A 53,408-nucleotide genomic window follows, 5' to 3' on the forward strand; every position below is an offset into this window, starting at 1 on the left:
ATGGAACATGCTATCCAGTTCGGACGATGAGTCGCGAATGGATTTCCGATGGCAGTCGATCAACTTACCCTCCCGCTGGCAGATGATGACCTGATCCGTCTGGCCCGTAAGCGTACGGCCTCCCGCGTGTTGCGGCATTCAGGCTTGGCGCTGACGGACCTCCGCTAAGGAGTCTCTTTCTGGACTCCAGAAGGAGGCCAAGTGAAGGATCGAGTGGAGATCATCGCGCGCACCGATCGGCGCAGGAAGTTTTCGGATGCCGAGAAGGCGGCGATCCTCGTCGAGGCAGATGCAGACGGAGTATCGGTCCGTCAGGTCGCAGAGCGCCACGAGATTGCCGAGAGCCTAATTTACAACTGGCGATCGGCGCGTCGTCAGGCAGCAGCCATCGCCAGTGAAGCGCTCGAGTTCATTCCTTATGGAGCGATCATAACAACGGGGCCGGTCACTGCGCCAGCGGTGTCAGAGCCTCAGAAGGCCCAGCGACCTGTTTCGTCGTCGATGCCGTCCGCGCCGGAGGAACTGATCCGCCCACATCCCGGCACCCGCCCCGGCGCCATAGATATAGACCTGCCCAGCGGCGTTCACCTGTCGGTGGACAGCTACGTCAACGAGAAGGCATTGGCCCGCGTGCTACGGGCATTCCGGGACGTGTCGTGATTTCGCTAGCGCCCGGGACTAAGGTCTACTTGGCAAGCAAGCCGGTCAGCATGCGGCTCGGCTTCGACGGGCTGGCGGCATTGGTCCGCCCCCTGTTCGCGGTCGAGCCCTACGGGGGCCATGTCTTCCTGTTCCGGAGCAAGAGCGGCAACTACCTGAATGCGCTGCATTGGGATGGGACCGGGCTTTGCCTGTTCGCCAAGCGTTTGGAACGCAGCCGTTTCGTCTGGCCGCCGCTCATCGAGGGCGGTGTCGTGCTGACCCCAGCCCAGTTTGCGCTGCTGATCGAATCAATGGATTGGCGGCGCACGGTGCCCCCCGATCCGCCTCGCCTGCCGGTGCAGATTTGACGCGATAATCGTCGCATTTCCGGGCTTTCTGCTTGGGCGGAAGGCCGGATTCTGCTAACAGGAAGCGTGTCTCCCGACGATCTCGAACTCCCTGTGGATCCCGCAGAACTGCGCGCTTTTGCCGAGGCGATGCGCGCACGTCTGGCGGCTTCGGAGCAGGCGCTGGAAGCCGAACGGGCGGCCCATGACGCGACCCGCGAGAAGCTCGAGACGGCCCAGAACTCGATCAAGCTGACGGCGCTCCAGATCGAGAAGTTCAAGGTCCAGCTGGCCCGCCTTCGGCGCATGAAGTTCGGCCAGTCTTCGGAGCGCCTTGCGCTACAGGCCGATCAGCTCGAACTGACGCTGGAGGACCTCGAGGCCGAACATGCCCATGCTGAGTGTGTGATCGAAGGCCATGTGCCCGACGATGCCCCGGCAAAGGTTACCCCTCGCAAGCCTCGCCGTGCTCCGCTGCCCGACCATCTTCCTCGCGACGAGGTTATGCACGCAGCGCCGGATGCCGACGGCTGCTCCGCCTGTGGGGGCACAATGGGCAAGCTCGGCGAGGACGTGACCGAAGTGCTGGAGTATGTCCCAGGTCGCTTCCGCGTCGTCCGTCATGTCCGCCCCAAGCTGTCCTGCAACCGCTGCGATGTAATCAGCCAAGCCCCGGCTCCGGCGCTTCCCGTACCGCGCGGCCGTGCCGGCCCCGGCCTACTGGCCCACGTCATCGTCTCCAAGTTCGCCGATCACCTGCCGTTATACCGCCAGTCGCATATCTACGCCCGCGAGGGCGTCGAGATCAGCCGTTCGACGATGGCGGACTGGCTGGGGCAGGCAAGCTGGTTGCTGCAACCGCTGGTCGATCGGATCGCCGATCACGTCATGGCCAGCGTGAAGCTCCACGCCGACGACACACCCGTCCCGGTGCTGGCGCCGGGGACCGGGAAGACGGCAACCGGGAGGCTATGGGTGTATCTCCGCGATAACCGACGATGGAGCCATCTGGACAAACCGGCAGCGCTGTTCCGCTACAGCCCGGATCGCAAGGGCGAGCGACCGCGCGAGCATCTCAAGACCTTTGCAGGCTTCCTGCAGGCGGATGCCTATGCCGGTTTCGAGCGTCTCTACGCGAGTGACCGCCAGCCCGCGCCGATCACGCCGGTTGCGTGTTGGGCCCATACCCGGCGCAAGCTGAACGATGTCTACAAAGTAGACCCGAACTCGGCTGCGCTCGATGGGCTGCAGATGATCGGTGAGCTTTACGACGTCGAGCGGCAGATCGTGCGCGAACCCGCGGATTTTCGTCGCAAGGCTCGGAAGCTTTCGAAGCTCAAGGCGCTGGATTTCTTCGCCTGGGCTGAAGAGGTGCTTTCCAGAGCCTCAGCCCGATCGCCGCTGGCCGAGGCCCTGCGCTACGCGGTTAAGCTGAAGCCGCAACTGCTCGCCTACACCGACGACGGCAGGCTGGAGATCGACAACAATCCGGCGGAGAATGCGCTGCGAGGTATATGTCTCGGCAGGAAGAATTGGCTTTTTGCAGGCGCCGATTGCGGCGGTGAGCGCGCCGCCGCGATGTATTCGCTTCTGGAGACGGCCAAACTCAACGGCGTCAATCCGCAGGAATGGCTGGCTGACGTCCTCGATCGCATCGGCAAGGGCCATCCCATCAACCGGATCGATGAACTGTTGCCTTGGGCGTGGAAGGCAACGGATCGAGTAACTTGAGATGAGGCCACCAATTATCGGGTGACGGACCTAATGGTGGTCATGGTCTGATCGTTGCCGCATGCAATTTCCAGATCGTTACGCCGTCTCCAGTTTGAGTAACTGGCGTCCAATCTTGACCTGATGGGACAAGTTTGGGGTCGTGCAAATCCGTCACGATATAGGTGTCGACGAGCATCATCCGCCTAGCGCAATCGAAGTGTTCGCGTCGCTTTATAACGGGTTCCATCCTCAACTCGGTGTCGACGGATGCAACGTCGCCATTCCGCTGTGCTGAGGAGAGATCGATAAAGCGCGGCCCCAGATCTGTTTCAGACAGACGACGCCAGCGCGCCACCGATCCTAACGACGTGGTCAGGCACTCATAGTCCTCCGCGAGCAAGCCAGATCGGCCAGGAATCAGCTTATACTCGTTATTGCATCCCGCACCGGCAACATTCTCGGCATCAGAACGCGCGTCCCACTCAACAAATCTTTTCGCGTAGCGATCGGCAGGATGGCTGCATCCGCTGATCGCCATAAGCACCAACAATGAAATCGCAGGCCGCATTTCCACTGCTTGCCTCCGATCCAATCAACAGCGCAACGAAAATCGTTGCTCTGGGGTGACCTCTTAGCAACTCCCCATACTGAACGCCCGTTGTTTCCCGGAACGAAACCCAAAAAGCAGGTTCCATTCGCGGAGACCGGACGCTTACTCTGGCCCAGCACAAGTATGAACGCGCCGACCGTAGCGGCGCGACGGAGGAAGACTTCAGGCACCTCTGCGATATATTCCCTGCCGTGCTCCAGCGGTTGCGGGAGAAGGCTGAGATCACTCGCAATCTGGTGGCGATCAAACGCCTCGATCTGAACAGCCCCGAACCCTGGCAGCATTTGCTGTCAGAAGCCGCCGAGTGAGACAGGTGCCTTCATGACGGATATCCAGAAAAGCACGCCCGAAGATCTTCGCCGAGAAATCACCCGCCTGCTGGACGGCAAGGGGCATTTTGCCGGCGCCGATTACCGCGCGTTCACCCCGGCCCCGCCCGACCCGCGCCTGCGTGAAAGCGGCAGGACGCTGCCACCGGCCGAGCGCGGCGCCTTCGGCCGATGGCTCGTCCGCCAGACCGAGGCTACGGGTTTGCTGGCGAACCTCGTGAAGGCCGCCCGGGCGGATCGCCAGTTCCCCCTCGATGGCGATCCCGAAGCGGTTCGAAAGCGGCTTAGCAACTGCGGCGCCGATGGCGATATATTCGAGGCCGTCGAGGAAACTGAACTCGACTGGCTGAGCTACTGACCAGCGAGCCAAGGCGTTACCGGCCATGCGCTACAACAAGGACGGATACCACGAGCCGTCATCGATCAAGGAAGCCGCCTTGTTCTGCTGTGCGGTGGTTCCCGTGTGCAAATGCGGGTACCGCTGTTCCTTCGATCCGTGGGACCTCTGGTATCATTTCGAGCGTTACCGATGGGACGGCGCGTTCTCGGCCGCCAAGGCTCGCTTCTGGTGCAGGGTATGTGCATCCAGGGAAAAGTCGAGCGCCGCAAAGAAGCGAGTTCGGCCGATCCGCTTCGATCTAGAACGGCCGCAGAAACCCGATGTCTGCCTGCCCACGCCACCCGATCATGAATGGCGGCGGGTAGTCAGTCGCACACGCTGCTAATGGAGCAGTAAGGCCGCCCTGCATGCTGCAGGACGGCCTTTGGTACCAAGGGACCTATCGGGGGAGGACAGGCCCTTGGGGGAATCGCCGCATCTGTGTGCGTTCAAAGTGATAATCTGCTGGCGATAACAGGTCCCGTTCATTTGGAATACATGGGTTAACGCGTTTTAATGGGGCTTCTCCTTATGAGAAACCCGGGGGGGCGTATTATGACGTTAGTGCCGCAGCCGCTTCGCTGCCTGTTCAACAGGCACGCCGTTGCCAAAGATCAAGTTCAATGGGATGGCACCCACTATCACAGCCATTGCTTGCAATGCAGGCGAGCGGTCCGACGTGAAAAGCGGGGCATTTGGAAAAGAGATTGGCTGAGGCCGAAAAGCTAGGCTGCCTGGTCCGCCCTCGCGAGCATCGCTCTCCCTCGAAATAGCCCGAGAGTGACAGGCGCTCCCAATTGAGATGCATTCCGCCACAGTTGGCTATCAGCTGTCCTTTTCGAAGTGGTTGGGGGCCGGCGGCTTCTCCCCCGCGCCGTCCGCTTTTTTTAGGTCGATGCCGACGATCGCCGCATGAAGGATGGTCCAGGCAATATGGAGACCTTCGATCAGCGGGCGCGCCGGGAAGGTGTATGCATCGACGAGATTGCGCGCTCCGTTGGGCCCGACTTCAATTTCAGCCCCGTCGACGAAGCCGGAGTTTCCGCCGATGAGCCCGATCCGAATCGTTTCGCGGATCTCGGTCACCATTGCGGTGCCGCCGCCCAAATATACGGGATCGTCGCCGGCCGTGTCGAGCCCGGCGCCCATCGCATCGTACATGGCGAACACCGACTTCCCGCCGCATTTCCGCTCCAGCTCGATCACATGAGGCAGGGAAAGCCAGAACGGGTAACGGCCATCAGCAAAATCGAGTTCGACCCGAGTGTCCGGCATTACGGCGCGACGGTCCAGGTCAGCAGGCCTTCGCCTTCAAGGGTAACCTCGGTCGTGCCGCTGTCGCCGTCTTGCGCATAAGCCTGGTTGCGGGTCGTCAGGATCGCGGTGCCGCCATAGGTGCCCATCAGCTCGCCACCGTCGGTGCCGTCGTCCTTGTACAGTTCGACCTCGTGGACCTTGCGCACGCCGAAAGCGTCGGTCCATTCGGTTTCGAGGTCGATGTTGTCATTGCCGGAACCGGTAACCTTCCACGAGGAGCCGGTGACACGCAGCTTTCGGGTGCCGGGGCGGTTAGGTTTGGCGCAGTCGCGGCGATAGCGCTCGCTGGTCTGGGCGGTGCGGTTGATATTCACACCCTCGATGCCGCACAGCAGCGTCATCACCACCGGCGGGCCGTCAGCAGTCTTGATCTTGATGAGGGCGAAGTCGGCGCTATTCGGCTCGGACACGGGCAATCTCCAGCATGGTTTGCCGGAGGGTAGAACGCTTCAGTCTTCGGCCTTACCGCCGTCAATGGCGTGGAACCGAGCGCGGGCGCGGTCGGCGTTCCAATCAGAAAGTTCCGGCGTCGAGGCTTGGACGATAAGGCAGCGCAGCGCATGCGCCGCTTCCTCATCACCCTCGCGGTCGAGGCGGTCGGCCGCTTCCGAAATGTCTTCGGGGTCCACCGCCTCTGTGCGGATCATCTGCGTGAGGAAGGCGCTCAGCATGCGCTCGGCGAGAGGGGCGTCCATCGCCAATCATCATACCAGCAGAAAGGGGTGCCGCAAGGCACCTGCCCATAAAGTCCTTAGTTGCCGCGGTATGTTGAGTACCCAAACGGGCTTACCACCACCGGCACGTGGTAGTGTCCTTGGGCATCGGTAACCCGGAAGACGAGGTCTATCTCAGGGAAGAACGGTTCTGCGCCGACGCTTGGGTATTTGGACATATCAAACTGGAGCTTGTAGACACCCGGGGCGTGATCGGCAGAGGCACCAAAGCTGCGCACTCGACCGTTTTCATCGGTCTGCGCGCGCCCGGCCTCTGACCATTTGCCACCGCCCTCCGACTTGTAGAGTACAACAGGCACCCCGGCGCCCCCGACGCCCCGCGCTAGATCGAGGACATGGGTCGAGATCTCCGAATGACCGGCCCCCACCGAGTGGTCCGGGTTGTTTGTTAGTGTAAGATTGCCTCCGGCGCCATGGCTGGCCGTAGGTGCAGCGTAGCGGAACCGGAGGGCAGCCATGGCGCCGTCGCCGTCTCCGGGGCCGGCGGTCGATACCCCAGCGAACTATGAGGCCTGACGGTGTTGTAGTGCCGCCGCCAGGCCTCGATCAGGATCTTCGCCTCGGCCAAGGTGTAGAAGATCTCCCCGTTCAAGAGCTCATCACGCATCGAGCCGTTGAAGGACTCACAGTAGCCATTTTCCCATGGGCTGCCGGGTGTAATGTAGAGCGTTTTCACGCCGATCTTCGCCAGCCATTGCTGCACGGCATTGGCGATAAATTCAGGGCCATTGTCTGACCGTATGTGCGCCGGCGGCCCCCGTGTGACGAACAACTCGGCGAGAGTCGCCAGCACGTCCTCGCTGCGCAGCCGTCGCGCGATGGGTAAGGCGAGGCACTCGCGGCTGGCCTCGTCGATGATCGACAGGATGCGGAACTTGCGGCCATCATGTGTGCGTCCCTCGACGAAGTCGTAAGACCACACATGGCCCGGATATTCCGGTCGCAGGCGGATACATGATCCGTCGTTGAGCCAGAGCCTTCCACGCTTCGGTTGCTTCTGCGGCACCTTGAGCCCTTCACGGCGCCAGATGCGCTCCACCCGTTTGCGGTTCACATGCCAACCGGCATCGCGCAGCAAGGCCGTCACCCGGCGATAGCCATAGCGGCCATACTGCCGGGCAAGCGCGATGATATCCTCGGTCAGGGCTGCTTCGTCATCCGCCCCACGCGGCGTTTTGCGCTGCGTCGATCGATGTTGCCCGAGCACGCGGCAGACCCGCCGCTCGGACACCGGCATCATGCCCCGGATATGATCGATACAGCGCCTGCGGCGCGCGGGGCTCAGAAGTTTCCCCGCGAGGCCTCCTGTAGGATCAACTTGTCCAGCGTCAGATCTGACACCGCCCGCCGCAACCGAGCGTTTTCCTTCTCAAGCTCTTTCATGCGCCGAGCCTGGTCCATCTTCAGGCCGCCATACTCCTTGCGCCAGCGGTAGTAGCTCTGCTCGGTGACGCCGATCCGGCGACACGCATCCGCCACCGTTCCGCCCTGCGCCAGCACGATCTCCGCTTCACGCAGCTTGCCGATGATCTCTTCCGGCTTGTGCTTCCTCGCCATTCAAGTCCTCCTTCGTGGCCAAATCTAAAACAGATTTTGGGCCACTCAGAAGGGGGCAGATCACGAAGCGTGCGCTATGTTTGGCGACAAAGCGGCGAACGTGAAGGCAGCTGCGTACTTTAGTTTCGTCATGAAGGGGCCTTGGTCATTTGGTTAAGGACAAGAACGAGCATCTAGACGATGTAATGGTTCCTCCTCTTGAGCGGGAGCCGTTAACCTAGGTATGCCTTCGCCACGATGAATGCGATCCTGTGCCAAGCGTCTGCTTCCGCCCCGTCGCGCATCAGGCGGGACGAGCGGACAGTGAAGCGATAGCGCCGAGAGCTGACGGTGACGGCGTGGTTGTGGATTGCCTCTACGACTGCGCTATTCAGCCGCGCGGCGTGGTCTTTTGCCGTCTCGATCATTGCGCCGGCCGGGTTGGCATCGACGAATCGGGGCTTGGCGAAGCTGTGAAGCATGAAGCTGACCTCGGCGCGGGCAGTGCAGCCGCGCCCAGCCGGGATCGACTGCGTTCCGTCTAGGCGGACAAACGGCCATTCCGGCGCTTCGGCGACGGGATCGATCGATGTCTTTGCCACTATGTCCAGCAGCGCGGCATTTGCCTTCAGGCTGATGACGGCGGCGCGCTCAGCCGGTCGCAGCAGGTCGCTTGGCACGCGGTTTTTCCTCCTTCTTCAATGCGCCGGCCTTCCTGGCGGCGGTGACAACGGCATCCGTCACCTCGATCTCGACGTTGGGCGGATAGCGCGCCTCGCGGTTGTTCCCCAGCGGGTGCCGGAACTCACGAGCGAAGGTCACCGTCTGCATTACGAATCTCCTGACTTGCTCTGGCGCACGACCTTATCGACGGCGCGGCGAACGAGCTGTTCGACCTCTTTCCTTTTAGCGTCACGGGCAGGGGCCATGTACGGCCGGGCGGCCATTTTCGATGTGCCGAACTCCAGATCACCCGCGTAGGGCGCGTTGCTGCTGACCTCGACGACAAGCGGGGCCGTCTGGTTTGTCTCGATGTTCCCGGCCAGCGTGCCGGTGTCGTTGTTCGGTGCCCGACCGGGCGCCGAAGGTACGTGCTTCTTGCCGCTGACCGCTCCGGCGGTGATGCTGATTTGCGCCTCGACCTGGATCATTTCACCGGCGGCAAACAGGGCCTTTCCGACCTCGCGGACCATCTTCTCCCCTGATAGCTTCTTGAGGCGGTTTGCGTGGGCCTTGGCGCCTATGAGCCGAGACTTAGGCACGGCGGCCGCGTCCGACCCATCCGGCAGCGGCAGTGTCCCGCTCGATCAGTTCGACCGACCAGATGCCAGCATGAGGGCCTTCAGTGATCTGGATCCGCGCCTCGGTGTTCAAGGTGCCCTCCAGCGTGTCGGTGAGGACGATGAAAGCGGCGTCTGTTTCCACGTAACCCTCGGCCTCGCGCATGCGCTGGGTGGCCGTGTCGATCTGCGCTTGGCAGGCTCGATAGGAGACACCGCCCGGCATGACGATCGAACCGCCGTCACCGTAGACCGGGGCAATCTGCTCGATCACGCGCGCAGGCCAGTATGGCCCACCGATCAGCGACGAGAAGCCAAGGCCGATCTCTGCGAAGGCTGCGGGCAGGTTCATCAGCAGGGCAACCCGGTGAAGCCGACCAAGCGCGGGCCACCGAACAGGCGACGCTGGATCTCGGCGAACTGCTGGCCGTATGGGGTCGCCTGATATCCACCCTTGGCGTGCTGAGCGACGACGCTGTCAGACAGGGTCGCGCTGAAAGTGCCGCTCTTGAAGCTGGTCGCGCCGGTCGCAGCGAGCGTCCCTGTTCCAGGGGCCAGGCCCACGCCGTTGAGCGCGAGCAGGTGGGCGGTCAGTAGCTCGGTCGCATCCTGCTGCTCGTCGCCGTAGTTCTCGCCGACGCGCGCCTCGGCCTTGGTTGCCCAGGCGGCGTAAGGCTCTGCGGTCCGCGTGGAGGACGCCGGGTAGGTTGCTTGGAATTGGGCGAGCGGGAGGCGAGCGTAAGCCATACTGCAAAGTGCCGGGAAGGATCGGGGAAATTACCGCCATCAGCATGGAGCAAGCGCCGGTGGTGCCCAGACACTCACCGGCGCCCCCTTGGTGCGACCCGACGGGGTATGCGTCCAATATAGAACCGATGATAACGATTTTATACGAAAACATTGTAACAGGCGTGTATTTGTGCACACTTCTGGTAGATTGCGATATACCAAAAAAATACCCGGCCTAACAAATAGGCCGGGTAGTTTTTTGAGATTCCGCTTTCGCTCATCCCTTCGGGTCGCCATGTATTGCTGCGCTAAACAGCAGTGGATGACAAGCGGTTTCATCGTCCCATCCTAGAACAATCATTTCCGGTCGATTCTCGGGAACTTTCTGGAGGGGCAATCGTTTAGGCGACCCTCAATCCTGCGTTTCAAGGAAAAGGGCCGCCGCGACAATGCGAGGCGGCCCCATCATTTGACGAAAGCAATAGGATCAGGGCTTAGGCTCGTTCGCCAATTCGATGGCGGCGAGGATGTCGTCCTTCTTGGTCGCCTCGCCCAAGTCGATGCCGTTCGTTTCAGCGAAGACCTTGAGTTCCGGCACCGTCATCTTCGAAATGTCCGGCGCGTCCACATCCTCGTAGCCCTAGTCGTCGAGCAATTTGGCCTTCAGCCCCTCGACTTCGCCGATGGGCTGGGAAACGTGGATCGTGGCTGTATCGCCCGGCTCCACCAGCTTAACCCCATCGGGAGTTTGGAAGGCCTTCGCGCGGAAGTCGTTGTTGGTCACTTTGTACTTCATGCCTCAGGTCCTCGTGCCACGGGCGATGAGATCGGGCCGCTGGTTGAAGTACAGCGGGTAGCTGTAGAGTTCGCCGCGCGACCATGCTGCGCGCTGGAAGTCCGGGATGTTCAGGGCGTAGATGTCCTGACCAGGCGTGTTGACGTAGGGTCCGAACTAGGCGGGGGCCATCGACTTCTTGAACACGTCCTGCGCGCCGACGGGGAAGAAGATAGCATTGTCCACGCCGACAGCGACGGTCGAATTGTCGTCGGTGCCCTGGTAGTTGTGCCAGGTGATGCCGCCGTACTCGAAGTCGCCGAAGCTGTTGTTGCCGCGGAGGTCAGCGGCGGCCGACCAGTTCAGGTAGGTTTCGCGCACCTGCGGGTGGTTGATCAGCGCGTCGTAGAACGCATCGCCGACCAGAGCATGCACCTTCGTCGCCGGGGTGAAGGCGCCCTTCGATGCCCGCTTCATCGAGCGGATAACCTGCGCGCACTTGCCGCGCACGTCGGTCGTGTCGACGTTCAGTGCGAAGCTGATTGCAGCAGGCTGGGCCACACCGAAGGCCGTGTAATAGTTATAGATGCCGGTGGTGCCGTCAGCGTCAAGCAGCAGGCCTTGCAGCGCGCCGAAGCGGTGGAACTCATGGGTCAGTTCCATATCGGACATCCGGCGCAGGTACTCGCCCTGAACCGACTGAAGTTCCGTCTGCGATCCGAAGGCGCGGATGCCCTGAGCCTCTTCCGCGTAGATCGTGAACCCCTTGGCGAGGCGCGTGGTCTTGAGCGGCACGGCATCGCGATTGTCGCGTACCAGTTCGGCGGGCGGCGCGCCGACCGGCGACGAGGGGATGAGTGCGAGCGTCGCGCCCCGGCGATCAACCCAGATGTCGCGGGTGTTGACAGGCATTGCGTCAAACAGGCCAAGCTGCCCGAGAAGCTGCGGGTTGAAGTCCATCTTGTCGAATGATGCCGAGCGCGTCGAGGGCCGCGTTGGCGATTGCGATGGCTGCGGCGTCAGCGCCCGCTGAATAGGTGAGGTGAGCCCCCACCACCTGCGCATCGCGCGAGACGATGGTGCGCTTGGCCGTGCCGACGACGCCCTCGAAAAGGATGCCCGCCACAGTCTGCGAGCCATCCGATGCACCGGGTGCATGGCGGACGAAATTCCCGCCGGCGGTCAGCTTGCCGAGCAGCGTGCCAGCGAAGAGGCCGGGGGCTGCGCCGCCCGCGACCGTAACCTGGTCGCGCGAGCGATACATGCCCTGCGCCTCCGAAATCAGGAATCCAGCGGTGTGGATGCCCTCGGTGAGAGTTGCCATGGCTTAGGCTTCCTTCTTGATGGCCACACCGGCCGACTGGAATACGTTGTCGTTCCACGCCGCTGCGCCGTCCGACATGTTGATGGGCGAGCCCAGCGACTGAACACCGTTGTCCTCGACCTTCGCGTCCTTCGTCAGGACCGCGAACGAGGCGGCGATCTGGTCGGCGGTCCAGCCCTTGGCGGCATCGCCCATCTGCTTCGAGACGGTGGACGACATGATCGCGGCTTCATCCATATCGTCGGAGACGGTGACGCCCAGGGCCTTGGCCTTGCCAGCGGTGATGAGCAGCGCCTTGCCCGCGTCGCGCAGCTGGGCGGGGGTCGGCTTCGCGTCCTTCACCTCCTGCTCAAGCGTGGTGATCTTCGCGTCCTTGGTCTGGCCCTCGGCGGTGAGGGTGGCGACCTGGGTTTCGAGACTCGCGACCTTGCCGTTGGCAGTGTCACGGGCGGTCATGAGGGTGGTGATGGTCGTAGCGGCGATGTCCGCGTTCGACACGTCGACGGAAAGCCCGTCGATGAGAACGATCTTCGGCACAGGGCTCTCCTGAGTGAGTGAATCGGGAAGGTTGGTGGGAAGGGTGTCGCAGATGGCGAACACGTCCTTGATGGCGCATTCGGAACCGGCGCGGCCGCGATCGACGAGCGCAACGTGATTGCCGGTAATGGACTTCTGCCGGGCTTGGCACTTAGTGCCGTCCGCTGCAGTGAAGTCGCCGAATTCGAGGTCGCTGCTGTAGCCGTTGCTCAGCTCGCGCTTGCCGCTCTCGACCTTGGCAATGGCCTCGGCGTCTGTCAGCAGCAGGTCGAAAGCGAGGTAATCGCCGTCGCGGATCGCGCCCATGATCGTGCCGCGCGCGTGATCGCGCCAGTTCTCGGTCGTGACGGGGGCGGCGGGGTGATCGTCGGTGACCGGCTTGCCGATGAAGCTGCGGACGGACTTCTCGTCGAAGACGGTGCCGTCGTTGCGGAGCACGTTGACTAGCGCGGTGTCGCGCAGGCCGTGCTTGTTGTCCGGATCTACCTCGGAGCGGCCGTACTGATACACGCCAGTGCGCGCCGCGCGTGCGCGAACGCGCCATGGCGCCGCCTTCGATCCGGCGGGGTGCGTCAAGGGTGAGGCTGTCCTGAAATTGCATAGCCGGGACGGTAGGATGAGCCTTAGGTCGACTTTACCGCGCTCGAAGTGTGCCAGTATGAAGCTGTGACGATCTGGAACGCGACTCCACAAGTGTTATTATTCAGAATGAAAACGTATCGGAGGATTTATTATGGCACATCTATTTCGGTGGGACGGTACTTATGATTGATACACCAGCGGCGTGAACATATTCGACGAGCAAGGGAATTACCGCGGCTACCTCGAAGGCAATGATGCCTGGGGAAGCGACGGACATTATCTCGGGCAATTGGTCAATGACGCTTACATCCAGCGCCAGACCTCGGCCATGCCACGTCTCCCCCGCCTCCCCCGAATTCCGCCTATTCCGCCACTGCCGCCCCTACAGCCCCTGCCAAAGTTGCCGCAGATGCCGCGGATTCGTTATCAAGACGCTTGGTGAGCTAATCGAACTTCACGACAGCCTGCGACCGGCACGCGCAGCAGGGCAGCCGCCCCGGCAGATTCTGCGGTGCCCTCGCATCGGCGCGTGCCTGGTCGCGACTTACTGCTGCGTCCGACGGACCAGCGACCAGTCGTATCCCAGTGCCTTCACCCGCGACTCTAGGCTCGAAAGCAGTTCAGCACTGGGGCGGGCGTCACGAGTGAGCACCCAGAGGTACCGGCCCGATGGTTCTCCGACGATCGACCATTCGTAATCATCGCCATGATCCAGGACCCAGTAATTGCCGAAGAATGGTCCGAAGAACGACACCTTCAGCTTTGCGTTTGTCGCAGCGTCCACGATCTTGGCCTTACCTATGGATTCCTTCCATTTCCCCTTGCGAAGGCCGCGGTTGACGACCTTCAAAGTGCCGTCGTCATTGAGCGAGTAATTCGCATTGACGCCTTCCATATCCTTCTGGAACGAGGCTTCGTAGCGGTACTGCTCGTACCAGCGGCCTATGTAGCGGCTCACATCAACCGGCTTGGCTGGTGGGGGAACTGCATTGTTCCCTACTGGTCCCGGCCGAGGGATGACAGCGCAGGCCCCGAGCAAGAGTGTGGTCCCTGCTACCGCGATGGCGATCGTTGTCTTTCGCATGAAAGCTCCTGTGTTCTCACGCCTGATAAGCGACAGGAGCGGAATCGGTTTCAATAATCGCAAGACGGACACCATTGTCTAAGCGAACTTGATGACCGCCTGGGATCTGCAGCCGCAATAAGGAAGCCTTCCCGGCAAATCCTGCGGCGCTGTGTCATCGGTGTATTCCTTCCCATCCCGCGCCTGGTGATCCGCGCGCGGGTGGGCCTTTCGACTACGCCGCCAGATCCACGTATCAATGCCCGCTTCCCGGCGGCGCTCGTCGGCCATCGATGACGTGAGCTTGTTCAGCTAGTCCGAGGCAATGCGAATCGACCGGCCCCGGCCAAGCGCCGTGGCCTCGCTGATCGACTTGGCCACATCGCGCGCGGGCGTCCGGCTCAGCGGGCCATCGAACACGGCGCTGCTGATGCGCTAGCGTGTCTGGTCGGACACATTGCGCACCAGGTCCGTGTTCCACCCGATCGTGGTTTCGAGCGTGGCGCGCATGTCGCCAGCACCGATAATCGTCTCAAGATCGACGCCGGTGGCCGACAGGACCGCGCCGCGCCATTTGCCACGTTGCCAGCGCTCCACCTTCAGTGCCCAGCCGCGCAGTTCCGGCGTCAGCAGCAGGAGCAGCCGGTTCACCTGCTCTGCAGCGCCATCGATCTCGGCCTTCACGTCTGCCGGGGCGTCAGTGGTCATCTCCGCGACGGTGCGCGCGTAAGCATCGCGATGCGATCTGCACTGGCTGTCCACGCATCCGCCACAGGTTTATACACAGACCTATGCAAGTTCGTCGCCAGCACGGCCGGGGGCGCAATATCTCGCAGGACGATGCTCTTGCGGCGGATGCCGGGGTTTGCACGGCGAATGATGGTGGCGAGGTCGTATTTCATTGAACCGGCGCACCTCCTGGGCTATACTGAGGACAGGATCGCTCCACGTTCAGGCGCAGTGGCTGGGGCTTTGCATCAGGCGGGGCGGTCCTAGACATTTTCCCACATCGTAACCAACGCCAGCTTCCCGGATCGTTCGCCTACGCGCTCGATCAGCGTGTAATCGCGGCTACCAATCGAGAAGTCCGAGCGGATGCGCAGGCCGGCGCCGTGGCCTCGCTGGCCCTGTGAACGGATTAAGTGCGCGTTTGCGGCGTGCGTCGCGTAGCTCTTCAGCACCGACTTGCTTGGCGGAGTGCGGCCGCCCTTCGAGAACTTGGAAGCGTGGTTCAGGCCGTCGGGACTGGCCTCTCGCAGCAAATGGCCCACTTCCATCCCAGTCTGCTGCTTGATGAGGGCTGCATTGAGGATCGGGACAGTAGGAAGCGCAGAGGTGAAACCGCCGATGTTTTTGGGGGCGAACTGCCCACCCCGGCGAGATCCCGCCGGATATCGGTTCGAATTTGAGTCTTCAAAAGGGCGCCCGCCGGTCGGCACACCCCCATCTGCGGTAGCACGGCGGGAGGGCGCGGAACCCCCGCCGCCGGCTAGATTGGGATCACCTCCTTCGGCCTGAATGGCAGACGGGTCAGTCCCGTCGTCGTCCGGGGTCAACCCGAACCTCTCGTTTTCGGGGATCTCGGCGAGCGCCTGATCGAGACCGGGGATATATTCTCGCTCGGTCATCAAGTTCTGGAGGCCCTTCGCGAATGCCTCGTCGGGAATCGCGCCGGTGGCCTGTAGCTTGGTCACCGCGTCCATGGTGACGTTGAAGGTGTCCGCCTCTTCCTTCTCGGTCGGGACCGAGAGCGGGGCGAACTTCCATGTCACCTTGGCCGGATCTGCGCCTGCCGAGCGCATCAGGAACGGGTCCAGCTGCTCAAGACAAGGCCGGGCCTCCAGCTTTTGACCAGAGACGACCGCCTTGTTCCAGTTGTCCATGTCGTGCTGGCCGGTGGCGTTCATGCCAGCGGGGGAGCGGCCTAGAAGGCGCGTGAAGGGGATGTCGGACACGGCGGAGACGCGCTGGTCGAAGGCATCCATCATCGCCGGGATGCCTGTCCAGGTTACCTGATAGTCGGTGATCGTCTCGCCCGCGTCGTCCTGGCCTCCCGAACAGCGATAGACCGTGGCGTTGAGGCTGCTCTCGCCCAGCGCAATGACCTCGATGCGCTTGTTCAGTTGCTCCGGGTCTCGGCTGTCGAGGTCGGGGATACCGATGCGCAGGAGCTTGGCCTTGCGGACCAGGGCGGCGAACCACGCCTGCGTCTCGTCGGAACGGGTATCCGACGGCCTTGCCCTCGGCGTAAACGTCCTTCACGTCATCGCCGACGCCCTTCTTTTCTTCCTCAAGGCGCTCGATCCGCTCAATCAGGAGGCGGAGGCGATCATCGGTGGTTTCGGCCATGGTAGATGGTCCTTTCAAAGCATCAGGGGTTCGTCGCGGGCGCGATCAGCAATCCAGGCAGACCGGCCGGCGGCGGCGGAATCGAGAGAGAGAGAGAGAGAGAGAGAGAGAGAGAGAGAGAGAGAGAGAGAGAGAGAGAGAGAGAGAGAGAGAGAGAGAGTTGTGCGGCGGCCAGCTCAGCCTGTTCGGCGGCGATCTTCGCCTTCGCGCGGCGGATGCGTTTTTCAGCTAAGCGCACGAGGGTTTCGTGATCGTCGAGGCTGGCAGGGCCGGACATCAAGCCGCCGGGCGCAGCTTCGCCAGCTGAGCCTCGATCGCGTCGCGGGCGAGTTCAAGGGTGCTGCGGTTGGCGCGCACTTCCTCGTGGTCGACAACGCCGTCTTCCAGGGCAACCGACAGCGCGAGAGCGGCTTTCAGGATGGCGGACTGGCCAGCGTAATCGCAGTGGGCGCCCGAGCGGCTGCCCTCGACGAGATCGCGGATCGGACCGATGGAGCGGCCATTCCACTCCCGCCATGCAGCGAGCAGCGAAAAACCCGACATGTCGGAGAAGTCGCCGTTGCAGTAGGCCTCGGCTCGGTCACCGCTCTTGCCGATAACCCGGCCCATGTCGGCATAGGTCAGGCCGTCCTCTTCCTTGATGGAAGCAAGAGTCTCGGAAATCTTGTCCCGAACAGACGACGCGGAAAAGACAGGGCGGGTGGGGGTGGATGTGCGGTTCACGGTCAGATTACCTCACGCTCATGAGCGAAGTGGTTCAAATCGATGGGAAGACCCGCCCGGCCTTGGAGGGGGGTGTGGGCTTCAGACCGGGCGGGCAGGATAGTCGCCGGGCGGGCGACGGTTGGGACGGGTACGAGCACAGCAAACACCAAATCGGTACGTCGGGCACGCCGCTTTGACGCATCGGCTGCTCGACACGGACCCGGAGTGGTTCTGGGAGCCGGTTGCGTTCGGGCAGGATGGCCTCCCGGCGCTGGACTGACCGGCCCCCACCGAGTGGTCCGGGTTGTTTGTTAGTGTAAGATTGCCTCCGGCGCCATGGCTGGCCGTAGGTGCAGCGTAGCGGAACCGGAGGGCAGCCATGGCGCCGTCGCCGTCTCCGGGGCCGGCGGTCGATACCCCAGCGAACTATGAGGCCTGACGGTGTTGTAGTGCCGCCGCCAGGCCTCGATCAGGATCTTCGCCTCGGCCAAGGTGTAGAAGATCTCCCCGTTCAAGAGCTCATCACGCATCGAGCCGTTGAAGGACTCACAGTAGCCATTTTCCCATGGGCTGCCGGGTGTAATGTAGAGCGTTTTCACGCCGATCTTCGCCAGCCATTGCTGCACGGCATTGGCGATAAATTCAGGGCCATTGTCTGACCGTATGTGCGCCGGCGGCCCCCGTGTGACGAACAACTCGGCGAGAGTCGCCAGCACGTCCTCGCTGCGCAGCCGTCGCGCGATGGGTAAGGCGAGGCACTCGCGGCTGGCCTCGTCGATGATCGACAGGATGCGGAACTTGCGGCCATCATGTGTGCGTCCCTCGACGAAGTCGTAAGACCACACATGGCCCGGATATTCCGGTCGCAGGCGGATACATGATCCGTCGTTGAGCCAGAGCCTTCCACGCTTCGGTTGCTTCTGCGGCACCTTGAGCCCTTCACGGCGCCAGATGCGCTCCACCCGTTTGCGGTTCACATGCCAACCGGCATCGCGCAGCAAGGCCGTCACCCGGCGATAGCCATAGCGGCCATACTGCCGGGCAAGCGCGATGATATCCTCGGTCAGGGCTGCTTCGTCATCCGCCCCACGCGGCGTTTTGCGCTGCGTCGATCGATGTTGACCGAGCACGCGGCAGACCCGCCGCTCGGACACCGGCATCATGCCCCGGATATGATCGATACAGCGCCTGCGGCGCGCGGGGCTCAGAAGTTTCCCCGCGAGGCCTCCGTAGGATCAACTTGTCCAGCGTCAGATCTGACACCGCCCGCCGCAACCGGGCGTTTTCCTTCTCAAGCTCTTTCATGCGCCGAGCCTGGTCCATCTTCAGGCCGCCATACTCCTTGCGCCAGCGGTAGTAGCTCTGCTCGGTGACGCCGATCCGGCGACACGCATCCGCCACCGTTCCGCCCTGCGCCAGCACGATCTCCGCTTCACGCAGCTTGCCGATGATCTCTTCCGGCTTGTGCTTCCTCGCCATTCAAGTCCTCCTTCGTGGCCAAATCTAAAACAGATTTTGGGCCACTCAGAAGGGGGCAGATCACCGGTCAACCGTCCGTTCTTCTTCGAACATTACGGTGCCCGGGGGGTGATCGACGGCCGCTGGAAGCTCGTCTCGCTGGCCCCGGGAGGGCAGCGGGCCGACCTTGCCTGGGCGCTCTACGATCTCCAGAATGACCGGACCGAGACCCAGGACGTTCGACAGCTCTACCCTGAGGTAGTCGCACGGCTGGACAAACTGTGGCTCGACTGGGCACGAGATGTCGGCGTTCCATTGCGCGGCGGTGTAATCGGCACGCCCGCGGAGACCGACTCTCAGTCGCATTTCAGCGACTGATTGGCGACTTGGCGCTCAACCACAGCCAACGGCAGCGACGGTCCGACAGTTCCTCGGCCACATTTTATGGCGAGAGAAACTTTAACTCCAGGCGGACCTCTCAGGCAAGGAGCTAGCAACGCCGACAGAGCGGACATTCGACTCCTCCCACGAGCATGTCAGAAGCGGTCATTCGTTCACCGAAAGATCAGCCACGATGAACGGCCGGCAATGGGACATTTTGCTCGGTCCGGTTCCGAGCACGTAGCCCAAGAAAGCTGACGCTCCTGGCATAGAGATTGCCATCTGTGCTTTGACAGCTACGCGCCCATTGCCGCCGTTCAGTCCACTCGATTATCGATCTAAGACCGGACATTCTAGGCGATCTCTCCACGGTAGCGAAAAACTCGCCGCCTGGAAGGTTGATGCATCCACATTCCTTTCGCGCCGTCAATGTGCCCTCATCAAGCCCTTGTGATCCGATTTGAGGCGCAAGTTCTTTTTCAATGAGGCGTGCGGGCGCGGTCGAATAGGAGTTGTAGCGGCCGCATGTTCTCCATTAAACGCCAAAGGTTATAACCACTATCACGCATACTGGGTGCGCAAGTGTCCTTAGCTGAGGCGCATCTTTAACGCGATGCGCTTCCCATCACCGATAGTGTCTAAAACTTGTAAACTAAAGCGGCATGGCGATTGCAGTGTCAGGCGATACCGGCGCCACCGGTCACGCCATAGACTTCACCCGTAATGTAGCTACCCTCCTGTGAGGCGAGCAAGACGTAGATTGGCGCGATCTCAACGGGCTGACCGGGCCGACCGAACCGACTATGTTCACCGAAATTGGCGACTTTTTCCTGCGGCTGCCCGCCGCTGGCCTGAAGCACCGTCCAAAATGGCCCCGGTGCCACCGCATTGGCACGGATGCCCTTTGCCATCAGCTGCTTGGCAAGCGCCTTCGTATAGGCGGCGATCCCCGCTTTCGTTGTCGCATAATCGAGCAGGATGTCCGATGGTTCGTAAGCCTGGACCGATGCCGTGGTGATGACCGACGCGCCCACGGGAAGGTGCGGCACCGCAGCCTGCGTGATCCAGTGCAGGGCATAAAGGTTGGTCTTAAGCGTTTTGTCGAAGTCCTCGGACGTAAGTTCGCTGACATTCTCGCGAAACTGCTGACGCCCGGCGTTGATGACGAGGATGTCGAGGCCGCCAAGGCCCCTTACCGCATCCTCGACGAGCTGCCGGCTCCACGCCTCATCGCTCACATCGCCGGGGAGGGCCACGGCCTTGCGCCCTTCCGCCTCGATCAGCGCGATCACTTCGCGCGCGTCTTCCTCCTCGCTCGGCAGATAGGCAATGGCCACGTCTGCACCCTCTCGAGCATAGGCGATAGCAGCGGCGCGCCCGATACCGGAATCGCCGCCGGTGACGAGTGCCTTGCGGCCGGTGAGCTTGGCTGCGCCGACGTAGCTCTCCTCACCGTGGTCGGGCCGTGGCTCCAGTTTTCCCGCGATGCCTGGCCGCGGCTGCGGCTGTTCGGGGAACGGTGGCTTGGGGTACTGGGTGCGGGGGTCCTGCATCGTAAGCCGGTCGGCCATGCTTGCTCCTGTGGGTCGCTGAAAATATCGGGAAGGGTCGAGTGGCTTCAAAGGCCCTTTGCCATGTTGAGATGTGCGGTGACTGTCGGCACCACGTCCTTCGCAAACGTCTTGAGCGATGCCTGATCGCCGCCTGCTGCGTAGCCATTGAGGGCATCCAGCGTGGCCTGATGTGCGCTGACTTGCGCCTTGGCATAAGCCTTGTCGAAGGCGGCACCCGTCATTGCCTCAAGATCGGCAAGCTGGGTCCTCTGCGCTGCGGTCAGGCTAGGGGCGGGCGTAATTGGCGGCGTGGCCGCCTCGGCTGCTTCTGTCAGCTTCCTGGTGGAATCGGTGTGGGCCTTGATCATCTGCTCGGCAAAGGCCTTCACTTTGCCGGATTGGGCGTTCTCTGCGGCCAGCTTTGATGTTTCGATCTCGAACATGTCGCTTGCGGCGGCGAGGTTGGCGAAAGCCTGCGCCGGGCTCTGTGCCGGTGCTGCCGCCGTGTCGCCCATAGCGTCTGTGGCGGGAGCGCTGGTCATATCGGCGGCGGGTTGCGGCTCCTTCTTGCTGCAGGCGGTGAGACTGACGACGGCGAGGGATGTTGCCAAGAGCGCGCTATGCTTGATCACGATATGGGCTCCGCGTTGAATGGTGGGGAATGAAAGCTGAACGATTGGCGGGGCGAAGCCGTTCCGCTCAACCATCGACGCGCTGACGCGTTTGAGGGGCTCACCATCGCTTAGTAGCGCCACCATCGACGAGGAGAGAGGCATGAGCATCTTCGGCAAAATCGTAAATAAGATTTTCCACCGCGGGCCCGAAAAGGAAGCCGATCCAGCAGCCAAGGGCAGCAGCCCCAAGACAGTGCCGACGCCTGCTCCGGCGGCACCCACATCTCCGGCAACCGCACCTGCGCCTCCTGTCGTCGCAGCACAACCTGCGGTGGATGTCGGCGCGGTGCTTGAAGCCATGGCTGGGATGAAGCCCGATCACGGCGGCAATTATCGCACGTCCATCGTGGATCTCCTCAAGCTGCTCGACCTCGATTCAAGTCTAGCTGCGCGCAAGGAGCTGGGGGAGGAACTGGGCGTGCACGCCGGTGCGAACGGCACCGCAGAGCAGAACATCGCTTTGCACCGTGCGGTCATGGACAAGCTCGCAAAAAACGGGGGCATTGTGTCTGATAGTCTTCGCGCTTGACGGCGCCCCATGGGCGGCGGCACCTTCGATGCGTCGCCGCCCGGCGATCCGCTCACAGGTGTTGCGCACGCCGACCTTTTGGATGGCCGAGATCATCTGAACTACAAGAAGCTATTCGGACGTGCGATGAACTGCGCCGGTGACTGGAACTCTTTCGGGCAGTCGCGCACTTCCATCCCTGCAAGGATTTGCAAAACGCAGACCAACGCAGGAGATGATCATGAGCATCGAAGGTAAGGCGAAGGAAGCCGCCGGCTACGTCAAGGAAGAGCTCAACGAGCACGGCAAGTCCCCGGAAAGCCAGAAGAAGGCGCAGGAAGGCCGCGATCTGCGTAACGAAGGCCGGATCGAAGATGGCAAGCCGCCCAAGACCTCCGAGCCCGGTACCGGGCAGTGACCAAGGAGCCCCCGCTTCGGCGGGGGTTTTCATTCCAAAGCCATCATCGCGGTGAACATCGGCGCTTGCCTGTTCCATTCGCATATCCGGGGGTTGCATGACCTGTTCCGTGGCTATCGTGGGCGCCGGCCCAACCGCCATCTACACCTTGAATGCATTGCTCGCGCTGCAGCCGGCACCCTTCGAGCTCACCATTTTCGAAAAGCAGCCCTTCATCGGCAAGGGCACCCCCTATCGCCCCGGCTGGAACGATCCGGCGATGCTTTCCAATATAGCCAGCATTGAGATACCGCCGCTCGCGACAAGCCTGGTTGCATGGCTGCACGCGCAGAGCTCAGAGCGGCTTGCGGAGATGCACATCGACCAGGCCGCCATTGACGATCGGACCTTCTATCCGCGCGTGGTTTTGGGTGAATTTTTCGCCGAACAGATGGAAATGCTGCTGGAGCAGGCAGCCTCCGAGAGCATTATCGTGACCGTGCGTACCCGATGCGAAGTGCTCGATGCCGCCAGCGAGCCTGATGGAATGACCTTGCGCGTCCAACCCCATCGCGGCGAATGTTTCGAAGCCATCTTCGATCACGTCATTCTTGCCACCGGGCATCAATGGCCGGAGCAACCTGAGGTCAGCCCGGGGTATTTCGCCAGTCCCTGGCCGGCGAGCGAGATCGAGAAGATCCCGGCGACCCATGTCGGCATTCGAGGCTCGTCGCTCACCGCCATCGACGCTGCCGTCGCTCTGGCCCTCGCTCATGGTGATTTTGTGGAAGCCGAAGACGGTGGCATCACTTATGTCCCTGCGCCAGGCACCGATGATTTCAAGATGACTATGCTGTCTCGCAAAGGGCTGCTGCCAGAGGCCGACTTCTATTTCCCGATTCCGTATGAGCCCCTTTCGATCTGCACTGCGGAAGCGATCGACAAGCTCATTGCCTCTGACCACCCCCAGCTTTTGGACCGCACGTTCGAACTGTTCAAACGTGAGCTCTCCGCTGCGGATGCCCGATATGCCGAAGAGACGGGCCTCGCCTCGCTCGACCTTGAGGATTTCTGCGAGGGTTACTTCAGCCGGCGCCTCGCCACCGACCCTTTCGAATGGGCTCGGCGCAATCTTGCAGAAGCGCAGCGCAACTACGAACAACAGCATGTGGTAGCCTGGCGCTATGCGATCCTGCGCATGCATGAGGTGATCGAAGGCATCGTCCCCTATCTCAGCGACGCCGATTTCCTGCGATTTTCTCGGTACCTCAAGACCGTCTTCATCGATGACTATGCCACCGTGCCGCATGAATCGATTCTGCGCATGCTCGCGCTCCATGACACCGGAAAGCTGGAAGTGATCGCTGTCGGAGAGGATTACCAGATTGATCCGCACGGCGTCTCGAGCGGAGCGTTACTGACGCATGGCTCGACAAAATTCCATTTTCCCGTCTTCATCGAAGCGACCGGCCAGCGCGCGCTTTCGGCCAAGGACTTTCCTTTCCCCTCGCTTCGCGAGCAGGGGATCGTCCATGACGTGCAAGCCTCGACCGATGGCGGACCTGGACGCGGTGTTGCCATCGACGACCGCTTTCATCCCATCTCCTCGCAGATCCCGGCAGACCAGCTTTTCTGCGTGAGCCTTCCCTTCATCATGGGGAGGCACCCGTTCGTGTAGGGCATCACAAGCTCGCATGAGATAGGTCAGATCGTGGCTTCAGAGCTGGCTGCCGCAATTAGCGGGGGTTGCGACACTGACGAAACAACACAGGAATTGAACGAGCAATGAAGCTTTTCGCCGTCTACATCGGCGGGGAACACCCCGGCGCGAACATCGAGGTACACGACGTGCGCTTCGTAATCGCCGACAGCATCGAAGGAACCTTCCCGATCTTGCGAGAGCAATGGTGGGGCGTGCCCAGAAGCCTCCATGTCGATTGCTGGTCCGAGGTCACTGCGGCGGATGGCTTTGCGATCTCCTTGAAGCCCGAGCCCTTTGAAGGGGAGGAAAAGCTCTACTTCGTCAACTTGGGCGGCTACCAACCGGAAGAATTCGCCGAGCGACACCGCAACGTTTTTGTAGTCGCGCAAAGCGAATCAAAGGCGAAATATCGCGCGTTGAAGATGGTGAAGGACTGGATCGAGCCACACAAGGACGATCTCTATGAGGCCGAACATGCCTATTGTCTGAGCGAGCGTTCCGTCGGCCAGCGTCTGTTCGTGCACCTCACGCCGATCGATCGACATGAGCAACCAAGCTTCACCTGTCGCTACATACCGATTAGAAAGGCGAGCTGAGGGAGCCTCCCTCTATGCATTGAAATGTGCCGTAGGCGCCTCACCCGTCGCGGCTACTCATCTTCCTCCGAAAAACTCGGATCTCGCTGGGTTCCCGATTGTACCCCCGCTTCCCGCAGTGCACGGTCGTCCGCTCGACCTTTGTGCGCCTCGGCGGGGTTTTCCCCCATTCCTCCGCTTGCCTCTAGATCCGGGCCGGGATCACGGCGCTCGGCCTCCAGTGAGCGAATGCCTTCGGCCGTATCGTCTGAGGCTTCGCGAGGAGCAGCCTGCTCCTTGCCCGGTTCGTGCTGCTTGCTTTCCATGGCTGTCTCCAGATTTCTTGATCCTGAAAAGCCCGACAGGCGTGCTGCGTTTCCGGGGCCTGAGAGATTGGTGCTGGTTCGTGCCTTCCTCGCGATAATGCGCCGCGAAACCACCTGATGGTTCTGGCCAAACGATGGATTGGCATCCCTTGAGCGTCTGCGGCTGGGAAAGCGACGAGCGGAGTGAACTATCACAGGCCGTCAGGGTTAGGTCAGCAGGCGATCTACGCCAAGGAGCGTTCTGAATGGCTTTCATTGAAGCAAAAGACGGCACCAACCTTCACGTAAAGGACGTGGGTCAAGGCAAGCCCGTGGTACTCATTCATGGCTGGCCTTTGACCGGTGACATGTTCGAGTACCAGACCTTGGCCCTTCTCGAGGCAGGGTACCGGGTCATCACCTACGACCGGCGCGGATTTGGGCAGTCCGGGCACGGCGCTTCCGGCTACGACTACAACACCTTCGCGGACGATCTTGCAGCGGTTCTGGACGAACTCGCCCTGGACAATGCCACCCTGGTAGGCTTCTCGATGGGTGGTGGCGAGATCGCGCGGTACCTGTCACGTCATGGCACCGCCCGGATCGCGAAGGTAGTCCTAGTGAGCAGTGTGGTGCCCTATCTGCTCAAGGGCAGCGACAATCCTGATGGCGTCGACGAGAGCGTCTTCGACACCATGAAGGCGCAAATCCGGGAAGACCGGTTCGCCTTTCTCCAGGACTTTGCAAAACAGTTCTACGGTGTCGGTTTCATTTCGAGCCCTGTCAGCCAGGGTATCCTCGACTGGAGCTTCCTGCTGGGCGCGATGGCGAGCCCGAAGGCTACCATCGATTGCATCGACGCATTCGGAAAGACCGATTTTCGCCCTGACCTTGCCTCCTTCACCGTCCCCACGCTCATCATCCATGGCACCGCTGACAAGACGGTCCCTATCGACCCTTCCGGACAGGCTGCTGCGGCGGCCATTCCGAGCGCAGAATTCATCGAATACGATGGTGAGCCCCACGGCCTGTTCGCGACGGCGCCTACACGGCTGAACGACGATCTCATCAGGTTCATCGGCTGAAGGCTCAGGCCGGGTCTCGACTGCGGGACCCGGCCCAGCGCAAGGCTCTCTGCAATCGCGATCCCCGGGCCGGATAAGGGAGAATGAGGATGCCTAGAGGCGATAAGAGCAGCTACACTGACAAACAGAAGCGCAAAGCCGAGCATATCGAGGAGAGCTACGAGAAGCGTGGCGCTTCCAAGAAGGAAGCCGAAAGCCGGGCCTGGGCGACCGTCAACAAGGAAAGCGGCGGCGGCAAGAAGTCCGGCTCGGGCCGAGGCAAGCCCGAAAACCACACCGCATCCTCTCGGGGCGGCAAAGCGCATAAGTCGGGATCGGCAGAGCAGCGATCGGCCGCTGCCCGCAAGGGGTGGGAGACGCGTCGCCGAAACGGCAACGCATGACCGGCCTCTTGGAAGGCTGCCATCTAGCCCGAAGCACCTGATGGCTGAAAAGCTTGACCTACCCGTGCATCGGGCGCGCGCATTTCTCGAACCCGGTCCGATCCTGCTTGTGACCTCATGCCATGACGGCGAGCGCAATGTAATGACCATGGGTTGGCACATGGTGCTGGAGTTCACGCCCTCCCTTGTCGGTTGCATGATCTCCGCCGGTAATTACAGTTTCGAGCTGATCCGGCGCAGCCGGGAATGTGTGCTGAATCTGCCGACACTCGACATGCTCGATACCGTCGTGGCGATCGGCAATAATTCCGGCCGGGACAGAGACAAGTTCGCGGATTTTGGACTTGATACAAAAGCCGCCGACAAGGTTGGCTCCCCGTTGCTCACCGCATGTTACGCGAACTTTGAGTGTCGATTAGCGGACGACCGGATGGTCGAGGACTATAATCTTTTCCTGTTCGAAATTGTGAAGGCGTACGTAGCGCCTCGGCCCAAACACCCCAGAACGCTCCACTACACGGGGGACGGGGTATTCGTTGTCGCGGGCGAGACAGTGAGCCGGCGCAGCGACTTTCGTCCGGCGCTGCTCGGCAATGGCCGTTAGCGACCGCTCCGCTGGCTTCATCAATAGTCTGCCGGCTAACGGCGAAATGGCATATCGGCAAATCCTCGCGCGAACCGTTTGGCTGCGTCGCGACCCAAACCAGAAATTATCAGCAGAGCTATCGCAACGGCCTTGTTCGTCGGCGGGGTCTCTCGAGGATAAGGGTAAGCCGGCCTGTGCCCAGCCTCGATACATTTAGACGCGGAGCGCCATGTGTGCTAAAAGCTTCTTATCGGATGACAATGACCCAGCGAGCATTTGTCCGGCAGAGAGCTTCACGCTCGCGCTTGCGCGACTGGGGAACGACATTTGCGGCAGACTACAAATACAGTCTTGGCTCCTGAGCAAACGGCCCTTTTTTGTATGGCGCCGTCCATGCGCGAGCGAGTGGACACGTTCGACTGGGATGCCACGCCGCTGGGCGCACGTGCGGACTGGCCATCCGAACTTGAAGTCGTCGTGCGCCAGATTCTCGATTCGAGATTTCCCAAGGCGATAGTCTGGGGCGCCGGTTTCACCACTATTTATAACGATGCCTTCGTGCCCATTCTTGGCGACAAGCATGTCGCGCTCGGCCGTTCGTTTGCGGAGATATGGTCGGAGAACTGGAGCGAAATCGGACCGATCGCCGAACGCGCCTATGCCGGGGAGCCGACCTATATCGAAGACTTCCCGCTGGTCATCAATCGCACTGGCCAAAATGAACAGACGTGGTTCACCTTCTGCTACAGCCCGCTGCGCCTTGCCGACGGCAGTATCATGGGCATGATGGATACCGTCATCGAGACCAGCGACACGGTAAGGGCACAGGCGAGCCTCGCACTGGTCAACGAAGAACTCGGTCATCGCTTGAAGAACACGCTGGCACTGGTGCAGGCTATCGCCACCCAAACACTGCGTGGGGCCGCCGAACCATCGGCGATCGAAAGTTTCAACCACCGCCTTGGAGCTTTGGGGCATGCGCATGACGTTTTGCTCAAGCAAGACTGGGCGTCGGCATCGCTACGCGAGGTCATAGACCATTCCCTTGAGCCGCACGATCCAGGTGGACAGATCATGCGAGAAGGCCCCAACCTCGCCATCGGCTCGCGGGTTGCGGTGGCGCTGTCGCTCATGCTGCACGAGCTTGCCACAAATGCCGCCAAATACGGCGCGTTGTGCGTTGCTGACGGACGGATCCGATTGTCATGGACGATCAATGGCGATCATCTGGATTTCCATTGGCATGAAACCGACGGGCCGCCGGTGACGGCGCCGACCGCCAAGGGATTTGGTTCGCGACTGATCGCGATGGGGCTTGGCGGTTCGTGTAAAGTCGAGCCACGCTATGAGGTAGACGGCCTCAAGCTGGATATGCGCACGCCAATCGCCGAACTCGCCGGCTGACCCTCTCCCGTTGAAGATGGCGCTTCCAGTGGGGTTCAGTACCTGTCCTGAGATGTAGCTTGAACCCTTGCAGGCAAGAGATCAGGACGGCGCGCGCTATCTCGGTTGCTCTGCCGTAACTGATCCTTGCTGAGCTGTGCGGCCCGCGGGTTTTCCGATGATATTCACCAAACGGTCCGCACCTTGTGCTCAAGCCGAAAGGTCTGCGGTTGATGGCTCGTGAATCGGACAACCGCCAAGGCGCCCCCGCATCTCCACCGACGCCGCGTAGGCAACCTTGCGGGCGCGCATCACGGCGCCCAGCGGGCGATGCGCTTCGATCCCGTGCCACGGATTGAACGATGTCTCGTCGTCCAGCCTGCGCGCGCGATTCCATGTCCAGCTTTCCTGCGCGGGAACACGCAGCACTGCGATAGGAACATAGGGGTTGTCCTCCTCTGGCCAGGCAACAGAGGCATCCTCGACCGGGTTGTTCTCCAGATCGCGGCAGAGTTGCGCGCGAAGTTCCCATTCGCCGCCCTCTGCCGCCAGCGTGCGCGCGATTTCCTCGCGCAGGGCATCGCTCCGGCCCGCAATGTCGATTTCTTCGCCTTGCAGGGCTTGGAAATTGGGCGAGCGCGGAAAGAGCCCGAGTTTCGCGATGTAATCGCCGTAACGGATGGGCGCCTGCGTGAAGAACGTTTCGCCCAATGGATGCGTGTTGGGATGACCGCCCATCTGTTCGAGCGCCGGGCTTTCGCTGCCCAGCGCTGCCACCCCCTTCTCGACGGTTCGGAATACAGCGGAAACCGCTTTCTTGAGGCCTTCGGCCTTGTCGGTCGTCTTCGCCAGCAGCTTGAGGTTGGCGAGAAACTTCTTCGGGCCGGGGGCGGGAAAAGCCTTGCCGTTGGCGAGCAGGAAGTCCTGCGTCCTGGCACCTTCGCTGCCTTCGAGCCTCTCACCATCCACATCGACGAGCTTGATGGCGATGCCGCGCAGGATCGACACAGAGTCGGGCAGGAGGTCACCGGATCCGGTGGAGATGCGAACCAGTACTTCGAAGGCGCGCGGAACGGCGAACGCACCTTGCGCGAATTCAGGCGGCAATTCGTCGAGGACATCCAGCTGCCCTTGCAGCAAGGCATGGCTCTTGGCGTGGACGCCGCGAAGCGCTTGCCCGGTATCGGCATGGGTGGTCTCGATGATCTTGCGAAACGTCTCCGCGAGTTCCTGCTGAACCTCCGCTTCGTCCGGTTCGATCGTTTCGACGTCCGGCCGGTAGTGCACGGGTGGCTGGGTCATGATCAGTCTCTCTTTTGTAGGGGTGGCGGAGCGAACGATCGTCACCCCGGGAAAGGTGCGCCCTTCAACAGGGAAGCAAGATGCGCCGCATTGGAGGCAAGCATCTCAGCGGTCTTGGCTACCATTTCGGGAGTATCCGGCAGATCCTTGAAATCGGTCGAACCCATTGCCTCTCCGACCCAATAGCACACCGCGATCGGTGGGATCGTCCATCCCACATCGTTGAGGGCCTGGAAGATCTGCGCCGAAGCAGCGTGCGCGCCGTCTTCGTTGCCGACGATCGCGGCAACTGCCAGTTTGCCGTAGCTTGGCATGCGGCCCTGATCGTCGGTTTCCGACAGGAAGGCATCCATCCTTTCCATGACCCGCTTGGCGACGCTGCCCGCTTGCCCCATCCAGATCGGGGTGCCTAGCAGCAGGATATCGGCGGCGAGAATCTTTTCGCACACTTGAGGCCAGGCATCCCCATCGCCTTCGTCGGAAGTGACCCCGGGCTTGATGTCGAGCGCCGCCGCGCGGATGGTGTCAGCGACAATGGCCCCCTTGCTCTCGAAGGCCGACTTCAAGACGGCGATCATCGCGTCGGTCGAGCTGGCACCGCTTGCCTTGAGCGTGCAGTTGATAGGCTGGACAACGATGCTCATGCGCCGCCTCCCGAACCCGGTTCGGCCATCTTTCGGTGCTGATTGGCAAGCATGGCCTGCGGGACAATGCCGGCAGCGGCGACCTGCAGCTTGTTGGAGAAGCCGGAGACGATATGCCCCTTTCCGGCAAGCAGGGCATCCCAGTCATCCTTTGCGACCTTTGCGGGATCGGCCTTGCTGTCGTCCTGCCCGACGCTGGTATCGCCCAGCCCGGCACGCTCGAAGAATTCGGTGTCGGTGACGCCGGGCATCAGCGTGGTCAGCGTGACCCCGGGGCTATCCTTGGTCTCGTTCCTGAGCGCTTCGGTGAAGTTGTCGACGAAAGCCTTGGTGCCGTTGTAGACGGCATTGAAGCTGCCGGGAATGAAACCTGCGATCGAGCCTGTCACCAGCACTTTGCCGCCGTTCCGGGCCACCATCGGGCCAAGTACCTTTTGAATGAGATACAGCGTCCCCGTGATGTTGGTGTCTATGACGTGTCGCCAGTCACTGACGCTCTGATCCAGGAAGCCTTTGCCGAGCCCATGGCCTGCATTGGCGCACAGCAGGTCGATGCGCCGGGCTCCGGCCTTCTCGAGAAGGTGATCGACGCCGCCTGTCGTCGATAGATCCACCTCCAGTGCCTCCACGGACACTCCAAGACCCTGCAGCCCTGCGGACGCGTCCACCAGCGGTGTGTCGGCCACGACCAGCAAATCGTAGCCATCTTTTGCCGCGAGCTTCGCCAGTTCAAGTCCGATGCCGCTGGAGGCGCCTGTGATGATTGCGAATTTATCCGCCATGAGATGCTCCTTGGCCATGAATTGGATGTTGGGGGTCAGGCACTGGCGCTCAGGCCGGGCCTGAGGACGACCTTCGTCACCTCGTTCTGCTTATCATGAAACATGCGATAGCCGTCAGGCGCCTGTTCCAGCGGCAGCGTGTGGCTGATCAGAAATGTCGTATCGATCTTGCCCTCGAGGATCGCGTTCAGCAGCCCGGGCATGTAATGCTGGACATGGGTCTGGCCGGTCTTGAGCGTCAGGCCCTTTTCCATGAACGCGCCGAGCGGGAACTTGTCGACAAATCCGCCATAAACCGCCGGCATCGACACGCGCCCCCCCTTGCGGCAGGCAAGGATGGCCTGACGGATCGAATGCGTGCGATCGGTGCCCAGGAACGTCGATGCCTTGATCTGGTCGATGACGTTGTCGACAAAGAAGCCGTGGGCCTCGAGGCCGACCGCGTCGATCACCGCATCGGGTCCGATGCCGCCGGTCATCTCCATCAGCGCTTCGTAAGTCTTCGATTTCTCGAAGTTGATGGTCTGCGCGCCGAACCTCTTTGCCAGTTCGAGGCGGTGCGGGAAATGGTCGATCGCGATTACCCGTTCGGCTCCCATCAAAAACGCCGACTGCACCGCGAAGAGCCCGACGGGGCCGCAGCCCCACACCGCGACCGTATCGCCCGGCTCGATCTGGGCATTTTCGGCGGCCATCCAGCCGGTGGGCAGAATGTCTGAGAGGAACAGAACTTCCTCGTCCTCCAGACCCTCGGGGATGACGATGGGCCCCACATCAGAGAACGGCACACGAACGTATTCGGCCTGTCCGCCCGCATAGCCGCCAGTCATGTGGCTGTAGCCGAACAGGCCGGACATCGGCTGCCCGTAGAGCGTCTGACCGATATCCTGATTGTCGGCGGGATTGGCATTGTCGCAAGCCGAGTACTGGTGCTTGCCGCAGTGAAAGCAGGAACCGCAGGCAATGGTAAAGGGGACGACAACTCGCTGCCCCTTCTGCAGGGTCGAGCCGGGGCCGGTCTCCACCACCTCGCCCATGAACTCATGGCCAAGGATGTCGCCGGCCTTCATCGTGGGAATATAGCCATCGTAGAGATGCAGGTCCGAACCGCATATCGCCGTCGCGGTGATCTTGATGATCGCATCGCGCGGGTTGAGAATTTCGGGGTCATCGACAGTGTCGACGCGAACGTCGTGCTTTCCGTGCCAGGTCAGGGCGCGCATCAGGCGTTCTCCTCCTCGAGCTGCTTTCTCGTTCGTGCGGCGGTGGCGATCTCGCCTGTTTCCATCAGTTGTTTGAACCGGCGCAGGTCGCGGCGTGCCTGGATGGCGGGTTCGCGCTGGAAGATCTTGGCAACAAGCTTGCCGACGAGGCCTGCGGGCGGATCGTAGATGATGGTGGCTGTAACTTGCGTGCCGCGGCCGCCGGGCGCGTCTGCGAAATCGATCCTGCCGCTGTTGGGAACATCGGCTCCCTCGGCAGATGCCCAGGCAATGCACTCGCCTGGGTGATCATGGGTTATGACGGCATCCCATTCGACCGTCTTTCCGCCAGGCGCCTTTACCACCCAGTGGGTGCGCAGGGCGTCAAGGATATCCACGCGCTCCACGTTGTCCATGAAAGTGGGCAGCTTCGCGAAGTCGCGCCAATAGGCGTATAGGTCTTCGCGCGGTCGATTGATGGTGACGCTGCGCCCGACCACGCTATCGCCCCGATCATCGTCAAGACCCGCGGAGTGGGCGGTCGCATCCGCCGCCCGATGAGATTTTGATGTCGATAGAGGTGCGTCGTCGCGCGCGGCCAATGGCTGCGGTTCCGTCACGGCAATTCTCCTGATGGTGAACTGCTCTAACGGTGCCCTGCATAACCCGTTCCTCATCGGCACGGCGTAATTCAGGGTTTTGCGGCAGATTGCTCAAAGTTGAGATGAAGCGAAAATGTGTCGCACGCTAAATCAAATCTCGAACAATATTTTCGTGAGTACGCATAAGGCAGGAACGTATTATCGTCGTGCCATTGCTGGGCCCGCGATCTTATTTTGTGTGGCCTGCCCTGAATTGAAGCCTGTCACCTGTGATCGCCTCAGCGAAGCTGGCTATCCTTGCTGCCCCGCCGGTTGATGGATGAGAATTTGGTGCCGCGATCGCGCCGGTTCTGACACGCCACACAAGTCCTTGCGCCGGGAAGAGCGGCACGGCGAGCGGCGGGGATGGCTTCACCGCATTCCTCACATTCCGATAAGCCCACGCCTTTGGGCATGCGTGCCCGCGCTGCATTGACAGCATCTGTCACGCTGTCTTCTATCTGATCCTGCACTGCGCTGTCGGGCGCCCAGCCGTTCGCCATGATACCAATCCTTTCCCTTACGTAAGGAGTGAGTGGTTCAGCAGGTTCCGGGCGCCCGAAGAATATCGGCGAATGGCATCAATCGCCATGCTGCCGGCAAGGAACCTGCAGAAGCAATGGACGACGCAATACGGTCCCTTTGCCCCGTTCCTGAAAATGTGATGCCGGCCACGCCGATCGGTTCACGAAAGGCGCCGCTATGGCGGCGGATATCTAGAACTTGCGACTGATGCCGAGACCGAAACGCACATCCGGCGTATCGGCATTGAGGCCCATCGTCGTCTGAAAATCCAATTGAGTGAGATCGTCCGTGCGCCATGCCAGCGAGAGGGCGGCGCTGGCCCGCGTCGTGCTGCCTTGCGGATCTTGGTCGCGGGTGAGCTCCAGTTCCGGCGCGATGCGAAATTTCTCGGCAATCGTGAACTGGAAACCGGCGGCGGAACCATAAGCCAGATGCCGCCCGGATCGGTCCTCGTCGGTCGCCGCTTCGATGCGGGGAGAGATGGCGAACGCAACCGTATCGCTGAACTTGTAGCTCAGCGGAACGATCAACCCCGCGCTCCAGTCGCCGTCTCCCACGCCGTTCGTCGCCGTTGGAAGCGTCGCATACGCAAGGAGTCCTGCCGCGATGCCGTTTCCCTTCTCCTGCGGGTGCCGCAGGTTCTGCTTGAGGCCGATCGTCACATCGCCGATACCGCTCGAACGTTCCGAGACCTCGCTGCTGTAATCCTTGCGCACCATCCGCGTGAAGGCCGTCCAGCCGACCTGAAGTTCCGTTGTGGCGGCTAAACCGTAACGCACCTGCGTCTGAGCCAGCCCGAGCGTCGTCTCCCTGCCGTCGCCATCCGTATCGCGCTCCCAATCCGCTAGGCCGAGTTCAATCTGAAAATGCCCCGGATCGACGGTGCACGCGGCAGTGGTGAGGCCGGGGCGCTCGGTGCACAGCTCACGCAGTTCCGGCGCATCGGCTGCTTGATCCTGGGCCAGGGCCGGCGCGGGTATCACAAGCGACATGCCATCAGCAACCCCGGTTTCCGCATCGTTTCCCTATCGTGTCCATTCTTGGCTCGAAGCGAAACAACACCGGAGCCTGCTCGTTCCTCCAATCATGCAGGAAAAGGGGAGAGCCGATGAAAGGCCGGATCGTTGGAATGATGCTGACGCTGCTCGTTGCAGGCTGCGATGGGCTGCCGCGTGACCCGGCGAAGACTCTTACGCGTATCGAGCAAACCCGCATTTTCGATGTTGGCGTGGTAGCGGGCACGCCCGATGAACCGGCTACGCACCGACTTATCTCCGAGGTCGAGCGGCGAACCCAGGCCCGTGGCCAAATGCACGAAGGCCCAGGGGATCAGCTGTTCGGCGACCTCAACGCCGGAAAACTCGACCTCGTAATCGGCACGTTCTCGAAAGACAGCCCCTGGAAAACCGATGTGACCTTCGGGCCTGCCCTGCAAACGCTGCCGGGTTCGGAAGCGCCGCTGGAGTTAAAGACTGTGATGCGCAACGGCGAAAACCGCTGGATCATGCTGGTCGAGCGCTCTTCCCGCGTGGTGTCGGCAGAAGGGAGGGCACAATGACCAGCAGCCTTCCCGATGAGTTGCGCCCGGCCATGCACGCAGCCATTCGCCTCGAGTACTGGAACTTGTTCTGGACCGCGACCATCATCGCGGTGATGGGACTGGTCCTAGGCCAGAGCCAGACGATGAAAACCGCATGGGTAGAAGACACCTTGGGCGTCGTGCCGCCGATCATGTTTCTCATCGCCGCACACCTGGAGCTGAACGGGAAGCGATCCCGGAAATTTCCGTTCGGTTTCGAGCGGGTGAATGGTCTGGGGTTCTTCGTCGCTGCGGTTGCCTTGACCGCTGTGGGCCTGCTGCTGCTTTACAACGCCGCCATCGCGCTTGCTACCCAGGAACATGCCAGCGTCGGTTCGATCGTTCTGCTTGGCTACGACTTTTGGCTAGGCTGGCTCATGATCGCCGCGCAGATATATTCGCTCGTGCCGCCCATGCTCATCGGACGCAAGGAACTGCCTCTGGCCGAAAGGCTCAACGACAAGCTTCTGCACACCGATGCCCTGATGAACAAAGCGAACTGGCTGACCGGCGCCGCAGGCCTTGCCGGGATCATCGGTCTTGGCCTGGGCTGGTGGTGGGCGGATTCCCTGGCGGCCGCGATCATATCGCTCGACGTCATCAGCGACGGCGTCAAAGCCTTGCGATCCTCCACCGCAGAACTCATAGACGGTGCTCCAAGAGCGCTCTCCAGCCCGAATCTTTCAGATGACGCGCTTGAACTCCAGCGAAGCCTCCAGGCCGAGTTTCCAGAAGCTAATATTCGACTTCGGGAAACAGGTCGCTTGATCCGTGCAGAGATCCATGGCGTTCATCCACCAGAAGAAAAGCGTCATCCCCGCCAGTATTGGTCGAGACAAGAAGATCGGTCATGGCGTCTCGCTCAGGTCGGCTTCGTCCCGCCTGCTGGAAAAAATTGATTGCCCCTTGCCTACAGAGAAACCGAGAGTGCTTTGTCGCCAATGTCGGTTATCGCAGTCCAACTCTCTAAAGCCGCCATTCTCCTTTCGGCCATCTTGAGCATCCAGAATGGGAAAGCTGCCGGTCCGCACCTGGGAGCGTAAAATTGAGTGCTGAATCACCGCAAAGGGTCGACGGGGGAAGTGGCTGCAACGCGCCCATCCAAGCCGCTCAATTGGAAAAGTCCCGCGCCTACGAGCGGTCAGTCCGGTTATGGCCGGGGCTGGGACAAGGACGAACCCGCTCCGCGGGAGGGGTGTTTGGGGTGAGGTCGCGCCGTAATTGCCAGACGTTGGTTGGGGCGGAGTCGCCATGAGATTGTGAGGTTCCTTCAACGCAAAGGAACTCACCATGGACACTACGATTATGTCGGCCCCCACCGGTTCGCTGCGCCAGCGGATGCTACAGGATATGAAGCTTCGAGGACTCGGGGTGCATACGCAGCAGGACTACATTCGCCACGTACGATCCTTCGCCGCGTTTCTGGGCCGCCCTCCCGACACCGCCAACGCAGAAGACCTCCGGCGATTTCAACTCGACCAGCATCGGCGCGCCGTTGGACCGGCGACCATCAACGCCGCAGTATCGGCTCTGCGCTTCCTCTTCACCATGACGCTCAAGCGGCCGGAGATTGCGCTGGGTCTTTCCGTCATACGGTGTGAACCCAAGCTTCGAGATGTCCTGAGCGTCGAGGAGGCCGCACGACTGATCGAGGCAGCCCCAGGCATCAAGTACAAGGCCGCCTTCAGCGTGGCTTACGGCGCAGGTTTGCGCGTGTCCGAAGTCACCCACCTCAAGGTTGGAGACGTCGACAGCGAGCGCATGATCATCCGTGTCGAACAGGGCAAGGGACGCAAGGACCGTAACGCCATGCTCTCACCGCATCTGCTGGATCTGCTCCGGCAATGGTGGCGCGAAGGCAAGCGCCGCGGAGTGATGTTGCCCCATGGATGGCTGTTCCCGGGTCGCAATTGCACGGATCCGATCTCGGCGCGCCAGTTGAACCGCGCCGTGCATGAGGCGGCGGAGTTCGCCGGGATCCACAAGCGAGTGAGCCCGCACACATTGCGCCACTCGTTTGCCACTCACCTGCTTGAGCAAGGTGTGGATATCCGCGTCATCCAGGTGCTGCTAGGCCACACAAACATCGACACCACCGCCATCTATACCAAGGTTTCGAGCAAGACCATGCGGGCGGTGGCCAGCCCGCTCGACCAGATTGTGGCCTTGATGGAAGGTAGAGCACCTCCCGGTTAAGCCGGTGCGCATCTCGCTCGAGGTCGCCGATATCTTCCGTTGTGCCGGGTCCGCGTATCGCGCAGCCCATGCCGGGCATCTCAGTCTCGGCCAGCTCAAGGTCATGACGGCCATCGAGAACTGTCGCACCGCCGCGCTGGGCGGTCACATCGAGGCCTGCGACGACTGCGGGCACTGGCGGGTCGCCTACAACTCGTGCCGCAACCGGCATTGTCCCAAGTGCCAGGGCGCCGCGGCGCGCACCTGGCTGGCGGCGCGCGAAGCCGATCTGTTGCCGGTCGGCTACTTCCATGTCGTGTTCACTGTACCCGCCGAGATCGCCGCCATCGCGTGGCAGAACAAGGCGGTGATCTATGACCTGCTGTTCCGCGCGGCTGCGGACACGCTGCTGACCATCGCCGCCGATGCTAAACACCTCGGCGCACGGGTCGGCATCACTGCCGTGCTGCATACTTGGGGATCGGCGCTGACCCACCACCCGCACGTGCACATGATCGTGCCCGGTGGCGGCATCGCGCCGGACGGCACGCGGTGGATCTCCTCGCGCCCCGCCTTCCTGCTACCGGTGCGCGTGCTGGGCGCATTGTTCCGCCGGCTGTTCCTCACCCGCCTGCTGGCATTGTTCGATGCCGGCAAGCTGGGCTTCTTCGGCGCTCATGCCCATCTTGCCGCCCGCACGACATTCCTGCGGCATCTCTCGCCGATCCGGAAGAAGCGCTGGGTGGTCTATGCCAAGCCACCCTTCGCCGGCCCGCAGGCAGTCCTGGCCTATCTCTCGCGCTACACCCACCGCGTCGCGATCTCGAACCGGCGGCTCATTGGCTTCGACGGGTCCGGCGTGACATTCCGCTACAAGGATTATCGCCGTAATGCTGCTGAACGTCAGCAGGTCATGACGCTGGCGACCGACGAGTTCATCCGCCGCTTCCTGATCCACGTCCTGCCGCGCGGCTTCCACCGCATCCGGCATTATGGCCTGCTCGCCAGTTCAGCGCATAAGGAGGCCATGGCACTGGCTCGTGGGCTGCTGGGCCTCGCCGCGCCGGTCGAGGAGCCCGAACCCGACGAGCCGCCTGATCACCGCCCGCCATGTCCGTGCTGCGGCGGGCACATGACCATCATCGAGGCCTTCGCGCGTTGGTATCAGCCTCGCGCACCGCCGGCGCCAACATTCCTGACCCGGAAATACGCGCCATGATCCGGCATGGCTCACCCTACAGCATGGCCGAGGTCATTCCGTCTCGGCCCATACGGAAAAGTGCGCCCACCTCACGGGCTCGATCAAAACAGCGCACATTGCATACCGGGTCAGGGAAGCAACGCGGCCTAATCGTACCCAAAGCCCTTGCCAGCCTGCCTATGATGGGCAAACTGGCACGTCTGCCTCAGTCAACCAGATCCACACCAAAGCCCTTTTGCCCATAGATCGGTGGATGGGGCCCGCGGGTTCCTCCATGTCAGGATTCCGTACGCAAGCGCCCGAAATCCTTGGACATTGCCGCCATTCCCAGGCAGGCGTCGAAATGGCGGCTTTCAGCCGAACACCAGACGTTCCAAGAGACAGCAAGTAGCTGCAGGGAACGGGCAACGCTGGCCGATTGCGGACTGACTGCTTTGCGGCGGAAGGGCGCGAGTAGCTGATCGTCCGGTATCATATTAATTACGGGCGCTTCCGAAATAGTGGGCATTCATTGCAAAAGTATTTTTTATCGCAACGACCTTGAAACGGCCGGCTTTGGTTGAAGTGTGCCGTTGGAATCTATCGACGCATTGCCAGTGCGGCCATGCCGGTCGCTTCGTCGGTCATGAAGAGGTAGGCGTCGGTACCAGGCTTGCGATCCTTATTGATCGACTTTGCCGTTACAGAGCCGTCCTTGTTCTGATGAGCAGCCAGCCAAGTCTGCGCCTTCATGAGCGCCGCCGCGCTGTTCACTCCTCCTACCTCACGCAGAATTGCGGCAAGAATCGCGGTGGCATATCCGTCACTCTCTTCCGGCAGATTGGAGCCGTCGATCCTCTGCCAGGTTGATAGGCTTGGTAAATTCCATCCGCCGTCCGCTCGCTGGGATGCGACTAATTCAGAAATCACTTTGCTTCGCTGATCCGGCGACAATACGCCGCCAAGCTGGTTGTCAGCCCACAGGATAAGTGCGCGGGAATAAAGCGAGCCGGCGATGCCTGTTCGCAGATAGGCACGCAATGCTTCAATCTGCGGAGCAACCGCCGGATCGGCGGCATACCCGTCCGGCGCACGCGCTACAGCCAGCGCGGCCAAAGTAGCTCCCCAATAGGTCGCTGTCGGGGATTCGAAAGGTTCCAGCCGGAAGTTGAGCCAGGTGAAGCCGCCCTTCTGATCGCCTGCCTTCATTTGCACGCCCCACATGTTGGCGAAAGCCTGTCGCGTGTCGGGTCCAAGGTGACCGCGTTCCTGATCGCGTGTCGCCAGTATCAGCGCATTGAGAACGGCCTCGACGCCGCGAGATTCTGCCGACTTAGGTACGCCGCGTGTCTGGTCTGGATAGAACGGCTCTACCTCATCCCAGAGATAGACTCGCTTCACCACATCATCAAACATTGCCATCTCATCGACGCTTTGGCGTTGCTTGCCTGACGGGTTGCGGAGCGATGGCATAGCAAGGACATGCGGCAAGGAGGTGTGGCAAGATACACAGCGTGTGCCATGGTCCCGCTCAGCCTTGGGCCATTGACGCCACCAAGTGAGGCGATTGTCCAGATAGGCTGCTGCTGCGGTACCATTCCAGGTCGACTTCTGTGTGGGCAAGGCGTCTCCACGCGCGACTATCACCACGGCTAGGAGAGCGGCTGAAGAAATGAGCGGCCAGCGTATCATGCAGCATTCCTGACGATGAGAGGAAAAGGATAATGTCGAGGCGCACGGGCGCTATGCGTCATTCGACGTAATCCGCTTAATGGAGCTTGGTCTTCAACCCTTGCTATCTGCAAGGCTGTGCATGGTTCAGCTGGCAATCAAATTCATGCTATCGATGGCAGCCGGTAGCTCGGCTAACTGGTCCTTGCCGACATAGGCTTGCACCGGCATCGGGGCCGTCCCGACTTCAAGGTCGAGGATTTCTGCAATCCCATAGATGGTACGCAAGCTGCCGTACCTTTCGAAGATCGCCCACATCGGTGCGCAGAGCGCCTGCAACCTTTTGGTTTCGGCAGCATCGCCAGCCATTGCAGCTGTGGTCAAGCGGACCGCTGGCTCCGGCAGCACACCCGCAACGACGCTGTGCCAGGCATCGGCGCCTGCCATGAATGCCGGCGCAGCACACCAGTCGCCGCTATAGCCAATCCTGAAATCCTCCGGCACGCGGATGCGAAGCTCTTCGATTTCGGAAGCATAAGCTTCGTCATCGAGCGGCGGCATCTTCACCCCGGCGATGTTCGGCACGTGGGCGAGCTCGACGATCAGGTCGTGCGAGAACTTGAAATTCGTCGTGCCCGGATTGTTGTAGATGCACAGCGGCATATCAGTCGCAGCGGCGACTGCTTTGAAGTGATGCTCGACCTCCCTGGCGGATAGCTGCGCGTAGGACATCGGCGCAAGCAAGAGACCGCTGGCCCCGGCACTCTGGGCTGCAACGGCAAGTTCGCAGGACCAACTGGTTCGCAACGCTCCGACCCCTGCGACCACAGGCACACGGCCGGCAGCCGCTTCAACCGCAGCCGAGACAGCGCGATTGCGCTGATCCCGGTCAAGGTAGGCATAAGTCCCCGTGCTACCGAGAACGCTTACCGAATTGACGCCTGCACCCGCAAGGCGATCGACAAGAACGCCCAGCGCATCGGTATCGACAATGCCGTCCACGTTCGCCGGCGTCGGCGGGAAAGCGGAAAGACCCGTGAAAACCGTCATCTCTGTTTATCCAATCCTCTATCGGCTGAAAAGCAGGCGTGCGCCGGCGCCGGCGAAAACGATACTGAGCGTCCCGTCGATCCAGCGTCGAGCTCTGGCATAGCCTTTGACCATCGGTGCCGTCGAAAACAGCGCGGCGTAGCCGAAGAAGATGAGCATTCCGAGAAGAACACAGCCGCCGAACGCCAAGGCCAGATGCTCTGCCGAAGCATGTGCTCCAACGCCGAGTGACATCAGGGCAACCCAGGCGAGGATCGCCTTCGGATTTCCAACGTGCATGAGCACGCCGCGCCGGTACATGGCACCCAGATTGTCCTCTCCTGCTGAAACCATCAGCGGCGCCGCATCCTTTTGCATGGCGCACCGGGCGGACTTGAAGGCAAGCCACAGCAGGTAAAGACCGCCGGCGATCTTCAGGATGGTAAGTGCCTGTGCGTAGCGAATGACCAGGGCTGCAAGGCCGGTGACGGCGATCAAGCCCCATGCGAACGACATCGTCACCACGCCGGCGGCCATGGCTGCAGCGGGCCTGCGTCCGTGACGCATGGCGATCCCCATGATGCCCATTGTGCTAGGACCAGGGCTGCCTGCCGTCAGGACATAGGCGCCGTAGACGAGGACCAGATCTTTCCACATGCTACGCGGTCGCGAAGAACTTGGTGCCGACGACGCCGACAACGACGAGAGATATGAAGACTATCTGCACCGGATTCAAACGCTCCCCGAACAGGACAACGCCCATGACGGCGACGCCGACCGCGCCAAGACCGGTCCATACCGCATAGGCGGTACCTGCCGGAAGTGTCCGCATGGCGAAAGCCAACAGGCCCATGTTAACGAAATTCAGGATGATGGGGACGGACGCCGACGTCCAGTTTCCCTGCGTTGCCGTCCATTTCATACTGAGCGCCCATGCGATCTCGGTAACCACTGCGATCCCGAGTACGATCCATGCCATGGCCTATCGTCTTCCCGTTGCAATCATCCCCGAGCGCCGATCGTCCTGCTCCCACGGGGATGCGTAACCGTGCTTCACCGCAACCTCGGATATTGAGAGCAGCCAATGCCGGATCGATGCCACCGGTGACGGCGTGCGGTTGTCGGCCGGCGCGGTGCCTGGATGCCGGGGCTGCAAAGGTCTGCGCATGTCCTGCCTCGTCATCAGTGGGGTCATAAGAAAATCCTTCCAGTCAGAGATGCCGCCAGGGTCAGCATGACGATACCAACGATGGCATCGAGGACCTTCCAGGCCGCAGGCCGGGCGAAGAGCGGGGTCAGGATGCGCGCGCCGTAACCAAGCGCTGCGAACCAGGTAATGCTCGCCGTCGCAGCACCGGCGACGAAGACAGGACGCAAGGCCGGTGCGTGCGCAGACCCCGCTGCCCCCATCAGCAGCACAGTATCTAGATAGACGTGCGGATTGAGGAACGTGAACGCGGCCGTCGCCCCCAGTGCGCTGCCCAACGTTAGCTTGCCTTGTGCCGATACCGCCATGGCTTCGGGTGCCATCATTCGCTGAAATGCCTTGAGGCCGTACCACGAAAGGAATGCGGCGCCGCCAAGCGTGAGAACCAACGTCAACTGGGGCATCGCGCCAAGCAGCGCCCCCACACCGCCGACACCGGCGGCAATGAGGATAGCATCGGCGCAGCCGCAGAACAGGACGATTGTTCCGACGTGCTCACGCTTCAGCCCCTGTCGCAGGACGAACAGGTTCTGGGCACCGATTGCCATGATCAATGCGGCCGACATTGCAAAGCCGGTGACGAAGGTGGGCAGGACGTTGGTCATGGACCAGCCTATGCCTGTACGCAGCGATTCAGGGAAACTTGTTCTTCTACATCTGATGAAGTACAGCTAAATCATGCTCGACTATCCCGCACTCGCCGCCATCGCTACCGTTGTGCGTGAAGGAAGCTTCGAGCGGGCGGCCGAACGACTGGGCGTTACCCCCTCGGCGGTGTCCCAGCGAATTCGCGCTCTGGAGGAGCGGCTAGGCAGCATCGTGATTGTGCGGGGGCAACCGTGCCTCCCAACCGAACTCGGGCGCAAGCTTTGTGCCCATGTAGACATGGTGCAGTTGCTGGAGGCCGACCTTGCTCCGGTGCTGTCGTTCGCAGATGGTCGAACAGAAAAGCCGGTCACGCTGAAGCTCGCTGTAAATTCCGACAGCATGGCGACGTGGTTCCCGGAAGCCGCAGCGAAATTCTCTCATGCCACGGGTTACCTTCTCGAGTTTATCATTGAGGACGAGGCCCACACTGCGGACCGCTTGCGCTCCGGCGAGGTCATCGCTGCAGTCTCTGACGACCCAGGGACGGTCCAGGGCTGCAAGACGATTGAGCTTGGCAACCTTCAGTACTTGGCTTGCTGCAGCCCGGAATTCGCTGATCAGCACTTTCCCAACGGCGTCACTGCAGAGGCCCTCCAGAATGCTCCTTGCCTGCGGTTCGAACGCAGGGACGGCCTCCAGGCGCGATGGGTGCGTGAGAATTTCAAGATCGGACTGGACGCGCCGATGCACTGGGTGCCGTCAAGCATCGGGTTCTTGAACTTTGGATTGTCCGGCCTGGGATGGGGCATGCATCCAGCCATGATTGCAGAGGCCAAGATTGCTGAGGGCCAACTCGTCGAGCTGGCGCCAGGGCATCCGCTTGAGGTGAAGCTGTACTGGACGGTCACAAGACTACATGCTTCCGCCCTGCGCACGTTTACCGAGGCGGTACGCAGCGTTGCTAAGAAGACCCTGATCTGAATTCGACGGGCGCACAATCGGCCGCTCACCTCTCCGTCGCTTCCGCGCTGAAGGTCGGCTTCCAGCATCGTCAAATCGATCCGTGAATGGCTGGAATGGGCGCGTTGCTGCCAATCCGTCGCCGACCCATTCCAGACGCTCAACGCTAAAACTTTCCTTCCCAGGAGCCGACTGGCCGCTATCCTACTGGCGGAGCCCGACTGTGACCGGCAGTAGGTACTTCAGCCCGTGGGTGAAGCCGCGCGGCGCGACGCTGACGTGATCTTCGTCATTGAGAACTTCCGTCTGCAAACGAAGGGAGGGATATCTGCGGGATCGCAGGATCTGATCCATGTCCCTGGTATCAGTCACCATATTGGCGGATTTGGAAAAACGCGCATCGCCGGGTCGCGTCTCTTCGTATTCGCCAATGTACATGTAGACCCGCGCCGGCAAGTCGTCGTGGCTGGTCGCGTAGGCGCGTGCCTGATTCACCATGAAATGATGATCGTACCAGAACGAGGGGCTCCCCAGAACATAGCCATCAAACAGGCCGGGTTCGCTCAGCAGGATCTGCATGCCGAGCAGCGAGCCGTATGAATGGCCCAGAAAAATCCGCCGCTTCTCGTCCGTCCGGTAGCGTTGAGCGACGAAAGGTAGCACTTGGTCCCGAACATAGGTTTGATAGGCCTTCGCTTGACCGTGTACCGCTCCCTTCGGCGATCCGGCAGGGCCGTTCTCCGTCGGCGTGTAATCGCGACGGCGGCTTTCCACGCCGCCTTCCCCTTTTGCATAAGAGACCCCGACGAGGATGAACTCTTCGATGGTCGGCCCCTCGACATTGAGACGGCGGCCGATCTGCTTGAGCATCGGGAACGCGTAATCGGCGTCCGTCGCATAGATTACCGGATATCGACGCTCAGGCTGTGTGCGGTAGGATGGCGGTAGGGCCACGAAGACCTGATAGCCTCGTTGCGATGCGGGATCGGGCACGTCCCATACCTCGCTTTCGGTGACCTCGTAGGGCCGCCCGTCCCCTCGTTGTACGGCTACGCCGGGCGTCTCTTTTGCCTGGGCCTGTCCCGTGGACGCATCCGTGCAGGCGGCGAGCGCGTTGGCACAGAAGCCGATGAAAAGGAATTGCTTCAACAATGCCGCCCCCGTCTTAACAATCTCGAGCTTAGATCCCGGCGGCCCCCGGCCGTCAGAATTCGTAATCACCGTAGAGTGTTAGCAGTCGCTCGGAAGACTGTCTCGATCACGTCAGCCCCAAGGAAAGGCGCTTCGTCGCATCGCTTGAATGATCAGATCGGCAATTTCATCGCCATCAAGAGCATTCAAACTAAAATCAGGCTGATTGGATTAAGACGAGTGCCGAGCGGTTTCTGAAACCGACCGTTCCCAGTCATTCAGCCGCCGATTCCCAATCCCCAGATGCGGACGTTCTGCTATTCCGACAGTTACTGCTCAATAGCAGCCCTTCCATCCTTGGCAGTCAGTTCGCAACGGAGCGACGTGTACACGCAGCATTCGCCCCGCTTAAAGGTCGGAGAAATTGCTGAGCCGGCCGGACATGCCGTCCGGCTCAGCAAGCCTCATTCCTTCAGCACGAATCTATTTCCAGAATAGATCCTGACCGCATTGCCGCGTTCGAGATCCTGATGGGCCTGCCATTGCAACCTTTTTGCGCCGTCATTGGCTTGCCCACGCCGTTCTTCCAACATGATTGCCAACTTCATCCGAGCCAGTCTTCGGTTGGCGTGTTGGGATCGTTGCTCCTGTGCCGTGGCCACCAGGCCAGTCGGCCGGTGCGTGGCCCGAACCGCACTGTCCGTCTTGTTGACATGCTGGCCGCCTGGTCCGCTGGCGCGCATCGCCTGATAATCGATGTCCTCATCCTGCAGGTCCATGATCGCGTCAGGCTCGGGTGCAAGCGCTACGCCAACAAACCAGTTCCGCCGCTTGTGGCGGGGGCGGAAGGGGCTGGTCCCGATCCACTGGTTGGAACCTATGCGCTTCGCAGCAAAGGCCGATGCTGCCTCGCCCTCGATGCGGAGGAGGATCGAGGACGGCAAATCCTCCAAACCCTCGAGCGCTTCGCATTCAAGACCCATGCTCTTGGCCTCCTTTGCGAAAGCGCGCCCCAGTTGCGCCACTACCCATTGGCATTCCTTGGGGCCTTTGCCCGCCGTGATGTACAGGATCACTTCGCTCATGCCGCTCTCGTCTTGTAGCTGAGTAGGGGGCGAAGCTTGGCGATGACACGGATCAGGCCGGCACCCTCCAGATCGGCGATAACCATGCCAATGTCCTTGTAAGCATCGGGAGCCTCTTCGAAGATCAACTTGCGATCCTCGCAGATGACATGGCTGCCGAGGGCGGTGCGCTGCATGTCCGCGACGTTGAAACGGCGCGAAAGGCGGGCATGGGCATCCTTGCGGCTCCACTTGCGGCCCGCGCCATGGGCCAGGGAATGGAGAGCCTTGTCGGCGTCGTCCACTATGGGTTCCACCAGGTAGCTGAAATCCCCTCGCGAGCCGGGGATGGTGACCAGACCTCGATCAGCAGGCGCAGCCCCCTTACGGTGCAGCCACCCGCCTTGATGCGGCGTCACGCTGTTATGGCAAATGTCCAGCACCGACCGGCCGCCGATGCCAAGACTTTCGCAAAAACGCCGGGCGATGATCTGACGGTTCACAATCGCCCAGCCAAGCGCAGCGTCATGCTCGGCAAGGTAGGCCGCGGCCTCCGGGCTGTCTGCAGGTATTCCATGGCTGATTTCCGGCTGTCGATGGGCTTGTAAGACGGCTTGACCAAGGCCTCGCGAACCGCTGTGCACCATCATCCAGACCCGGTCGTGCCGCAAGCCAAAGGCCGCGAAGCGCGCCTCGTCCTCCACCGCCTCGATCCGCTGGAATTCGACGAAATGGTTGCCCCCGCCAATGGTGCCCAGCGCAGGGCTGGTCAGGTCGGGCGGCGACCCAGCCTCTTTCAGGGCTGCTGCGCCATCGCCCGACCAAGGAGCGTCCAACCCTTTCAGTTTGCGCTCCACGCTGCCGAGCCGGAACTTGCGCAAAGGCGAAGTGGTCTCACACAATGCCATGCCGCAGCCGATGTCGCTGCCCACCAGATGGGGCCAGATGCGATCCGGCGACCAGAAGGCGGCCCCCACGGCAATACCATTGCCGGCGTGGAGATCGGGCAGGCCGACAACGCGGGCCATACCCTCGTAATTTGCCGTTGCCTGAAGTTGGTCGAGTGACAGCGGATCGAACCGCGATGGATCGTTGGCGATCAGGGAGATCGGAGTCATTGTGCGCCTCCCCGGTCATTGACCATTCCGGAGATCAGCATCGCCTCAAGCACGGACATGTCCTTGAGAACCCCGTCACGCGGATCGACGAACAGCTCCCGACGCCGGAACCATTGCCCCCGGCGGCCGAGAACCTGGCCTTTAAACATCCACTCGCCATAACGCCCGATCGAAATACGGGTCAGCACGAAATCCTCGAGATGTTCGCGTACGTGCATCTTGACAGTGCTGCCCGTGTCGAGCTTCGCACAGATCTCGCTGAAGACGGCGTCCCACTGGCGTCCACGCTGGCGCCGCAGATAGCGAAGCAACGGGGCAAGGTTCTCGTTCAATGACTTGGTGCAGGGCGCACCGATGCGGGCATGGCGCTTGAGACCGATATGGCGTGCGTCTGCTTGAGGGATCCTTTTTAATTTGGGTGAAGTGGCGTGGCTCGCACCCCAGCGGGGGCGTTCGACGATCACCTTGAACATGTCATCACGCATGAAAAGCCTCCCCGAAAAGAGGTGTGACGACGACGGAAAGTCTGGAAAAATCAGCGGTGCGAGGGCCGCGAAAAGCAATCAGGCGAGAAGTGTCGCCCTTGAGGCAGTTGCCCATGCAATCTGTTCCTGAACACAGGGAAATGAGAAGTTGTTTTCGTCACGGTCAAATGCTGCGCGCATGATCTTCTCCTTTCCTCGTTCAAAAACAGGCCGATATTGGCTGACGTCCATTTATTGCAGATTGCCGATGGACGCAAGCCCTGTGGCCCAATGCAATGAAACGGACAACGGATTCCGGCATTGTCGACCTTTACAAGACACTCTGCCAGCGTTTTTGGTTCCTCAGGTGCGGAACGTCCGCTCATCTCTCCCACGTGTTCAGCATCACGGGATGAGGCGATCCGCGCGGAGCCGTTCGAATAGCGCGTAAAAGGCCTCGTCGGTCGACTGATATGCCGTGAAGCCGAGCCGCCGGCTTTTTGACATGTCCGTAACGACCTCGATCGGTCGGCCAAGATCAGCATCGGTGTGCCAAGGCGACGCGAGGCGCGACAAATCCGGCTCAATCAGACCTTCGCGCTCGGACATCGCCCGCCAGATCTCGGCATCATCCGCCATCTGCTCTTCCAATGGCCGGACGGTTCCATCAAAAGGCTCCGCCTCGATGCCGAACCAGTCTGCTATCCGGCTCCACATCCACTGCCAACGGAATACATCGCCATCGACCACGTTAAAATCTTCGTTATGGGCTGCTTCGGTCTCCGTCGCCCATAGCAAATGGCGCGCCAGTTGCCCGGCGTCGGTCATGTCGGTCAGGCCGTTCCATTGTGCGGCCGAACCGGGGAAGATGAATGGCCGACCGGCGTCCCGGCATAAGGAAGCGTAGACCGCCAAGGTCGTTCCCATGTTCATGGCGTTGCCAATAGCCTTGCCGATGACCGTGTGGGGACGATGAACGCTCCAGGTAAAACCATCGCGCTGCGCCGCCGCGAACAGTTCATCTTCCTGAGCATAGTAGAAGTTCTCGACATCGAGCCGACCTTGCTCTTCACGGAAGGGCGTCTGAGGCAAGATCCCTTTCCCGTATGCCTCGAACGGCCCCAGGTAATGTTTGAGCCCGGTGACCAGCGCGACGTGGCGAGAGCCTGAGGCCTTCGGCAAGCTCGCCAGCAGGTTGCGAACCATAGCGCCATTCACCCGGATGTTTTCCGCCTCGCTGTCCTGGCGTAACCATGTGGTGATGAAGACCGCCTCGGGGTCGATTTGCGCGAGTGCCGCAGAGGTAGCCTGCGCATCCTGCAGGTCGGCAAGGATGGGCAGCACGCCGTCCTGCTCGACCGGGCGCCGGGACAGCCCATAAACCGTCCAGCCCTGCTCGACCAGCAATGCAGCCGTCGCGTTTCCCACTATGCCGCTCGCGCCAACTACCAACGCCGTCTTCGCCATGATCGTCACCTTCGTCTCGTTCAAGAGCAACTCAACTAGGCACGATGCGCTTTTGGTTCTAGACGGCACCAAATAGGTCACTAGGCACCAAAAGGTAACCAGTCATGCTCCCCGGTACCGCTGAAGAAGAATGGCGCGAGGACTGCGCCCCGCGCCGGGTCCTGTCGCTGTTCGCAACCAAATGGACCAGCATGGTGCTGCACACTCTGCATGCGCGCCATGGTGGCGCTTGCCGCACTGGTGCCTTGCAGCGAAGCCTTCCCGGCATCTCAAAAAAGATGCTGACGCAAACTCTGCGCGATATGGAAGAAATCGGCTTGATCAGCCGTCATGTCCAAAGCGATATTCCACCGGCGGTCGAATACCGCCTGACCGCGCTGGGCATGCGTTTCGTTGAGCCGGTCGAATTGCTCTATGCATGGGGGCGCGATAATCCCGATGCGCTCGATCAGCTTGGCACCAGACCAACGAGCCGACGAAGCTGACATCTTCAACTGAGGATTGACCGAGGTAGCGATTGTGGCCGCGGATCAGAAGTCATCGTGGTGCGACAGGTCATCTTCCTTGCCAGGACCGCGGAACACCTTTGCTGTCCGGTCCCAGCGAGACGTCGGCATACGACCCTTTGCCGCCATTCAGACACCAATTTTGCATCCCTACGTCCGGACCGTCCGGTAACTGGCAGGTCGCGACCACAACGCGTCGTTCGCCGGTCGGGCTTAGAACGGCAGCTTCCGTTAGATCCCGCCGTTCGCTTACTGCGGAACCGCCAGGCGGCAACGCGCCCCAATCGCGGTCGTTCGCGGAGCCGTAGGTCATCCCGACAATCTCATCCAGTTCATCGCGCGGCAGTTCGAACTCAATCCGATGCGCCGTTTCAGTGAAGGCGCCGGTTGCGACCTCGGTTGGTCAATCGAAAATCGATCCCAGGTTTTTGGCGAGTGGGGGACGCGCCAGGCGCAAATTGATGCTAAGCTGACGCTATGCGGCGGCCCACCATTTTCCTTTCCTCGACGATCTACGACTTTCACGATCTGCGCAGCGCGCTCAAAGATTATCTCGAGCTCCGCGGATGCACGGTCTACGCGTCCGACTACAATGATTTTGCGAAGGATCTCGAACCACATTCCTACGACGCCTGCCTCAAGGCGATCGAGCAAGCCGATCTATTTGTCCTGCTGATCGGTTCACGCGTCGGCGGACTGGTAGACAAGGAAACACGCAAAAGCATCACTCGCGCTGAATATGAACGCGCCTACGAACTGGCCCAGCAAGGTCGGATCCGCATCGTTGCATTCGTCCGCGACCAGGTCTGGACGCATCGGGAGAGCCTCAAAGAGATGGAGCGATTCCTGAAGGAGGATCAGGAAGCGCAGCAGGAACGGCCGGTCACAGTCACCAGCATGCCGACCAAGTTTATGACCGACGCGACGACCACCATCGCGTTCATCGAACTGGTGTCGCGCAATGCCGATACGTCGAAAGCGTTGAAGGGCGAGGGCGCGCTCCCGATCAACAATTGGCTGCACCCCTTTAGGACCTTCGGCGAAATTCGTGCCGTGCTCGATCCGCTGATTTTTGCCGGGCTCGACGTGCCGCAGGCAGCGGGCCGAGCCGTGCTCTACTCGCGCCTGACCACTTTGCTGCAAGACGTGCTGATCAAAGGCAAAGAGGGTCCGATCACGCCGATTAATCGAACGCATCGCCTTGTCGCATCGATCGGGCTCACACTCGATCGTGCCAAAAGCGGTGTCGAGCTCGATGTCGAAACCTGGTCGACCCTGATTTTCCTGTGCGGTATCGCCCTACGCGTCCGTATGGACCCTGCGCCACTTGTGCCGTTCCTGTCGGATCCCCTGCTGCTGGCATACGATCCCGCGACCGGGACCTTTCGTCCGACGGACGAACACGCCGCGCTCGACAACCTTATCCAAGCAATCGCCGGGTTCAATCTGGCGCGCGACGGTTTCAAGTTCACCGACTTCGTCGGCCGCAACAGGGTTAGCAATCCGCCGCTCCGAGTCGATGGATTTCAGCTATCGACGCTCCTCCATATTCTTCTGCGCTGGTCGACCGTCGCCAGCCTCTCTCTGGCACTCGCGCGCGCAATGGGCGGCAAAACCTTTGAACTGCCTACCCCGCTCCCGCGCGGCCCATTCGTAGATCAAGAAGCCGGGCTGGCCGAGGAGCAGCTGACAGCGGACATGGTGCGCGCCTATATCGAGCGGTCATGATCGCCACCGCTCCCCGTCCTGCCGGCCTGACCTGGCCAATGCCGTCGTTTGATTGGGTTCGCCCGTGAGTCTCGAACACATCGGTGTCGGCGCGTTCCAAGGTCGAATGTCCCGGCCCAACCGTTGGCTGCGTCGCTACGCGCTCTTCTTTGATCGGTTCGAGATCATCGACCTCGACGAAGCGATGGATGAGCAACGTAACGGTGGATATGGCAAGATCGAGACGATCACCGAGTGCGATTGGCTGATAGAGCGGGGATATCTGAAAAGGACCTCAGGCACAGCCATTCTTGGGGATATCGGCTTGCCGGGGCTGGACGGCATCGACGCGCAACTCGACGCGCTCCTCGACGAGATGAACAAGCATTACAGCCAGCATATCCCCGGTGTTGAGCCTGACGATGACGATCGCGTTGGCGTGCAAGCGCTTGCCGATGCGCATATGGAAAACTTCAGAATGTCGTGCGACGTCGCGGCGCTCTATGCCGAGCGTGCTGCCTTAAATATCCGGCGCTCCGGTCGGGCGATCGCCACCAGCCTTGAAATGCCACCGCAGCGGCGGCGGGCCGGCCTAGATGCAAACCTCAATCAAGCGGGCCTCGCAAAGTTCGTGATTGAAGGCCTGCCGGTGCCCGCGCGACGAGTGCCGTGGGAAGACATACTCGCCTTTCGCAACGACGCGGATTCGCAAGACCGTCTGCGCAGCTTGCGCGCCTGGATCGCGGCGACTGCGCGTGGCGGAATCAGCCTAGCCGAAGCGTCCGACCAAATACATGACGCCGTATCACGCTACCGCGATCATGTCCGCGGTGCCGGCATCGCCCATGACCTTGGTGTGTGGGAGTCGCTCGTGCGATCGGGCATATTAGGCACTGAGATCGGCGTTGACGCGTGGATGACGAGCGACACTCCTCGACCGTTCGGGCTGTCATTGCTGACCACCAGCAGCATTCAGGCTGAGCAGTCCGCGCCTGGCCGCGAACTGTCCTATCTCGTGAAGGTCGAAGACGCAGGCTTGTAGCCTACGGTGCTCAAAGCCTAGTGGTGATGATGTATGTGCGATTTCTGCTGTCGCTGCGGAACGTTGAGGACCTGCTGGCGGAGCGCGGCATCGACATTTGCCATGAGACCGTCCGGCATAGGTGGAACAGGTTCGGTCCGATGTTCGCCGACGATATCCGCCGGCAGCGCGTGTGGCGAACCCTCGAATGCTTCTATCCCGCTGACAAAGCCACGCGACACGCACTCACTCACCGCGGATGAGCACGGCAACAGCCAAATCGCTAGGCAGATATGACACCTTTCGAAGCCGGCACGTTGACAGCAAATGACCGCAACTGGTCAAGTCCCGCCGTCCGAGGACATTTTACGCGAACAGCAGCTATCGTGTGGTGGCGGTGCAAAAGCGGACTGGCGGCAAGCGGCCCAATCTCTGTGGTCTGCGAAACCCGCGCGGGAAACGCTGAACGTCGGCATTTGGCAGGACCTGTCGTTCTACGGGTCGCCGGCGAATGGCAGGAAAGTCCAAGGATTTCGGGCGCTTGCGTACGGAATCCTGACATGGAGGAACCCGCGGGCCCCATCCACCGATCTATGGGCAAAAGGGCTTTGGTGTGGATCTGGTTGACTGAGGCAGACGTGCCAGTTTGCCCATCATAGGCAGGCTGGCAAGGGCTTTGGGTACGATTAGGCCGCGTTGCTTCCCTGACCCGGTATGCAATGTGCGCTGTTTTGATCGAGCCCGTGAGGTGGGCGCACTTTTCCGTATGGGCCGAGACGGAATGACCTCGGCCATGCTGTAGGGTGAGCCATGCCGGATCATGGCGCGTATTTCCGGGTCAGGAATGTTGGCGCCGGCGGTGCGCGAGGCTGATACCAACGCGCGAAGGCCTCGATGATGGTCATGTGCCCGCCGCAGCACGGACATGGCGGGCGGTGATCAGGCGGCTCGTCGGGTTCGGGCTCCTCGACCGGCGCGGCGAGGCCCAGCAGCCCACGAGCCAGTGCCATGGCCTCCTTATGCGCTGAACTGGCGAGCAGGCCATAATGCCGGATGCGGTGGAAGCCGCGCGGCAGGACGTGGATCAGGAAGCGGCGGATGAACTCGTCGGTCGCCAGCGTCATGACCTGCTGACGTTCAGCAGCATTACGGCGATAATCCTTGTAGCGGAATGTCACGCCGGACCCGTCGAAGCCAATGAGCCGCCGGTTCGAGATCGCGACGCGGTGGGTGTAGCGCGAGAGATAGGCCAGGACTGCCTGCGGGCCGGCGAAGGGTGGCTTGGCATAGACCACCCAGCGCTTCTTCCGGATCGGCGAGAGATGCCGCAGGAATGTCGTGCGGGCGGCAAGATGGGCATGAGCGCCGAAGAAGCCCAGCTTGCCGGCATCGAACAATGCCAGCAGGCGGGTGAGGAACAGCCGGCGGAACAATGCGCCCAGCACGCGCACCGGTAGCAGGAAGGCGGGGCGCGAGGAGATCCACCGCGTGCCGTCCGGCGCGA

65 protein-coding genes and 2 pseudogenes (1 of these 67 only partly in view) are annotated in these 53,408 nt (G+C 61.3%); 23 read left to right on the forward strand and 44 right to left on the reverse strand.

All coding sequences use genetic code 11. From position 1 onward, the window contains the following. The first annotated feature begins 213 nt into the window (after positions 1-213). The 3 genes from tnpA (at position 214) to tnpC (ending at position 2,720) form a co-directional block, all read left to right on the forward strand. The gene (gene tnpA, locus ACLIMP_RS22200; RefSeq protein WP_443478380.1) at positions 214-660 is read left to right on the forward strand and encodes an IS66-like element accessory protein TnpA; all 447 of its coding nucleotides are present in this window, start codon (positions 214-216) and stop codon (positions 658-660) included. Positions 661-689: 29 nt separating this feature from the next. After that, a complete protein-coding gene (tnpB, locus tag ACLIMP_RS22205) occupies positions 690-1,010 on the forward strand; it encodes an IS66 family insertion sequence element accessory protein TnpB (protein WP_443478381.1) in 321 nt (106 codons plus the stop codon). A gap of 129 nt (positions 1,011-1,139) precedes the next feature. Further along, entirely contained in the window at positions 1,140-2,720 is a 1,581-nt protein-coding gene (tnpC, locus tag ACLIMP_RS22210; protein WP_443478917.1) for an IS66 family transposase, read from the forward strand. 40 nt (positions 2,721-2,760) lie between these two features. Here tnpC and ACLIMP_RS22215 read toward each other — a convergent pair whose 3' ends face one another. Further along, positions 2,761-3,276 (reverse strand): hypothetical protein, encoded by a 516-nt coding sequence (locus ACLIMP_RS22215; protein ID WP_443478382.1) that lies wholly within the window; start codon positions 3,274-3,276, stop codon positions 2,761-2,763. 357 nt (positions 3,277-3,633) lie between these two features. Here ACLIMP_RS22215 and ACLIMP_RS22220 point away from each other — a divergent pair, with 357 nt between their 5' ends. Together ACLIMP_RS22220 and ACLIMP_RS22225 are read left to right on the forward strand one after the other, a co-directional pair. After that, positions 3,634-3,999, forward strand: coding sequence for a hypothetical protein (locus ACLIMP_RS22220; protein ID WP_443478383.1), 366 nt, complete (start codon positions 3,634-3,636; stop codon positions 3,997-3,999). A 25-nt stretch (positions 4,000-4,024) separates the two neighbouring features. Beyond that, a complete protein-coding gene (locus tag ACLIMP_RS22225; protein WP_185999949.1) occupies positions 4,025-4,366 on the forward strand; it encodes a hypothetical protein in 342 nt (113 codons plus the stop codon). Between the two features lie 479 nt (positions 4,367-4,845). Here ACLIMP_RS22225 and ACLIMP_RS22230 read toward each other — a convergent pair whose 3' ends face one another. The 22 genes and pseudogenes from ACLIMP_RS22230 to ACLIMP_RS22335 all read right to left on the reverse strand — a co-directional run bounded on the left by ACLIMP_RS22230 (position 4,846) and on the right by ACLIMP_RS22335 (position 18,430). Continuing rightward, positions 4,846-5,295, reverse strand: coding sequence for a GTA-gp10 family protein (locus tag ACLIMP_RS22230; protein WP_185999950.1), 450 nt, complete (start codon positions 5,293-5,295; stop codon positions 4,846-4,848). Then, entirely contained in the window at positions 5,295-5,747 is a 453-nt protein-coding gene (locus tag ACLIMP_RS22235) for a hypothetical protein (RefSeq protein WP_185999951.1), read from the reverse strand. Before ACLIMP_RS22235 ends, ACLIMP_RS22230 begins: the two co-directional genes overlap by 1 nt. 39 nt (positions 5,748-5,786) lie before the next feature. Continuing rightward, positions 5,787-6,032 carry a hypothetical protein gene (locus tag ACLIMP_RS22240; protein ID WP_185999952.1) on the reverse strand — a complete coding sequence of 82 codons (246 nt, stop codon included), beginning with the start codon at positions 6,030-6,032 and terminating at the stop codon, positions 5,787-5,789. A 56-nt stretch (positions 6,033-6,088) separates the two neighbouring features. After that, positions 6,089-6,529 (reverse strand): hydroxyisourate hydrolase, encoded by a 441-nt coding sequence (uraH, locus tag ACLIMP_RS22245; RefSeq protein ID WP_443478384.1) that lies wholly within the window; start codon positions 6,527-6,529, stop codon positions 6,089-6,091. Beyond that, positions 6,460-7,628 (reverse strand): IS3 family transposase gene (locus ACLIMP_RS22250; protein WP_443478072.1). Its coding sequence is split into 2 segments (ribosomal slippage): positions 6,460-7,367 and positions 7,367-7,628, totalling 1,170 coding nucleotides; the frame shifts between segments, so codons are not numbered across the junction. Before ACLIMP_RS22250 ends, uraH begins: the two co-directional genes overlap by 70 nt. 212 nt (positions 7,629-7,840) lie before the next feature. Beyond that, positions 7,841-8,287 (reverse strand): tail completion protein gp17, encoded by a 447-nt coding sequence (gp17, locus tag ACLIMP_RS22255; protein WP_185999954.1) that lies wholly within the window; start codon positions 8,285-8,287, stop codon positions 7,841-7,843. After that, positions 8,259-8,438 (reverse strand): hypothetical protein, encoded by a 180-nt coding sequence (locus ACLIMP_RS22260; protein WP_185999955.1) that lies wholly within the window; start codon positions 8,436-8,438, stop codon positions 8,259-8,261. Before ACLIMP_RS22260 ends, gp17 begins: the two co-directional genes overlap by 29 nt. Continuing rightward, the gene (locus ACLIMP_RS22265; RefSeq protein ID WP_443478385.1) at positions 8,438-8,869 is read right to left on the reverse strand and encodes an HK97-gp10 family putative phage morphogenesis protein; all 432 of its coding nucleotides are present in this window, start codon (positions 8,867-8,869) and stop codon (positions 8,438-8,440) included. Before ACLIMP_RS22265 ends, ACLIMP_RS22260 begins: the two co-directional genes overlap by 1 nt. Further along, positions 8,862-9,239 carry a hypothetical protein gene (locus ACLIMP_RS22270; RefSeq protein ID WP_185999957.1) on the reverse strand — a complete coding sequence of 126 codons (378 nt, stop codon included), beginning with the start codon at positions 9,237-9,239 and terminating at the stop codon, positions 8,862-8,864. Before ACLIMP_RS22270 ends, ACLIMP_RS22265 begins: the two co-directional genes overlap by 8 nt. Continuing rightward, entirely contained in the window at positions 9,239-9,634 is a 396-nt protein-coding gene (locus tag ACLIMP_RS22275; RefSeq protein ID WP_185999958.1) for a DUF4054 domain-containing protein, read from the reverse strand. The genes ACLIMP_RS22270 and ACLIMP_RS22275 overlap by 1 nt, the downstream gene beginning before the upstream one ends. Positions 9,635-10,103: 469 nt before the next feature. Next, positions 10,104-10,244: a hypothetical protein gene (locus ACLIMP_RS22280; protein ID WP_185999959.1), complete on the reverse strand. Its 141-nt coding sequence runs from the start codon at positions 10,242-10,244 to the stop codon at positions 10,104-10,106. 12 nt (positions 10,245-10,256) lie between these two features. Then, on the reverse strand, positions 10,257-10,412 hold the full coding sequence (locus tag ACLIMP_RS22285) for a hypothetical protein (RefSeq protein WP_185999960.1): 156 nt from the start codon (positions 10,410-10,412) through the stop codon (positions 10,257-10,259). Positions 10,413-10,568: 156 nt separating this feature from the next. After that, a complete protein-coding gene (locus ACLIMP_RS22290; protein ID WP_443478386.1) occupies positions 10,569-11,351 on the reverse strand; it encodes a major capsid protein in 783 nt (260 codons plus the stop codon). Next, a complete protein-coding gene (locus ACLIMP_RS22295) occupies positions 11,308-11,715 on the reverse strand; it encodes a head decoration protein (RefSeq protein ID WP_221937329.1) in 408 nt (135 codons plus the stop codon). The genes ACLIMP_RS22290 and ACLIMP_RS22295 overlap by 44 nt, the downstream gene beginning before the upstream one ends. Before the next feature lie 3 nt (positions 11,716-11,718). Beyond that, the gene (locus ACLIMP_RS22300; protein WP_185999961.1) at positions 11,719-12,828 is read right to left on the reverse strand and encodes a DUF2213 domain-containing protein; all 1,110 of its coding nucleotides are present in this window, start codon (positions 12,826-12,828) and stop codon (positions 11,719-11,721) included. A 550-nt stretch (positions 12,829-13,378) separates the two neighbouring features. Then, on the reverse strand, positions 13,379-13,918 hold the full coding sequence (locus ACLIMP_RS22305) for a lipocalin family protein (protein WP_185999962.1): 540 nt from the start codon (positions 13,916-13,918) through the stop codon (positions 13,379-13,381). A gap of 414 nt (positions 13,919-14,332) precedes the next feature. Continuing rightward, a complete protein-coding gene (locus ACLIMP_RS22310) occupies positions 14,333-14,605 on the reverse strand; it encodes a hypothetical protein (RefSeq protein WP_185999963.1) in 273 nt (90 codons plus the stop codon). Positions 14,606-14,889: 284 nt separating this feature from the next. Continuing rightward, the gene (locus ACLIMP_RS22315; protein ID WP_186000177.1) at positions 14,890-16,086 is read right to left on the reverse strand and encodes an anti-CBASS protein Acb1 family protein; all 1,197 of its coding nucleotides are present in this window, start codon (positions 16,084-16,086) and stop codon (positions 14,890-14,892) included. 34 nt (positions 16,087-16,120) lie between these two features. Continuing rightward, positions 16,121-16,246 (reverse strand): annotated as a pseudogene (locus ACLIMP_RS22320) (GapR family DNA-binding domain-containing protein); the annotation flags it as partial. Between the two features lie 22 nt (positions 16,247-16,268). Further along, positions 16,269-16,523: a hypothetical protein gene (locus ACLIMP_RS22325; protein WP_443478387.1), complete on the reverse strand. Its 255-nt coding sequence runs from the start codon at positions 16,521-16,523 to the stop codon at positions 16,269-16,271. Then, positions 16,523-16,969, reverse strand: a complete 447-nt coding sequence (locus ACLIMP_RS22330; RefSeq protein ID WP_185999965.1) for a hypothetical protein — start codon at positions 16,967-16,969, stop codon at positions 16,523-16,525. Before ACLIMP_RS22330 ends, ACLIMP_RS22325 begins: the two co-directional genes overlap by 1 nt. Before the next feature lie 293 nt (positions 16,970-17,262). After that, positions 17,263-18,430, reverse strand: a protein-coding gene (locus ACLIMP_RS22335; protein ID WP_443478388.1) for an IS3 family transposase whose coding sequence is annotated in 2 segments (ribosomal slippage) — positions 17,263-18,178 and positions 18,177-18,430 — 1,170 coding nt in all. Because the reading frame shifts where the segments join, the coding sequence is not laid out codon by codon here. A 108-nt stretch (positions 18,431-18,538) separates the two neighbouring features. Between ACLIMP_RS22335 and ACLIMP_RS22340 the strand changes: the two genes are divergently transcribed. Continuing rightward, positions 18,539-18,787 (forward strand): hypothetical protein, encoded by a 249-nt coding sequence (locus tag ACLIMP_RS22340; RefSeq protein WP_443478389.1) that lies wholly within the window; start codon positions 18,539-18,541, stop codon positions 18,785-18,787. A gap of 680 nt (positions 18,788-19,467) precedes the next feature. On the opposite strand, the gene ACLIMP_RS22345 is transcribed toward ACLIMP_RS22340, so the two are convergent. Both ACLIMP_RS22345 and ACLIMP_RS22350 read right to left on the reverse strand, forming a co-directional pair. After that, the gene (locus ACLIMP_RS22345) at positions 19,468-20,361 is read right to left on the reverse strand and encodes an SDR family oxidoreductase (protein ID WP_185998973.1); all 894 of its coding nucleotides are present in this window, start codon (positions 20,359-20,361) and stop codon (positions 19,468-19,470) included. Between the two features lie 47 nt (positions 20,362-20,408). Further along, positions 20,409-20,975, reverse strand: a complete 567-nt coding sequence (locus ACLIMP_RS22350) for a DUF4142 domain-containing protein (RefSeq protein ID WP_443478390.1) — start codon at positions 20,973-20,975, stop codon at positions 20,409-20,411. A 142-nt stretch (positions 20,976-21,117) separates the two neighbouring features. On the opposite strand from ACLIMP_RS22350, the gene ACLIMP_RS22355 reads away from it, so the two are divergent. From ACLIMP_RS22355 to ACLIMP_RS22370, 4 genes are all read left to right on the forward strand, one after another. Further along, positions 21,118-21,546 (forward strand): DUF3597 family protein, encoded by a 429-nt coding sequence (locus tag ACLIMP_RS22355; RefSeq protein WP_185998972.1) that lies wholly within the window; start codon positions 21,118-21,120, stop codon positions 21,544-21,546. A gap of 220 nt (positions 21,547-21,766) precedes the next feature. After that, a complete protein-coding gene (locus tag ACLIMP_RS22360) occupies positions 21,767-21,943 on the forward strand; it encodes a hypothetical protein (RefSeq protein WP_185998971.1) in 177 nt (58 codons plus the stop codon). 97 nt (positions 21,944-22,040) lie between these two features. Continuing rightward, entirely contained in the window at positions 22,041-23,600 is a 1,560-nt protein-coding gene (locus ACLIMP_RS22365) for an FAD/NAD(P)-binding protein (protein WP_443478391.1), read from the forward strand. Positions 23,601-23,707: 107 nt separating this feature from the next. Beyond that, positions 23,708-24,220 carry a DUF1543 domain-containing protein gene (locus ACLIMP_RS22370; protein WP_185998969.1) on the forward strand — a complete coding sequence of 171 codons (513 nt, stop codon included), beginning with the start codon at positions 23,708-23,710 and terminating at the stop codon, positions 24,218-24,220. Between the two features lie 53 nt (positions 24,221-24,273). Here ACLIMP_RS22370 and ACLIMP_RS22375 read toward each other — a convergent pair whose 3' ends face one another. Then, positions 24,274-24,525, reverse strand: coding sequence for a hypothetical protein (locus ACLIMP_RS22375; RefSeq protein WP_185998968.1), 252 nt, complete (start codon positions 24,523-24,525; stop codon positions 24,274-24,276). Between the two features lie 245 nt (positions 24,526-24,770). On the opposite strand from ACLIMP_RS22375, the gene ACLIMP_RS22380 reads away from it, so the two are divergent. The 4 genes from ACLIMP_RS22380 to ACLIMP_RS22395 all read left to right on the forward strand — a co-directional run bounded on the left by ACLIMP_RS22380 (position 24,771) and on the right by ACLIMP_RS22395 (position 27,962). Further along, a complete protein-coding gene (locus ACLIMP_RS22380; RefSeq protein ID WP_185998967.1) occupies positions 24,771-25,589 on the forward strand; it encodes an alpha/beta fold hydrolase in 819 nt (272 codons plus the stop codon). 89 nt (positions 25,590-25,678) lie between these two features. Next, positions 25,679-25,972: a plasmid stabilization protein gene (locus tag ACLIMP_RS22385; protein WP_185998966.1), complete on the forward strand. Its 294-nt coding sequence runs from the start codon at positions 25,679-25,681 to the stop codon at positions 25,970-25,972. A gap of 40 nt (positions 25,973-26,012) precedes the next feature. Continuing rightward, complete coding sequence (locus ACLIMP_RS22390; protein WP_185998965.1) at positions 26,013-26,576, forward strand: flavin reductase family protein; 564 nt, start codon at positions 26,013-26,015, stop codon at positions 26,574-26,576. Positions 26,577-26,951: 375 nt separating this feature from the next. Next, positions 26,952-27,962, forward strand: coding sequence for a sensor histidine kinase (locus ACLIMP_RS22395; protein ID WP_185998964.1), 1,011 nt, complete (start codon positions 26,952-26,954; stop codon positions 27,960-27,962). A 189-nt stretch (positions 27,963-28,151) separates the two neighbouring features. On the opposite strand, the gene ACLIMP_RS22400 is transcribed toward ACLIMP_RS22395, so the two are convergent. The 7 genes from ACLIMP_RS22400 to ACLIMP_RS22430 all read right to left on the reverse strand — a co-directional run bounded on the left by ACLIMP_RS22400 (position 28,152) and on the right by ACLIMP_RS22430 (position 34,029). Further along, on the reverse strand, positions 28,152-29,243 hold the full coding sequence (locus tag ACLIMP_RS22400) for a catalase family protein (RefSeq protein ID WP_185998963.1): 1,092 nt from the start codon (positions 29,241-29,243) through the stop codon (positions 28,152-28,154). A 41-nt stretch (positions 29,244-29,284) separates the two neighbouring features. After that, positions 29,285-29,887, reverse strand: coding sequence for a flavodoxin family protein (locus ACLIMP_RS22405; protein WP_185998962.1), 603 nt, complete (start codon positions 29,885-29,887; stop codon positions 29,285-29,287). Next, positions 29,884-30,669 carry an SDR family NAD(P)-dependent oxidoreductase gene (locus ACLIMP_RS22410; RefSeq protein ID WP_185998961.1) on the reverse strand — a complete coding sequence of 262 codons (786 nt, stop codon included), beginning with the start codon at positions 30,667-30,669 and terminating at the stop codon, positions 29,884-29,886. The genes ACLIMP_RS22405 and ACLIMP_RS22410 overlap by 4 nt, the downstream gene beginning before the upstream one ends. 35 nt (positions 30,670-30,704) lie before the next feature. Next, positions 30,705-31,892 carry a zinc-dependent alcohol dehydrogenase gene (locus tag ACLIMP_RS22415; RefSeq protein ID WP_185998960.1) on the reverse strand — a complete coding sequence of 396 codons (1,188 nt, stop codon included), beginning with the start codon at positions 31,890-31,892 and terminating at the stop codon, positions 30,705-30,707. Next, a complete protein-coding gene (locus ACLIMP_RS22420) occupies positions 31,892-32,491 on the reverse strand; it encodes an SRPBCC family protein (RefSeq protein WP_443478392.1) in 600 nt (199 codons plus the stop codon). Before ACLIMP_RS22420 ends, ACLIMP_RS22415 begins: the two co-directional genes overlap by 1 nt. Before the next feature lie 260 nt (positions 32,492-32,751). Then, positions 32,752-33,015: a DksA/TraR family C4-type zinc finger protein gene (locus ACLIMP_RS22425; protein ID WP_185998959.1), complete on the reverse strand. Its 264-nt coding sequence runs from the start codon at positions 33,013-33,015 to the stop codon at positions 32,752-32,754. A 213-nt stretch (positions 33,016-33,228) separates the two neighbouring features. Beyond that, a complete protein-coding gene (locus ACLIMP_RS22430) occupies positions 33,229-34,029 on the reverse strand; it encodes a transporter (protein WP_443478393.1) in 801 nt (266 codons plus the stop codon). Positions 34,030-34,145: 116 nt separating this feature from the next. On the opposite strand from ACLIMP_RS22430, the gene ACLIMP_RS22435 reads away from it, so the two are divergent. The 4 genes from ACLIMP_RS22435 to ACLIMP_RS22450 all read left to right on the forward strand — a co-directional run bounded on the left by ACLIMP_RS22435 (position 34,146) and on the right by ACLIMP_RS22450 (position 38,010). Further along, entirely contained in the window at positions 34,146-34,595 is a 450-nt protein-coding gene (locus ACLIMP_RS22435; RefSeq protein ID WP_185998957.1) for a transglycosylase SLT domain-containing protein, read from the forward strand. Next, positions 34,592-35,515 (forward strand): cation efflux transmembrane domain-containing protein, encoded by a 924-nt coding sequence (locus ACLIMP_RS22440; protein WP_185998956.1) that lies wholly within the window; start codon positions 34,592-34,594, stop codon positions 35,513-35,515. Before ACLIMP_RS22435 ends, ACLIMP_RS22440 begins: the two co-directional genes overlap by 4 nt. 391 nt (positions 35,516-35,906) lie before the next feature. After that, positions 35,907-36,812: a tyrosine-type recombinase/integrase gene (locus ACLIMP_RS22445; protein ID WP_221937281.1), complete on the forward strand. Its 906-nt coding sequence runs from the start codon at positions 35,907-35,909 to the stop codon at positions 36,810-36,812. Positions 36,813-36,816: 4 nt separating this feature from the next. Next, positions 36,817-38,010 carry an IS91 family transposase gene (locus tag ACLIMP_RS22450; protein WP_185999475.1) on the forward strand — a complete coding sequence of 398 codons (1,194 nt, stop codon included), beginning with the start codon at positions 36,817-36,819 and terminating at the stop codon, positions 38,008-38,010. A gap of 561 nt (positions 38,011-38,571) precedes the next feature. Here the strand turns inward: ACLIMP_RS22450 and ACLIMP_RS22455 are convergent. The 5 genes from ACLIMP_RS22455 to ACLIMP_RS22475 all read right to left on the reverse strand — a co-directional run bounded on the left by ACLIMP_RS22455 (position 38,572) and on the right by ACLIMP_RS22475 (position 42,483). Further along, positions 38,572-39,387, reverse strand: coding sequence for a prenyltransferase/squalene oxidase repeat-containing protein (locus tag ACLIMP_RS22455; protein ID WP_443478394.1), 816 nt, complete (start codon positions 39,385-39,387; stop codon positions 38,572-38,574). A gap of 402 nt (positions 39,388-39,789) precedes the next feature. Then, positions 39,790-40,692, reverse strand: coding sequence for a dihydrodipicolinate synthase family protein (locus ACLIMP_RS22460; protein WP_443478395.1), 903 nt, complete (start codon positions 40,690-40,692; stop codon positions 39,790-39,792). A gap of 18 nt (positions 40,693-40,710) precedes the next feature. Continuing rightward, entirely contained in the window at positions 40,711-41,328 is a 618-nt protein-coding gene (locus ACLIMP_RS22465; RefSeq protein ID WP_186000017.1) for a LysE family translocator, read from the reverse strand. A gap of 1 nt (position 41,329) precedes the next feature. Next, complete coding sequence (locus ACLIMP_RS22470; RefSeq protein ID WP_186000018.1) at positions 41,330-41,650, reverse strand: DMT family transporter; 321 nt, start codon at positions 41,648-41,650, stop codon at positions 41,330-41,332. A gap of 212 nt (positions 41,651-41,862) precedes the next feature. Then, positions 41,863-42,483 (reverse strand): LysE/ArgO family amino acid transporter, encoded by a 621-nt coding sequence (locus ACLIMP_RS22475; RefSeq protein WP_186000019.1) that lies wholly within the window; start codon positions 42,481-42,483, stop codon positions 41,863-41,865. 73 nt (positions 42,484-42,556) lie between these two features. Here ACLIMP_RS22475 and ACLIMP_RS22480 point away from each other — a divergent pair, with 73 nt between their 5' ends. Continuing rightward, positions 42,557-43,447, forward strand: a complete 891-nt coding sequence (locus tag ACLIMP_RS22480) for a LysR family transcriptional regulator ArgP (RefSeq protein WP_186000020.1) — start codon at positions 42,557-42,559, stop codon at positions 43,445-43,447. A 183-nt stretch (positions 43,448-43,630) separates the two neighbouring features. On the opposite strand, the gene ACLIMP_RS22485 is transcribed toward ACLIMP_RS22480, so the two are convergent. The 5 genes from ACLIMP_RS22485 to ACLIMP_RS22505 all read right to left on the reverse strand — a co-directional run bounded on the left by ACLIMP_RS22485 (position 43,631) and on the right by ACLIMP_RS22505 (position 48,670). Then, complete coding sequence (locus ACLIMP_RS22485) at positions 43,631-44,575, reverse strand: alpha/beta hydrolase (RefSeq protein ID WP_443478396.1); 945 nt, start codon at positions 44,573-44,575, stop codon at positions 43,631-43,633. 446 nt (positions 44,576-45,021) lie between these two features. Beyond that, positions 45,022-45,642, reverse strand: a complete 621-nt coding sequence (prfH, locus tag ACLIMP_RS22490; RefSeq protein WP_185998951.1) for a peptide chain release factor H — start codon at positions 45,640-45,642, stop codon at positions 45,022-45,024. Further along, on the reverse strand, positions 45,639-46,739 hold the full coding sequence (locus ACLIMP_RS22495) for an RNA ligase RtcB family protein (RefSeq protein ID WP_443478397.1): 1,101 nt from the start codon (positions 46,737-46,739) through the stop codon (positions 45,639-45,641). The genes prfH and ACLIMP_RS22495 overlap by 4 nt, the downstream gene beginning before the upstream one ends. Next, positions 46,736-47,224: a hypothetical protein gene (locus tag ACLIMP_RS22500; RefSeq protein ID WP_185998953.1), complete on the reverse strand. Its 489-nt coding sequence runs from the start codon at positions 47,222-47,224 to the stop codon at positions 46,736-46,738. Before ACLIMP_RS22500 ends, ACLIMP_RS22495 begins: the two co-directional genes overlap by 4 nt. A 384-nt stretch (positions 47,225-47,608) precedes the next feature. Then, positions 47,609-48,670 carry an SDR family oxidoreductase gene (locus ACLIMP_RS22505; RefSeq protein ID WP_221937338.1) on the reverse strand — a complete coding sequence of 354 codons (1,062 nt, stop codon included), beginning with the start codon at positions 48,668-48,670 and terminating at the stop codon, positions 47,609-47,611. A gap of 104 nt (positions 48,671-48,774) precedes the next feature. Here ACLIMP_RS22505 and ACLIMP_RS22510 point away from each other — a divergent pair, with 104 nt between their 5' ends. From ACLIMP_RS22510 to ACLIMP_RS22525, 4 genes and pseudogenes are all read left to right on the forward strand, one after another. Next, positions 48,775-49,155, forward strand: a complete 381-nt coding sequence (locus ACLIMP_RS22510; protein WP_185998955.1) for a winged helix-turn-helix transcriptional regulator — start codon at positions 48,775-48,777, stop codon at positions 49,153-49,155. A gap of 498 nt (positions 49,156-49,653) precedes the next feature. After that, positions 49,654-50,904: a DUF4062 domain-containing protein gene (locus ACLIMP_RS22515; protein ID WP_443478398.1), complete on the forward strand. Its 1,251-nt coding sequence runs from the start codon at positions 49,654-49,656 to the stop codon at positions 50,902-50,904. Positions 50,905-50,968: 64 nt separating this feature from the next. Continuing rightward, entirely contained in the window at positions 50,969-51,925 is a 957-nt protein-coding gene (locus tag ACLIMP_RS22520; protein ID WP_443478399.1) for a hypothetical protein, read from the forward strand. Between the two features lie 26 nt (positions 51,926-51,951). Further along, positions 51,952-52,116: pseudogene (locus ACLIMP_RS22525) on the forward strand (IS6 family transposase); the annotation flags it as partial. A 606-nt stretch (positions 52,117-52,722) separates the two neighbouring features. On the opposite strand, the gene ACLIMP_RS22530 reads toward ACLIMP_RS22525, so the two are convergent. Further along, positions 52,723-53,408, reverse strand: the 3' portion of a protein-coding gene (locus ACLIMP_RS22530) for an IS91 family transposase (RefSeq protein ID WP_185999475.1). Its footprint extends 508 nt past the window's final position; only the last 686 of its 1,194 coding nucleotides appear in the window; its start codon lies off the right edge, out of view; its stop codon occupies positions 52,723-52,725.

This window comes from Novosphingobium aeonii (assembly GCF_052279045.1).
Taxonomy (GTDB): Bacteria; Pseudomonadota; Alphaproteobacteria; order Sphingomonadales; family Sphingomonadaceae; genus Novosphingobium.

Excerpts from the sequence above, each read along its gene's own strand:
- tnpC (WP_443478917.1), top strand. The coding sequence starts at position 1,140 with ATGCGCGCACGTCTGGCGGCTTCGGAGCAGGCGCTGGAAGCCGAACGG.
- ACLIMP_RS22220 (WP_443478383.1), top strand. The coding sequence starts at position 3,634 with ATGACGGATATCCAGAAAAGCACGCCCGAAGATCTTCGCCGAGAAATC.
- ACLIMP_RS22225 (WP_185999949.1), top strand. The coding sequence starts at position 4,025 with ATGCGCTACAACAAGGACGGATACCACGAGCCGTCATCGATCAAGGAA.
- ACLIMP_RS22230 (WP_185999950.1), bottom strand. The coding sequence starts at position 5,295 with ATGCCGGACACTCGGGTCGAACTCGATTTTGCTGATGGCCGTTACCCG.
- ACLIMP_RS22240 (WP_185999952.1), bottom strand. The coding sequence starts at position 6,032 with ATGGACGCCCCTCTCGCCGAGCGCATGCTGAGCGCCTTCCTCACGCAG.
- uraH (WP_443478384.1), bottom strand. The coding sequence starts at position 6,529 with ATGGCTGCCCTCCGGTTCCGCTACGCTGCACCTACGGCCAGCCATGGC.
- ACLIMP_RS22260 (WP_185999955.1), bottom strand. The coding sequence starts at position 8,438 with ATGCAGACGGTGACCTTCGCTCGTGAGTTCCGGCACCCGCTGGGGAAC.
- ACLIMP_RS22270 (WP_185999957.1), bottom strand. The coding sequence starts at position 9,239 with ATGAACCTGCCCGCAGCCTTCGCAGAGATCGGCCTTGGCTTCTCGTCG.
- ACLIMP_RS22275 (WP_185999958.1), bottom strand. The coding sequence starts at position 9,634 with ATGGCTTACGCTCGCCTCCCGCTCGCCCAATTCCAAGCAACCTACCCG.
- ACLIMP_RS22285 (WP_185999960.1), bottom strand. The coding sequence starts at position 10,412 with ATGAAGTACAAAGTGACCAACAACGACTTCCGCGCGAAGGCCTTCCAA.
- ACLIMP_RS22290 (WP_443478386.1), bottom strand. The coding sequence starts at position 11,351 with ATGGACTTCAACCCGCAGCTTCTCGGGCAGCTTGGCCTGTTTGACGCA.
- ACLIMP_RS22295 (WP_221937329.1), bottom strand. The coding sequence starts at position 11,715 with ATGGCAACTCTCACCGAGGGCATCCACACCGCTGGATTCCTGATTTCG.
- ACLIMP_RS22305 (WP_185999962.1), bottom strand. The coding sequence starts at position 13,918 with ATGCGAAAGACAACGATCGCCATCGCGGTAGCAGGGACCACACTCTTG.
- ACLIMP_RS22310 (WP_185999963.1), bottom strand. The coding sequence starts at position 14,605 with ATGACCACTGACGCCCCGGCAGACGTGAAGGCCGAGATCGATGGCGCT.
- ACLIMP_RS22325 (WP_443478387.1), bottom strand. The coding sequence starts at position 16,523 with ATGTCCGGCCCTGCCAGCCTCGACGATCACGAAACCCTCGTGCGCTTA.
- ACLIMP_RS22345 (WP_185998973.1), bottom strand. The coding sequence starts at position 20,361 with ATGGCCGACCGGCTTACGATGCAGGACCCCCGCACCCAGTACCCCAAG.
- ACLIMP_RS22355 (WP_185998972.1), top strand. The coding sequence starts at position 21,118 with ATGAGCATCTTCGGCAAAATCGTAAATAAGATTTTCCACCGCGGGCCC.
- ACLIMP_RS22360 (WP_185998971.1), top strand. The coding sequence starts at position 21,767 with ATGAGCATCGAAGGTAAGGCGAAGGAAGCCGCCGGCTACGTCAAGGAA.
- ACLIMP_RS22365 (WP_443478391.1), top strand. The coding sequence starts at position 22,041 with ATGACCTGTTCCGTGGCTATCGTGGGCGCCGGCCCAACCGCCATCTAC.
- ACLIMP_RS22370 (WP_185998969.1), top strand. The coding sequence starts at position 23,708 with ATGAAGCTTTTCGCCGTCTACATCGGCGGGGAACACCCCGGCGCGAAC.
- ACLIMP_RS22375 (WP_185998968.1), bottom strand. The coding sequence starts at position 24,525 with ATGGAAAGCAAGCAGCACGAACCGGGCAAGGAGCAGGCTGCTCCTCGC.
- ACLIMP_RS22380 (WP_185998967.1), top strand. The coding sequence starts at position 24,771 with ATGGCTTTCATTGAAGCAAAAGACGGCACCAACCTTCACGTAAAGGAC.
- ACLIMP_RS22385 (WP_185998966.1), top strand. The coding sequence starts at position 25,679 with ATGCCTAGAGGCGATAAGAGCAGCTACACTGACAAACAGAAGCGCAAA.
- ACLIMP_RS22390 (WP_185998965.1), top strand. The coding sequence starts at position 26,013 with ATGGCTGAAAAGCTTGACCTACCCGTGCATCGGGCGCGCGCATTTCTC.
- ACLIMP_RS22395 (WP_185998964.1), top strand. The coding sequence starts at position 26,952 with ATGCGCGAGCGAGTGGACACGTTCGACTGGGATGCCACGCCGCTGGGC.
- ACLIMP_RS22400 (WP_185998963.1), bottom strand. The coding sequence starts at position 29,243 with ATGACCCAGCCACCCGTGCACTACCGGCCGGACGTCGAAACGATCGAA.
- ACLIMP_RS22405 (WP_185998962.1), bottom strand. The coding sequence starts at position 29,887 with ATGAGCATCGTTGTCCAGCCTATCAACTGCACGCTCAAGGCAAGCGGT.
- ACLIMP_RS22410 (WP_185998961.1), bottom strand. The coding sequence starts at position 30,669 with ATGGCGGATAAATTCGCAATCATCACAGGCGCCTCCAGCGGCATCGGA.
- ACLIMP_RS22415 (WP_185998960.1), bottom strand. The coding sequence starts at position 31,892 with ATGCGCGCCCTGACCTGGCACGGAAAGCACGACGTTCGCGTCGACACT.
- ACLIMP_RS22425 (WP_185998959.1), bottom strand. The coding sequence starts at position 33,015 with ATGGCGAACGGCTGGGCGCCCGACAGCGCAGTGCAGGATCAGATAGAA.
- ACLIMP_RS22430 (WP_443478393.1), bottom strand. The coding sequence starts at position 34,029 with ATGTCGCTTGTGATACCCGCGCCGGCCCTGGCCCAGGATCAAGCAGCC.
- ACLIMP_RS22435 (WP_185998957.1), top strand. The coding sequence starts at position 34,146 with ATGAAAGGCCGGATCGTTGGAATGATGCTGACGCTGCTCGTTGCAGGC.
- ACLIMP_RS22440 (WP_185998956.1), top strand. The coding sequence starts at position 34,592 with ATGACCAGCAGCCTTCCCGATGAGTTGCGCCCGGCCATGCACGCAGCC.
- ACLIMP_RS22445 (WP_221937281.1), top strand. The coding sequence starts at position 35,907 with ATGGACACTACGATTATGTCGGCCCCCACCGGTTCGCTGCGCCAGCGG.
- ACLIMP_RS22455 (WP_443478394.1), bottom strand. The coding sequence starts at position 39,387 with ATGTTTGATGATGTGGTGAAGCGAGTCTATCTCTGGGATGAGGTAGAG.
- ACLIMP_RS22460 (WP_443478395.1), bottom strand. The coding sequence starts at position 40,692 with ATGACGGTTTTCACGGGTCTTTCCGCTTTCCCGCCGACGCCGGCGAAC.
- ACLIMP_RS22465 (WP_186000017.1), bottom strand. The coding sequence starts at position 41,328 with ATGTGGAAAGATCTGGTCCTCGTCTACGGCGCCTATGTCCTGACGGCA.
- ACLIMP_RS22470 (WP_186000018.1), bottom strand. The coding sequence starts at position 41,650 with ATGGCATGGATCGTACTCGGGATCGCAGTGGTTACCGAGATCGCATGG.
- ACLIMP_RS22475 (WP_186000019.1), bottom strand. The coding sequence starts at position 42,483 with ATGACCAACGTCCTGCCCACCTTCGTCACCGGCTTTGCAATGTCGGCC.
- ACLIMP_RS22480 (WP_186000020.1), top strand. The coding sequence starts at position 42,557 with ATGCTCGACTATCCCGCACTCGCCGCCATCGCTACCGTTGTGCGTGAA.
- prfH (WP_185998951.1), bottom strand. The coding sequence starts at position 45,642 with ATGAGCGAAGTGATCCTGTACATCACGGCGGGCAAAGGCCCCAAGGAA.
- ACLIMP_RS22495 (WP_443478397.1), bottom strand. The coding sequence starts at position 46,739 with ATGACTCCGATCTCCCTGATCGCCAACGATCCATCGCGGTTCGATCCG.
- ACLIMP_RS22500 (WP_185998953.1), bottom strand. The coding sequence starts at position 47,224 with ATGCGTGATGACATGTTCAAGGTGATCGTCGAACGCCCCCGCTGGGGT.
- ACLIMP_RS22505 (WP_221937338.1), bottom strand. The coding sequence starts at position 48,670 with ATGGCGAAGACGGCGTTGGTAGTTGGCGCGAGCGGCATAGTGGGAAAC.
- ACLIMP_RS22510 (WP_185998955.1), top strand. The coding sequence starts at position 48,775 with ATGCTCCCCGGTACCGCTGAAGAAGAATGGCGCGAGGACTGCGCCCCG.
- ACLIMP_RS22515 (WP_443478398.1), top strand. The coding sequence starts at position 49,654 with ATGCGGCGGCCCACCATTTTCCTTTCCTCGACGATCTACGACTTTCAC.